Below are 57,671 nucleotides of genomic sequence, written 5' to 3' on the forward strand. Positions count from 1 at the left end.
ATCGTTCTGGATCAAGTGCAGCAGCCCAAAGGGATAACTGACTTTGATATGGTTCCACCTCCTGAACGAAATGGCAAAGCTCTCGATGTGCTTTCCGAGGAGAAGGTTCAGCGGCATAATAGCCGCCTGGAAGAAGGCACGGGCATCCGCAGCGGCTATGAACAAACATTCCTAAGCGAATCGCAGGCGTCGGATATTGCCGCGGCTGCTGGTCTTCCACAGGAGCGGGTGTGGGATGTGCTGCACAAGGCACGGGGAAATAGCCGCGAGATCGCAGCCTTCTTGCAGGAACGCTCCGCTGAATTTGGAGAATGGCCGCTTAAGCTGCTGGAGAGCTTGAACGAGAAAGATCTTTCCGATTCGTTCCGCAAGGAGCTTGACGATCATCTCATCGGTTCTCTGTCGCAGCGCGGCGAGCTTCCCGAAGACATCTTCTTGCGGTACATCCTTTGTCCGCGAGTGTTATATGAAATGATCGTGCCTTATAAGCATTTTTTCCAAGAGGTGTTCACGGAAGCACAAGTAGCATTGTTCCGGCAAAATGCTGCTGAGCTTGTACGCCATCTGGATTCAGAGTGGTCGTTGTGGGAGGACCTTCCCAATCTGAAGGGCAGAGGCAACCCTGTTGGTACCTTTCAGATCAAAAAGGGGGATCAGGCTTCTCTCGATATTATGTTTGTGGCAATCTGTCGCAGCATAGGCATTCCAGCACGCTTGCATCCAAGTGAGCAGAAGCCGCAATACATGACGATGGCTAACGGCTGCTGGCAGGATGCGTTATTTGCAAATCGAGCGATGCAGCAATTGGAGCAGAAGGAAAACGGCAAGCTGCGTCTTCTTAAAGATAACGAGTCATCCGATGAAGCTCCGGCAGCTTCGTACTCTGAGAACTTCACGTTCGCCCGGCTGGAGAACGGCATATATAAAACGTTGGTCTACCCTAATGGGAAATCTGATGTATACGATGAGCCGTTCGAGCTTGCGCAAGGCAGCTATCGATTGACCACAGGTATTCGGTTAAAAGATGGCACCGCATGCGTTCGCTTTTCCTATTTCGAGCTGCGTGCAGGAGAACAAATGGATATTCCGTTGACTTTCCGAAGTGCGAAGCAAGGTATTCCAGTACTAGGGACGCTGAACAGAAACGATACGTTTACGATGCTGGGTGGTTCAGACCAAGCGATTGGTGAGCTTATCGGCATGAATGGGGCAATTGTTGCTTGGCTGGAGCCGGAGCGTGAGCCTACCAAACATTTATTCCGTGAACTCGGTGAGCTTGCTGAGCCGTTGAACGAACTTGGAGCGCCGATTGTGCTTGTCGTAGGTGATTCCGAATGGACGGCATCTTTTGATCCTTCTCGTTATAAGGGGTTGCCTTCGCGTATCGTGTTTGTTCGTGATTCCACTTACGCGGCTTTGCCGGACTTTATAGCAGAGCCGCCAGCTAGCGAAGCGGGTTTCCCGCATCTGCTCGTACTGGATAACCAAGATCAAATTCGTTATACAGCATCAGGATACAAGATCGGTACGGGAAAAGAAGCATTGCAGATTCTCACTAGCATATGGCAGCAGCCAACGAAACGGAGTGATACGTAATGGCAAGTCGAAAATATATTGTGGCGGGATATGCGTCAGATTCGAAGCTTCCAGACATGACGCGGGAAGATTTAACGAAGCTTACCCATTTGAATGTGGCATTTGGCCATGTGCGCAATGATGAAATTATTACAGAGCATTTGAAAAATATTGATGTTCTTCGCAGGATTAAACACGAGCATCCAGAGCTGACTATTCTATTGTCTGTCGGCGGATGGAGCGCAGGCGGGTTTTCTGAAGCTGCATCTACCGCTGAAGGGAGAAGCCGCTTCGCAGATTCGGCGGTTCGTGTATTAACCAACTTTCCATTTGATGGAGTCGATCTCGACTGGGAATATCCTTGTTATGGTGAAGCGGGCATAGCGTCGAGTCCAGATGATAAAACCAATTTCACTCTGCTGCTCAAAACCATTCGCGAAGCTTTGGACGAGAAGGGCGCAAGTGACGGAAAACATTATTTGCTTACGATTGCCGCAGGCGCGGACCAATATTACGTAGACGGTACGGAAATGGATCAAGTCCAGCAATATTTGGATTTTGTTCAGCTGATGACCTACGATATGCGCGGTGGGTTTCAAATTTTGACGGGGCATCATACGAATCTGTATACACCAACTGGAGATTTATTCCGAATCAGTACGGATGCATCTGTTAACTTGTTCATCCGAGCAGGCGTGCCGAAGGAAAAGATTGTGATAGGCGCGGCGTTTTATACTCGGGTTTGGCATAACGTTCCTAATCGCGCGAATGGGCTTCATCAAATGGCGGGCACCACAGGCGGATATGGACCAGATTTCACCAAGCTTGCAGCAGAATACATTAATAAAAACAATTATGTTCGCTATTGGGACGATGAAGCGAAGGCGCCATACCTCTACGACGGAAGCAGCTTTATCTCCTATGACGACGAACAATCGCTGCATCATAAATGTGAATATGTGAAAGCAAGTGAGCTTGGCGGCGTAATGTTCTGGGAATACAGCTGTGATGAAACGCACCGTTTGCTCCACGCGATATATGAAGGGCTTAAGGAGTAGCTGGATTGGAAGTTGCTTTGCGGTATCGGTGCGGCTCTGAAGCACAAGAGGAAGTCAGTTTTTCAAAATAAACCTATTTTCTAGACCTATTTCCGTGAAAAGCTTATGTTTGTTGAAAATAGCTCTAGATTCTAGCGCTATTTTTACTGAATCAACGCATAGAGGGGCATTTGGCGGGTTATGAGTGGAAATAAGGCTATTAACTAGTCCTATTTCTGCGAAAAGCTGATGTTTGTTGAAAATAGGTCTAGATTCTAGCGCTATTTTTACTGAATTGACGCATAGAGAGACATTTGGCGGGGTATGGGTGAAAATAAGCCTACTTTCTAGTCCTATTTCCGCGAAAAGCTCATGTTTGTTGAAAATAGGACTAGATTCTAGCGCTATTTTTACTGAATCGACGCATAGTGGAGCATTTTGTGGGTTGTGAGCAGAAATAAGCCTACTTTCTAGTCCTATTTCCGCGAAAAGCTCATGTTTGTTGAAAATAGGTCTAGATTCTAGCGCTATTTTTATTAAATCGACGTATAATGGGGCATTTGGAGGGTTATGAGTAGAAATAAGACTACTTTCTAGTCCTATTTCTGTGAAAGTTGCATGTTTGTTGAAAATAGGTCTAGATTCTAGCGCTATTTTTACTGAATCAGCCAATGGTGGGGGATTTGGCGGGTTATGAGTAGAAATAAGACTACTTTCTAGTCCTATTTCTGTGAAAGTTGCATATTTGTTTAAAATAGGTCTAGATTCTAGCGCTATTTTTACTGAATCAGCCAATGGTGGGGGATTTGGCGGGTTGTGGGCGGAAAAGTGTATGAGGAGGTTGTCCCGCAAGTAATATGATCTTGTGGGGCAACCTCCTCTTTAATCATCCGATCAAACTTTTCATCAGCGCTAAACCTCGCCGTCTCCCGCACCAAAACCTAGCAGTTTCGGCTGGCGAAGCAGACCCGTATCGGTAAACTCGAGTGCGGTCACCCTGCATGGGAAATGTACGGCAAGCCAGACTACGTCTGATTTCTTCATGCCTTGCGAAAGCGACGGGAAGGGGCAATCTCCAGGGTGGTCATGCATAAACTGGAGCAGCAGTTTTTTGGACGCGTTGTCGAGCCCTGACACATGCCCAATATATTTATTCTCATATTGCAGCACGAGGCTCGACACGAGGCCATCCCTTAATTTCACCCCAACAACGTCCGCGACGATTCGTACTTCCTTCCGTTTCTTGAACCAATCCTTATGGCCTTTGCCCTCGCTGTAAGGACTATCCAGACGCTTCGATATGAGCCCTTCCCACTCCCGCTCGATAAGCCATTCCCATAAGGACTGACCATCATCAAACAAGTCGGTGACGAACAGGCGCGGCGATTTTTCAGGAAACTTGGCAGCAAGCCGGCTGTAACGATCACGGAAGGGAAAGCTGCGCAAATCTTCACCGTTATCATTGAGCATATCAAACATGACGAATAAGAGATCATCTTTGCCTGACCTTTTCTGTACACCTAGGCGGCTGCGCTGAAAGTTTGGACGAGTTCCGTCAAAATAGACGATTTCACCATCAAGGATGCAAGGCCCAACGCGCAGCGGCGACAAGAGCGCAACAATTTCAGGGAATGTGGTATTTCGCGGCTCTACTCGTTTGGAAAATAGTTCAACACCGCCGTTGCCGTCTAATCGAGCGAGTGTGCGAACGCCATCCCATTTGATTTGATATCCCCACTCCGAGCCAGTAGGGATAACGGGCGAAGTGACTGGCGCCATAGGCACCTTCGGTAGAGGAAGCAAAGACATCGTGTTCATTATCCGGCATCCTTCGTTTTTCTAGTGGTACTCTTCCTTTTCTTTGGAGCAGCAGGCGGTGTTTTGGCCGCTTCAAGGGAAGCTTGCAGCGCAGCCATCAAATCAATGACATTCGTCCGTCCAACAGCCGGAGCAGAGACCATATCAACGCTTTCGCCCGCCATTTTATGCTGAATAGCTTCAAGCATGGCAGCCCGGTAATCATCGGTATATTTTTCAGGATGAAACGGTTCAGACAGCTGTTCAATGAGCTGCTTTGCCATTTGCAGCTCTTTTTCATTGACATTAGCCAGTCCAGGCAGGTTAGGCACCTCTGCGAGCGGACGAATTTCATCTGGATAATGCATCGTCTCCATGCATAAGCAGTTTCCGACAACGCGAATCGCGGCCAAGCTGCTTTTGCTTCGGATCGATATTTTGGCGATGCCGATTTTACCTGTTTGCTTGATCGCTTCAAGCAGCAGCGTATAAGCTCCAGCCCCTGACATGTCGGGGGAGAGGTAATACGCTTTTTGATAATAGAGAGGGTCAATATCCGATAAATCGACAAAATCAAGAATTTGAATAACCCGTGCAGATTCAGGCTTTAGCGCTTCAAGCTCTTCTTCATTAAAGAGCACAAACTTGTCCTTCTCGTATTCAAAACCTTTAGCGATATCCTCTGGTTTAACCGCTTCATCGCAGTGAGGACAAGTCTTCACATAGGAAATAGGCATGCCGCAAACCTTATGTATTTGGCGAAAATGAACATCCTTATCTTCTGTAGCCGTAAACATTTTTACAGGCACATGAACCAACCCAAAGCTGATCGCACCTTTCCAAACTGTATGCATACAATCCCCGCCCTGCTTTTTTTCCATAGGATGCGCGCGTTTGGTTAAAGTATACGAGGAATGGACAATCTCACCATAACAAGTTGAAAACAAAAAGACCCTTCGCAAGCTCATTTGAACTTGTAAAAGGTCTCTATGCTAAAGCTATTTATCGCTTTTTTGCTCGTTTTTGGCCAGCTGCTGCCGAAGCTCTGCATTTTTTGCAGCTAATTGTTTCGTTAAAGCAGCCTGCGAAGCGTCAATTCTGGCTACCTCTTCGTTTAATTTCGTAATTTGAGTCATCTTGCTGCTAAGGTCGGTGGGGGAAGAGCTCATTTTGATGTTTTTTTGCAGCTGTTTTATTTTAGAGAGAGCTTTCTCTTTTTTGCTTTTATCGTTGCTGGTTTGCTTTTGCATGTCAGCGATTTCTCTTTTTAAGCGGCTGATAATGGATGTTGTGAAGCTAATGGACATAAGGGCACCTCATAATCGTATAGTGTTGCATCGCCCCATTTTACTATAAAACGCTCGTTTAAGCGAGAAAGAAAGACCCGGAAGAATGCCACCAAAATAAGGTGCTCTCCCGGGTCTCCGTTCATGCAAACGGTTTAGGCTGCTGCTAGCTTATTGATTGAAATCTTGTTTATGTTCCTGGCTGTCCATGTTGTTCACGCTGTTCATGCTTTTCTTGCGAATGGTCGGTCTAATAAATCGTCCAAGAAGCATAAATAATGGCGAGGTTTCGAGTTCGACAAGATTGAGCATCTCCGTCCAGTTAAAGATGACCAGAAACGGCAGTAATCCAATGGCCAGTATGCCGAATATCAGTCCGACGGAAACATTTCGAAGCATTTTACCAATTGTCATGCTCTCATCTCCAATCTTGCGGATTCTCTCACCTTTACATTATACGCCCCTTCCGAGGCGCCATTCAACCGTACCCTTCAATTGCCGATTATTAAGGAGCATACTTGTGCCAGCAAATCATACTGAAGTATTATTAAACCTTGTACCCCATATCGTGAACTCCGATCAACCTATAGAGCAACGATCATTCACGGGAAAGGAGCTTATTTTGAAGGCAAAAAGCTTGTACCGCAACTATGTCAAAAATAATCTTTTCATGAAAATGATTTTGTTGTTTGCATTGATTACAACGGTGACGATCGTAACTTTTTCGTATTTTATGTTTAATGTCATGTCGGAATCGATTGTGCGCAATGAGCTTGAAAATCAGAAAAAAGCGATCGACAGCGTAAATAACTATATGACACGTAAATTCGAATCAGTGGAGTCGATCATGCTCGACGTGTATAGGAATGAAGCCTTATCCCTTCATCTTACTTATTTCCTTCAAAATCCGTTCGAGGATTACATCAATTATCAATTGGATCAATATGCCTCTTCTATTAATATCGACATGCCGAAGGGGCTGGATTATTTTGAAAATAAGGTTGAAAATGATGCCGATATCGAGAACCTGCTGCTATACAGCTCGGAAAAACAGTTTTTGTACGCATACAAGCAGGGGCATGTAACGAAGTTAATATCTACGAATGCCGCACATTCCTATATCCCGGATGCCATGGCGATGGAGGGAAGTAAAGTAACGCTGCCGAATGCATGGGTACGAACGGCAATTGGACAACAGGATCCAAAGCTATTCGCGATACGTGTTCCCATTACGGACAAAAATACGTTAAAAAACCTAGGACAGCTGCTCGTTTATTTCAACTCAGAACGGATTCAAAAAGCACTTGAGAGCTATAAAGAGCAATTAAAGGGCTACATTCTTGTCCTTGGACCAACAGGGGAAGTGCTCTTCGATTCCTCAGACAACTTTTATGGTAAACGGTACCCTTATATCGATAAAATTGATTCCTTGAATGACACTGTGATGCTTGAGCAGGAATCTTATGTCAAGATGTTCACACAAACCGAAGCGGGTTATACCGTAGTTGGTGTAGCGCCGAAGGCGGAGGTAGCTGCTGCCTATCAAGGCTTGAAGCACACGATAACATTGATTAGTATCATTTGTATCATTATGGTGCTGCTGGTTCCGACCTTGGTTGTTATCAATTTCGCGAAACGAACGAATAAAATCATACGATTTATGCGCAAGGTGGAGAACGGCGACTTGTCCGCACGCATCCAAGACGAGAAAGAGGACGAGCTTGGGCAAATTTCCAGAAGCTTTAACGATATGCTCGGCGAGCTGACAAAGCATATCGACCGCGTCTATAAAGCGGAGATTAAACAAAAGCATACAGAGCTTGCTGCTCTGCAGGCTAGAGTGAATCCGCACTTTTTGTACAATACGCTTGAAGTGATTCGAATGCGGGCCGTATCGCAAGGAGCGAAGGATGTAGGCGAAATGATATACAGCTTATCAGTGTTATTCAAAAGCTTCGTTCAGCCCAAAGGTGAAAACACGCTCAAGGATGAGCTAGAGACTTCGCGCCTCTATTTGGAGCTGTTTCGGATTCGTTATAAGGACAAGCTGTCTTATGAAATTCATTGCGATCAGAGCTTGGCTAGCAAAAGTATAATGCGAATGGCGCTGCAGCCGATCATTGAAAATTACGTTGTACATGGTCTAGAAGCGCGCAGGCCGGATAACCAAGTGAAAATAAATGTTCGGCAGATAGAGGATCGCATACAAATTCAAGTCGAGGATAATGGCAGAGGTATAGCGCCTGGGCGACTCGCGTCCATTCGTGAGTCGATGGACATGCTGGAGGAAAGCGGCGATTCTTTTGGTCTTCGGAGTGTGCATGAGAGACTGAAGCTGCTGTACGGAACGGAATATGGTGTTGAAATTAACAGCACGCCAGGCGTCGGAACGATCGTAACGATTGAATTCCCAGTAGCAGAGGAGGCGCAGCATGTATAGAGTATTTCTTGTAGATGACGAGCCGTTTATTATTGAAGGCTTGTACGACATTATCGATTGGGCGGCGTTTGGCCTTGAAATCGTAGGTTCAGCGGAAAATGGCCAGGATGCGCTTGAAGCGTTAAAGGAGTCATCGGCTGATATTTTGCTTACGGATATTTCAATGCCAGTGATGGACGGCTTAACTTTGATTCGCGAAGCAAGGCAATTCCGCCCGGATTTGAAGGTCATTATTTTGAGCGGCTTCAACGAATTTGACTATATCAAGTCAGGGCTTAAGCTTGGTGTGGAAAATTATTTGCTTAAACCGATTAATATTGACGAGCTGCAGGAGACGCTGGCTAATACTATCGACAAATTGAACACGACAAGGCCAGACCGATTATTTAGTGATTATGATATTCGCATTCTTAGGGATAATATATTGTATCGGTGGCTGACTGGACGCATTGCGCCAAATGAGCTGATCGAACGTACCGATATGCTTGAAATCCGGCTGGATGCTCCTTATCTTGTGACTGCGATTATTCGAACGGAAAGTCAGTTCGAGCCGTCCTATGAAGCACTACAGCGGCTTGCCATGGAAGATCCGTCGATGCTGCCGTTTGTGGACATTGATGGCGACTTGGTTATCGTGTTTATGCTGGAGGACAAGGAACAAGGTAAGGAAAAGGCGATGAGCATGCTTGAAAATATGCAGAAACGGTTCGCTCCGAGCCCGATGCGTATTTCGCTTGGCAGTGTGGAGGCGGTAGGCGAGGGTGCGCCGCAGAGCTACGCGCATGCGAAGAAGGCGCAGGAATATTTCTTATTATCCGACGAGCCGGCTATTTTGGACTATAGCTTGCTATCAGAGAAGAACAGTATTGAGAACGTAACGTCGCAGCCGCTGAATTGGTCCTTATTCTCGAAGTTGATTAAAGCGAAGGATCTAGAGCAGCTTCATGCGGCAATTGATGCTGAATTTGAGCATTATCAGACGCTGGACGGCGTTACGCCGGAATATATTCAAAGTATGGCCATTGAGATGATGATACGGTTCAAAATGGAGCTCAAAGAAATTAAGCAGGCAGATCAGCCTGAGCTGTTCAAAGCAGGATTCACACAAATCATGCAAGCCGAGACGATTGAAGGGCTCTCCTCCGTTGTCAAAGAAGCAGCTACCTTGACGGTGGATTCGCTTATGCGCGACGTGAAAAGCCCGATCATCCAGCTACTGCTCGGATATGTGCATGAGAACTATGCACAGGCGCTGTCGCTAAAATCGCTCAGCCAGCAATACAACATCCATCCTGTTTATCTCGGACATCTGTTTCAGAAGGAGACAAATGAAACCTTTACCGAGTACATAAACAAATATCGAATAGGCAAAGCTAAGGAAATGTTGAAGGAGACAAATCTGAAGGTGCAGGAAATTGCGCTTCAGGTCGGCTACTGGGAAACTGGATATTTTTATAAACAATTTAAGAAATATGTAGGGATTTCTCCTACAGATTACAAAGGACTACTCTAATGCAAGATAGAGAAGTCCTTTTTTTCTTTAATTTGTACACCATACCTTTAGTTTGTTCCCTATATGAAAACCGTTACATCCGTTATTTTTAAGTTAGCCCTAAAACGCAACGCGAATTAAGGGCAGAGCAATAAAGTAAGCGTATGCTTACGCAATTGAATTGTGCTTCGTAACTAGACATAGGGAGGACTTACAATGATTAGAAACAAAAAGAGATTTATGCCGGCGCTTGCACTGATGCTGGTCATGTCAATCGTGCTTAGCGCGTGCGGCGGAAGCAAAAACGAAGGTGAAGGCACTGCCGAGAAACCAGTAGAACTGCTCTGGTACACAATTGGTACGCCTCAAAAAGATGTGGACAAGGTTATGCAGGAAGTAAGCAAATATACAGCAGAAAAAATTGGTGTTACGGTCAAAATGAGCATGATTGACTGGGGCGATTACTCACAGAAGCTGCAAGTTATGACGGCTTCCGGTGAAGCAGTAGACATTATGTTTACGTCTTCATGGGCGTTTGACTATGTGCAGAACGCAAGAAAAGGCGCATTCATGCAAATCGATGATTTGTTGAAATCGCACGGTCAAGGTATCGTCGATACACTTGATCCTGCCTTCCTTGAAGGCTCCAAAATTGACGGCCACAACTATGGTATCCCTGCAAACAAAGAGCTGCCAGCGCAAGAAGTATGGCGCTTTAACAAGCAGTATGTAGACAAGTACAAAATCGATATTTCAAAAGTGAACACACTTGAGAGCCTTGAGCCATTGCTCAAAACGATCAAAGAAAACGAACAAGGCGTATATCCTTTCGCGGTTGATAAAAACCAAATGCCTTACGTGCCATATGACTATGTAATCGAGAAGCTTCCAATGGCTGTTTCCCTCGATACGAAGGATTACAAATTGGTTAACGTTCTAGATACACCAGAAATGAAACAAGCTTTGACTACAATGCACAAATATTATAAAGCTGGCTACATTCCAACTGAAGCAGCAACAATGGATTCGATGACAGATGTTCAAACGACTGGAAAATGGTTCTCAGACCGTGCGACAACTCAGCCTTTCGCTGACAACCTATGGTCTGCAAGCTATGGCTACCCAGTAGTTTCAACTCCTGCAAGCAAAGCGCTTATTTACAACTGGTCTGTTATGGGCTCGATGCAAGCTATTTCGGCTAACTCGAAATATCCAGAAAAAGCAATGGAATTCCTAAACTTGCTGAACACAGATCCTGTGCTTCGCAACATGATTGATTCCGGTATCGAAGGCGTTCACTACAAGAAAACAGGCGACAATGTTATGGAAAACCTTGATGAGTCAAAAAACTATGACATGCCAACATTCTCACTGGGTAACGTAATGCTTACGTACTTGAATACAACAGATCCTACGAACAAGTGGGAAGAGTTCAAGAAGTTTAACGATGCAGGAACACCAGCACCTCTTCTTGGCTTCAACTTCGATCCGTCGAAAGTAACGACTGAAATTGCTTCCGTACAAAACGTAAGAGAAGAGTTCTGGGCACCGCTTATGACAGGAACAGTTGATCCTGAGACTTACATCAAACGTGCAAACGAGAAATTTAAAGCAGCTGGACTTGATAAAATCATGGCTGAAGCACAACGTCAGCTTGACGAATGGAAAGCGGCGAACAAGTAAACATGAGGGAGGTATGAAGCGAATGCACGGCATTCGTTTCATACCTTTGCTTATTAATCTGACAACTGAGAGGTGATCACGTGGGAGCCATAGGACGGTTTTTTAAAGATATTAATAAAAATAAAGCGATGTTGATTATGGTGCTGCCAGCAACAATCTGGTTCATCTTCTTCTCTTACTTGCCGATGGCCGGTATGGTTATTGCGTTTAAGGAGTACAGATACAGCCGGGATGGATTTCTTGCCAGCATTATCGAGAGCAAGTGGGTAGGCCTGCAAAACTTCAAATTTCTATTCAGTACCAATGATGCTTACATCATTACACGCAATACCGTCGTTTATAACATCTTCTTTATCGTGCTTGGTCTAGTCATTGCCGTTGCAATGGCGATTATGCTGGCTGAGATTACGAACAAGAAATTAGCAAAAGTATATCAAACAGGTATGTTTCTTCCATACTTCCTATCATGGGTTATCGTCGGTTATTTCGTATTCAGCTTCCTGAGCTTGGATAAAGGCGTTGTGAACCAAGTGTTCAACTGGTTCGGCATCGATCCGATAAACTGGTACTCTGATCCAACCTATTGGCCGATTATTATCGTCGTCGTATTTCTTTGGAAATCAGTCGGCTACAACAGTGTCATCTATTTGGCAGCCATCATGGGTATTGATAAATCCCTTTATGAAGCGGCAATGATCGATGGCGCAAATAAATGGCAGCAAATTCGCAGCATTACGATCCCGATGCTTACACCGCTCATTACAATATTGACGCTGCTTGCAATCGGTAAAATCTTCTATGCGGATTTCGGACTGTTCTATCAAGTGCCAAGGGACTCTGGAACACTCTACAGCGTAACGAATGTTATCGATACTTATGTGTATCGCGGCTTGAAATCAACTGGTGAAATCGGCATGAGTACAGCAGCAGGCTTGTATCAGTCGATCATTGGATTTGTACTCGTTATTACATCGAACGGAATTGTTCGTAAATTCAACAAAGACAATGCTTTGTTCTAGTCTAAAGGCTTTACTGCAGGAACAAGCATTGCGCAGGGAGGAAAACCGCTATGTCCGCTCAAACGAAAACCCGCGACTTTCATAGGTTGACGCCCATTTGGAATATAGGATTCCATTCCGTGGCTGGTATTTTTGCATTGTTATGTGTATTTCCTTTTCTATTCGTCACCATCATTTCGTTTACGGATGAGGCGACGCTAGCTAAAAACGGCTATTCGCTTTTTCCTGAAAAATGGAGCTTTGAGGCTTACAGCTATTTATTTAAAGCGGGGGATCAACTGCTTCGCTCTTATGGGGTAACGATAGCTGTTACCGTTATTGGTACTGTCATTGGTGTTGTATGTACAGCGCTTTTCGCTTACGCAATCTCACGTAAAAGCTTTAAATATCGCGGTTTCTTCGCATTTTTCGCCTTTTTTACGATGCTATTTAACGGTGGTCTCGTGCCGTCTTATATTGTTGTTACACAGCTGCTTGGACTTAAAGACTCCATTTGGGCGCTTATTTTACCGCTTGCGGTCAACGCTTTCTACATTATGATCCTAAGGACATTCTTCTCGACCATGGTGCCAGATGCTATTATAGAATCAGGCAAAATCGATGGTGCGGGAGAATTTGGAACCTTCTTCAAGCTGGTGCTGCCTTTGTCGCTTCCAGGGCTTGCAACCATCGCTTTGTTCAGTACACTAGGCTATTGGAATGATTGGTTTAACGCCTTGCTGTACATTAACACGCCGAATTTAGTGCCGCTTCAGTCGATGCTGATGCGGATCGAGAATAGTATGCAATTCATTATGCAAAACTCGCAAAATGCGTCGCTCAGCACCGGTTTGCTGCAGTCGATGCCGCAGGATACTTCGCGTATGGCGATGGTGGTGCTGGCAACAGGCCCAATCGTATTCGCTTATCCGTTCTTCCAAAGATATTTCATTCAAGGCTTGACGGTTGGTGCCGTTAAGGAATAATTACGAATCCTATTTCTAAAGGAGCAAATACGATGGAGCAATTTAGATTACCGAAAATTCCGATGCCTGAGCTAACGCTGCCGCAGGCGATTCAAGACGTGCTGAAGGAAGCGGAGCAGAAGCTGGCACATCGCCCGAAGCTGCTTCAATTGTTCAAAAATTGCTTTCCGAATACGCTGGAAACAACGACGAAGCTGATGGACGATGGCACGACATTTGTAATCACGGGCGATATCCCTGCGATGTGGCTTCGTGATTCCGTCGAGCAAGTGATGCACTACGTTCCATTCGCGAAACATGATAAAGATTTGCAAAGAATTCTTAGTGGTTTGATTAAACGCCATATTTCCTATATTCAAATCGACCCTTATGCGAATGCGTTCAATGAGTCCGCTAATGATTGGCACTGGAATACTACGGATGAAACGGATATGTCTCCATGGGTATGGGAGCGCAAGTTCGAGCTTGACTCCATTTGTTTCTCCATGCGCCTCGCGCATGCTTACTGGAAAGAAACGGAGCTGACGGATATTTTCGATTCCGGCTTCAAAGCAGCGATGCGCCGCATCGTAGAGCTTTGGAAGACAGAACAGCGCCATTTTGAACAATCGCCTTATCGTTTTACTCGTGATAATGGCATTCCAACTGATTCACTTCGCAATTCTGGTCTAGGCATGCCTGTAAACTATACGGGTATGATTTGGTCAGGCTTCCGTCCAAGCGATGATGCATGTGACTTCCATTACAACATCCCGGATAACATGTTTGCGGTTGTTACGCTTCGCCAAATGGAGGAAATAGCGGAATGGGTATTCCGTGACATGGATTTCCTTAAAGAATTGAAAAAGCTGGAAGAGGATGTCAACCATGGCATTCAGCTTTACGGTATTTATCAGCATCCGGAATTCGGTCCTATTTATGCTTATGAAACGGATGGTTTCGGCAATTACTGCCTGATGGATGATGCAGGAACTCCGGGCTTGATCTCGATCCCATACCTTGGTTATGTGGATGCAGAAGACCCGATTTATGTGAATACGAGAAAGTTTGCTCTAAGCAAAAATAATCCTTTCTACTATGAAGGAACGGCAGCAAAAGGTATCGGCAGTCCGCATACGCCTCCAGGCTACATCTGGCATATGGCATTGTCGATGCAAGGAATTACAGCTACTAGCAGCGAAGAAAAGCTAGATTTGATTGCGATGCTGGAAGCGACTGACGCGGACACAGGCTATATGCACGAAGGTTTCCATGCGGATGATCCAGCTGTGTTCACGCGCAAATGGTTCGCTTGGTCGAACAGTCTTTTCTCACAGCTTGTCTATCAAGCGATGAAGGATGAGATTCTATGAGCATGATTATTTTCTATGACCCATCGTTTCCGATTGATACACGTCTAAGCTCGGAAGTAGAAGGACAGCTTCTGCAATTCGGCAGCGTCGTTCGCGCGAATAATCTAGGAGCGGCACTCGCTGCTGCAGATGGCGGAAGCTTTATAAATATGCATGCGCCGTATTTCCCAAAGCAAGCATGGTCTGAAATTTTAGCCTACTTAAAGCGCGGTGGAGGTTTAATCAGCATCGGCGGCGCTCCATTTAAAAAACCCGTTTCAAAAAATGAAGCTGGCGTTTGGAAGCCAGAATCTGAGCAAACCGCCTATCACCGCGAGCTTCATATTCATGAGGCTTTGCCTGTAGATGCAGCACCGATTATGAAATTGCGTGCAATGGAAGATCTTCCGCTGCTGCAAGGCAAAGAGTCCATGTTTGAGGTTTCAAGCACTTGGAATCTAGTGCCGCATGTAACGAAAACGAGTGATTTGCCGCATCAGATGGGTTCTGCTGGGCCGATGGACGCACAATTGTACCCGCTTCTAAAGGGTGTTTCAGCAGAAGGAAGAGAAGTTGCAGCACCTGTCGTACTATGGGAGAACACGAAGGGGATGTTCGCAGGCGCGCGCTGGTTGTTCGTAAATCAGCCGTTAACGGAGCTATTCTGGCAAAGCGGAGGAGCGGACGAGCTTCGCCGTTGGTCGGAATTCTGCTCAGCAGGCGTAACAGAGCTGTGGCTGAAACCTAATTATGCGTCCTACGAGCTGGATGAGCGTGCGATGCTGACGCTGCAAGTACAGAAGCTTAGCCGCTCTGCTGCTGCGACAGATTTGCCAGCTGTAAGCTGGAACTTTTCAATTACGATCAAGCATGAAAGCAAGCCAGATGAGCGGTGGACAAGCAGTATCAATGCGGAAGCAGCGAGCAAACAGCTTATCGTTCGTATTCCCGTTCCTCTAGCAATCGTGAGCGGATACTACAAGGTGGACTGTATCGCGGAGTCATCGGATGGAGAAGTACGCATTCTTCGCCAAGGCTTCTGGGGTTTTGATGATGAGCTGCTTGCAGAGGGAACTCCGGTTACGAGCGAGCGCGATTATTTCGTAAAAGACGGCAGACCGATGCCGGTTGTCGGCATGACCTACATGACTTCGGATGTTGCGCGCAAGTTTTTATTTTTGCCAAACGCATCGGTTTGGGATCGCGATATGGCTCAGATGCGCAAAGCGGGCATCAACTGGATTAGAACCGGCATATGGACGGCTTATCGCAATATTATGCAGGTTGATGGCCATGCATCGGAAGAGGCGCTTCGCTCCATTGATGCGTTTCTTCTTACAGCCAAACGCCATGATTTGCAGGTAACCTTTACTTTCTTCTCATTCACTCCGGAAACTTGGGAAGGCCAAAATCCTTATCTCGATCCGCGGAGTTTAGAAGCACAGAAACGGTTCATCCGCTCGATCATTTCGCGCCACAAACAATCGAAGCATGTCGATTGGGATTTAATTAACGAGCCGTCAATGTTTGATCCTCCTCGTATTTTTTCTGACGGACCAAGATCAGCACGCGATCCATTCGAGCAGGCGGCCTATGCAGCTTGGCTTAAGGAACGCCACGAATCTGTGGAGAAGCTGCAGAAGCTATGGAATATGACGCCAGAGCAGCTGCCGAGCTTTGAATCGGTGAAAGTGCCTGAGCCAGAGGAAATCAACTTTGACGTTCAAGATATGCATCAAGGCAAGAAGGGTACGCGCTGGCTTGATTATGTATTGTTCTCCATGGATATGCACAATCGCTGGGCACAGGAGCTGTACCAGGCCATTAAAGAAGAATGTCCAGATCATATGGTTACGGTCGGACAGGATGAAGCGCTTGGCGCACAGAGACCATCACCATTCTTCTACGGCGAGGCTGTCGATTATACAACCGTGCATTCCTGGTGGTTGAATGATCATTTGGTGTGGGACAGTATATTTGCTAAGACGGCAGACAAGCCGAATTTGGTGCAGGAAACGGGCATTATGTACGTGGAAACACCAGAAGGACGGGCGAAACGTTCAGAAGCTGAACTACGCGATATTCTTGAGCGCAAATATGCCTATGCTTTTGCAACAGGTGGCGCAGGTGCGGTGCAATGGATTTGGAATACAAATTTCTATATGGACAATGCGAATGAATCGCACATCGGCGCACTTCGAGCAGATGGCACGGAGAAACCTGAGGCAAATGTATCTTATGATTTCGGACGCTTCATGGGTGAAATCAGAGATTTGTTCAGAGGGCGGGAGCTTGAGGATACTGCAGTCGTTTTCCCTTATTCCAATGATTTTTCCAATCGCAAGCTGGCGTTTGATGCAACAACAAAAGCTACGCGTGTGCTGGCCTATGAGCTGAACAAGCCGTTCCGCGGCGCTTCGGAATATCACCTGGACGAGCTGGAAGCAAATCCGGTTAAGCTCGTTATTGTACCAAGTGCTCATAATATCGAAGATGCTGCAATGAACCAGCTGCTTAGCTACGTTGAACGTACAGGAGCAACTTTGCTGCTGACAGGTCCAACAAGCCTTGATGCATACTGGCGTCAAGTCGATCGTCATGCTGAGTTGTTTGGATCAAGAGAGCTTGTCAATGTACGCCGCGAAGAACTGCTTCGCATCGGTGAACGTTTGCTGCCTGTTTCTTATGGCAATCGGAGAATTGCTCAGGTATGGAAGGAAGCGCAAAAAGGAACTTCTGCAGCTGAAGTCGATCAGATTATCGAGCTATCGCACGGCAAAGGAAACATCCTTTGGTGTCCGCTGCCAGTAGAGCTGAATGATCGCATTGAGCCGATCTCAGCAATTTATGAGTTTGCGCTCACCTATGCAGGCTGCAGCGTGGAGCTGGATTGGATTAAAGGCGGACAGCTGCCAGGCGTTTATGGTCGTAAACTGTCATTCCAAGACGGCGCGTTATTCACATTCGTATCTGAGTTCAGCTTGGATGTCGATATTGAGGTGAAAGACCCTGTAACCGGCGTTTCTTACGCTTTTACGCTGGAGAAGGAGCGGTCTGTACTCTTTGCAGTGGGTAAAAACGGTCAGCTGCTGTCCGTTTACCGACCTGATCAGGTGAATGTGAACGTAATTCCTGCAAACAACGATTAACAAGAAGAGGTGTTCTAGTGATGAAAGACAAACGAACAGCCCATATCATCTCGCATACCCACTGGGATCGGGAATGGTATTTGCCATATGAGAAGCACCATGTATTGCTAGTAAAATTGATGGATACGCTGCTTCATACACTTGATACGGATCCGGACTTCAAAAGCTTTTATTTGGATGGTCAAACGATCATTTTGGAAGATTATTTGCAGGTTCGCCCCGAGAATCGTGAGCACCTAGAACGTTATATTAAAGAAGGCCGTATTCCGATCGGGCCTTGGTATATTTTGCAGGATGCCTTCCTGACGAGCAGTGAAGCGAATCTTCGCAACTTGCAAATCGGGCATCAGGATGCGAGCCGTTATGGAACGATTGCCAAAGTAGGATATTTTCCAGACACGTTCGGGAATATCGGTCAAGCTCCGCAAATTTTGCGTCAAGCCGGTATCGATAATGCGGTATTTGGCAGGGGCGTGAAGCCAACGGGCTTTAACAATACAGTAGCAGATTCCGATTATGAATCTTCCTTCTCGGAGCTGATTTGGGAAGGGCCAGACGGTTCGCAAGTGCTGGGCGTATTGTTCGCCAACTGGTACTGCAACGGCATGGAAGTGCCTGCAGACGAAGCAAGCGCCAAGGAATATTGGGAGCGCAAGCTGGCTGAGGCAGAGAAGTATGCTGCTACAGGCCAATTGCTGTTCATGAACGGATGCGACCATCAGCCAATTCAGCAGGATCTGTCTGCTGCGCTGAAAACAGCAAGAGAGCTTTTCCCTGACACAGAATTCATTCATTCGAATTTCCAAGATTATTTGGCGTCGGTGAATGCTTCGCTTACACGCGAGCTGTCTGTCGTGAAAGGCGAGCTTCGCAGCCAACGAACAGACGGCTGGTCAACGCTCGTGAATACGGCTTCCGCACGGGTTTACTTGAAGCAAATGAATCAGCTTGGTCAAGCCATGCTGGAGAAGGTAGCGGAGCCGCTTGCTGCGCTTGCTTATTCACTTGGCCACGAATACCCGCATCACTTGTTTACTTACGCTTGGAAAACACTGATGCAGAACCATCCGCATGACAGCATTTGCGGCTGCAGCGTGGACGAGGTTCACCGTGAGATGGTGACTCGCTTCGATAAGAGCCGTCATATTGCGGAAGCGATTATTGACGATAGCAAAGTGATAATTGCCAATGCGGTTGACACTTCCATATTTGAACAATATGGCGAAGATGCACTGCCGTTTGTTGTGTACAATACAACGGGCTGGGATCGCAGCGGAGTAGTAGTGGTTGAGCTGGACATCGCTCGCATTTACTTCCGTGATGGTTTGTCGCTGGATGAGATGAACAAGAAAATGTATGCTGTCGATGTAACGGGCAGAACGCTTGTTGATCGAAACGGTGAAGCCATTGCGCATACAGCTTCTGACATGGGACTTCAATTCGGTTATGATCTGCCAGATGACAAGTTCCGTCAGCCATATATGAGCCGCAAAGTGAAGCTGACATTCGAAGCAGAGGAAGTTGCTGCGCTAGGCTTGGCAGCTTATGGTTATGTTCGAAATGCGAAAGCAGAATTGCAGCCATCACAATCGCTGGTTGCTGGCGAGCATGCGCTTGAGAATGAATGGCTTCGAATTGATATCGCGCAGGACGGATCGTTTAACTTGACCGATAAACGCAGCGGTCAAATCTATCGCGAGCTTGGCGTGTATGAGAATACAGGCGATATCGGCAACGAATATATGTATAAGCAGCCAACCGGAGAGCAAACTTTGACTACAAAGGGTATGCCTGCAAGCATTCGTCTAATCGAGAATTCTGATTACCGTGCGGCATTCGAAATCGTTCATGAATGGGCAGTTCCTGCGTCAGCAGAACCATACTTCGAGGTTGAGAAGCAAGAGGCTGTTTATTTCCCTGAGCGGAAGTCACAGCGTACGGAAGCGACAGTTCCGCTTACGATTCGGACTGAAATTGCAATAAGCCGCAAAGGCGAAGGGGTGGAATGGAAATCCTCCTTCAACAACCAAGCGAAGGATCACCGGGTTCGCGTATTATTCCCAACGGATCTAGAAACGGCTGTTCATCAAGCTGATTCCATCTTCGAGGTTGCAACGCGTGATAACGAGCCGGCAGCAGAGTGGATCAATCCTAGCAACGCACAGCATCAACAAGCGTTTGTCGATGTGAGCGGTGATAAAGCTGGTTTGACGGTTGCCAACCTTGGCCTGAATGAATACGAAGTATTGCGCGATGGACGCAATACCATTGCGATTACATTGCTTCGTGCAGTTGCTGAGCTTGGCGATTGGGGCGTATTCCCTACACCAGAAGCACAATGCTTGGGTGAGCAAAGCTTCAGCTTGACGATCCTTCCGCATAACGGCGACGGAGTTGCATCCGGCGCATACGCAGCGGCATATCAGTTCCAAGTGCCGTGGACGGTTAGTCAGACAGGCGTCCATGCCGGCAAGCTTGCTCCAAACGGCGCTTTATTCGCTTGGGACGGCAGTGGGCTAGCATTCTCCTCTATGAAGGTGAATGAGCAATCTGGCGATTTCATGCTTAGATGGTATAATATGAAGCCTTCTGAAACGGCGCTTAAGCTGTCAGAAGCAGCAGCTGTATCACTTGAACAAGCTTATAAAAGTAACGTGCTTGAGCATGAAGTCGAAAATCTTGCTGCAGATGGACAATCGCTGCTTGAAGTATCGGTTGGTCCTTGTGAGATTTTGACCATTGGAATTAAGCATTCATAAAATAGGAACGAAGCCCTCTGTTATGGACTGCCATACGGAGGGCTTCTTTTTATTTAAGGGAGAGGCTCAGGCTATGATCTCGCATTCCAATAATTGTTGCTGAAACTCTCGCAATATCGCTAACAGAGACAGTTGCGGCATGCTATAATAGATATATTCGCGTAACTTAGATCGATAGGAACAGGGTCTCCTCGAGCGGAGGGACCCTTTTTTATTGAAAATACGGGTACATACCTAGCAGGAGGGGAACAAGTTGGCAAAAGGACCAAAAAGGCCTACTAGAGATGAATTTGAGCTGGAAGAGCTGGGCGAGCGGCTGGTTGAAGCAAAGCAAGAAGGCACAGAGCTGCTTCTTACGATATGGGCAGCAGAGCAAGTAAGAGGCGTCATTACGGTGCTCGATTCAAGAACAAAAAAGGTTCATGTGGAATACATGGGCAGCGTAACAAAGGTTCCTTTCATGGATATTATGAAGGTGGAAAGCCCTTATTAATGTCATAAACGGGCAGCAATAACATATGAGTTTTCTATAAAGGGCTTCCCTCGTTCATTTTCATTCGTTGAACGGTGGGAGGCTCTTTTTTATAAACAGTTATAACTTGTTCTGCTGAGATTAGGATATACAGATTATAACCAGTTTCATCGAATTAATCGTTTTGCTTGCACAGCATCATTTGAGCAATTTATCTTGGCGGATTATAATAGAAGAAGGTTATCGCTTGAGAAAAAATGAACTGATTATGAAGGAGGATTTACATACATGTATCCAACACCAAAGCAATTAGAAAATTACGCAGAGCTGGTCGTTAAGGTTGGCGTCAACGTGCAGCAGGGACAAACGGTTGTTGTCATGGCACCTATTACAGCAGCTCCACTCGTACGGCTTATTGCATCTGAGGCTTATAAGGCAGGCGCAAAAAATGTCCATGTGGAATATAACGATGAGGAGCTTTCCCGCATCAAATACAAGCAGGCTCCTGAAGAGGCTTTCTCGGAGTATCCGATGTGGCGTGCCAAAGCTTGGGAAGAGTTTGTGGAAAATGGCGCAGCGTTCATCACCATCTACTCTCCGAACCCGGACTTGCTTAACGATGTAGATGCGAAGCGCGTTGCGACTGCATCAAAAACAGCTTCAACTGCGCTTAGCGGCTATCGCGGTTCACTAATGAATCATACGAATGCTTGGTCGCTAGTATCCTATGCTACTCCTGAGTGGGCAGCTAAAGTATTCCCGAATCTTACGCAAGAAGAAGCGGTGCAGAAGCTTTGGGAACGCATTGTTGATGCTACCCGGATTGGCCTTCAAGATCCTGTTCAAGCATGGAAAGCGCATAATGCCAAGCTGCTTCAGATGGTTGAGCTGCTGAATAGCAAGCGCTACAAACAGCTTCAATATGAAGCGCCAGGAACGGATTTGACGATAGACCTGCCGGATGGACATATTTGGCTAGGCGGCTCCAAAGCAAATGCAAAGGGCGTTTATTTCAATCCAAATATGCCAACGGAAGAAGTATTCACCATGCCAAATAAGGATGGTGTGAACGGAACCGTTCGCAGCACCAAGCCTTTGAATTACAACGGTCAAGTCATTAATGGCTTCAGTTTGACCTTTAAAGATGGCAAGGTAGTAGATCATTCCGCTGAGCAGGGATATGAGGCGCTCACTAATTTGCTGAACACGGATGAAGGGGCAAGACAGCTCGGTGAAGTAGCGCTTGTGCCGCATGATTCACCGATTTCGAACTCCAATGTCACGTTTTTCAATACACTGTATGATGAGAACGCGTCCTGTCATCTTGCGCTGGGTCAAGCGTACCCCGTCAATATCCAAGGCGGTACAAAAATGTCAGCTGAGGAGCTTCTTGCTCATGGCGCAAACAGAAGCCTTACGCATGAAGACTTCATGATCGGATCGGCTGATATGAATATTGACGGTGTGACGCAGGATGGCACTCGCGAGCCTATCTTCCGCAACGGAAATTGGGCGATTTAACTAGACTGATTTCATGACGTCTATGTAAAAAACTGCGTGAAAGTCTAAGTAAAAATCTATGTAAAAAGGCTCCTATTCCGCAGCATTGGCTGTGGTATAGGAGCTTTTTGTGTATATTGGTGCAGCTGGGAGTTCGTATGTGATTTGTACTCGAAGTAAAGGGAAAAACTCCTGTTAAATAATCAGCTTTGCTCATTTAATGCCCGTTAACAGGAATTTCTCCAGCTAATTCAGCCAATCGCAAGTAATTACGGCTATATTCACGATATTAACAGGAGTATTTCCAGTTAAACGCGGTAAATACGCCAATTTCAGCTGGATTAGCGGGAGCTTTTCCTGTAAGTGTGAATTTGCACAGCAGCATCCTCATCGAACAATGCAGAATACAGCTAATTAAAAATAAAACTTCTGCATTTCCGCAGGCACGCCATTTCTTCGAAGCAGCTCTTCAAGCGTCTCGCTGGGAGCAGGAGAATCGCCTGCTGTCAGCAGCCTTACGGCAAACTTGCTGGCTTGTCGCTCATATTTTCCAACATTAAAAAACGATTGCTCATCCAGCCAAAAACGGTTGAAGCCAGGATGCAAGCGGTCATGCCCGAGCTCATGCGCGCATACGAAGCGGCGCCAATTATCCGGAAGCGAATCGTGAATGACAATAAACCGGCGGCGCAGTTTTTTGAAATAGAGACCACGCGTGCCTTCTCCGAGGTCGGCGTAACGGATATGAATGCCAAGGCCCTCAGCGATGATGAATGGATCGTTAGTCTTATATTTTCGAATGAGCTTCAAAATCATTTTATCCATAGCAACACCTACCCTTTGGCATCATCAGGAGCATCGTTAGTCGGCTCGGTCTTTTTTTTGTGCTTATTCATATGCTTAGCTTCCCAGAACAACCCTGTAAGCACATCCATGACGCGCTGACGATCGGTAGCACTAAGCGGCACGCCGTCAAACATAATTTCCCCGTCTTCCTCAAGCAGCTTTTTAAAGTCGCGCTTATCTTTATACGTTGCCCACTCAGGTATAGTTGCCGAGGCTGCATCGCGGCCAAGCAAATAATCGGTTGTTGTTAGTAAGATATCCGCCATTTTTTGCAAATCTTCACTTGTTGGTGTTACCCGATCATTCTCGATATGACCAAAGTTAGAGCGGCCCATCTCAAGCTTTGCGGCGACATCCTGCTGCGTTAATCCGCGCTCAACCCTCAGTTGTTTAATTCGTGCACCCAATGACATTATAAATACCCTCCGTTTTTGAATATTGGTATTTTAAATACTTGACGGTAATTAAAATACCAAATACAATGAGATTCATCAGACGAACACTTAAAGAAATGTATCAGCAGATCATTTTCGCTATTTTAACTACTTAAAAGTAAGTATATTTTTGATTGGGAGTATTGTCAATACCGGAGATATCGCTATATTTTTTTGTTGTGAATGGTATTTAAAATACTCAATATTCATTAAAACCTAGGGGAGGTTATTTGAATGAATGCAGAACAACAGGTGATTGATCAATTGCATGCATATAAACGGCTAAAAGCGAGAAAGAAACAGCTGGAGGGTACCTCGGTAGGACCAGGCATGCGTCTTAGCGCAGTGTCTGAGGATGATCATTTGCAGGAGCTTCATCGGCAGCTGCGCAAGCTGCCTTCCTATATGTACTTGGATGAGCAGGATCAGCGTATCGAAGCAGCGGCGCATGCGAATCTATCGAAATATCCTATTGGAACGAAAGCGCAGCTAAACGAAGTAAAGAAAAGCCGTGCAACAGCAAGTCCAGCGGATGAGAAGCTGCTGCGAGAGCTGGAGAAAAAGATTGAGAAGGTGCTTGAAGCGCGAGAAGGCTCCGGCGGCTTTGAAGGTTATATGGGCGTCATCGATAAAATAAGCGAGCTTCAGGATATAGAGAAGCAGCTGCAATCTATCGATCAAGCGCTTGAAGCGTTAGAAGCATATGCGCCCGATTACGCTCGGCTGCTGAAGCTTCGTTTTATAGAAGGAAAGCCTACAGAGTTTGTTGCTTCGGAGCTGGGGATCGTTGATCGCACATTCCGAAGATGGAAGCAAAAGGCGCTTCAAGAAGTTGTCCGCTTTCTGTCCGCCTAATGTCCGTTTTCGCTCAAATAACCGTGATATTATGATATTGTACCAAAGATCATAAACGGGGACGAGCGGTGGACGACACCGAGCGTCCCTTTTGTTTTATCCAGATGAGGAGGTGGCTCAGATGTGAGCGCGGGTGGGTGAAATGGTGCAAATCTTAAGAGGGCGGAGGCAGAACAAAATGAACAAAAGCAGATTGCAGGAAGCTGAGCTCGAACCAAGGTTCATCAAGGAGCAGCTAAAGTCGGCTAGACGGTATACGCCTTCCCAGAAGGATATACTATCCGCCGTGCTGTTGGAGCAAGAAACGTATACTCACGAACAAGCGTTATCGATGATAACAGCCTATTTGAAAAAGGAGGTCATGTAGAACATGGCAGGAGGAACTTATACATCACAAAATAAGGTGCGCCCCGGCGTTTACATTAACCTGGTTGGCGAGAAGAAAACGGTAGGCAGCATGGGAGAGCGCGGAACGGTGTCCGTACCGCTAAACCTTAACTGGGGGCAGTCGAAGGCTGTTATTGCGATCAACGCTGGCGATGATCTGCGAAGCTTGCTTGGTTATGATCTAAGTGCGCCTGAGCTATTGCTGGTACGCGAAGCATTTAAGAAAGCAAAAACACTGCTCTTATACCGACTAAACGAAGGAACAAAAGCGACGGCTGTCGCTGGCAGCCTAACGCTTACAGCTAAATTCGGCGGAGTTCGAGGCAATGACATCACCGTTGCGGTCAAACAAAATGTTGACGATGAAGCACGATTTGATGTCATCACTTTTGTTGCTAAAGAGGCAGTTGACTCACAAACAGCAGCGAATATCGCAGAGCTGAAATCGAATGCCTTTGTAAGCTTTGGCGGTACAGGAGCATTGACGTTAGCAGCAGGCGTTCCGCTTGTTGGCGGCTCCAATGGTACCGTAACGAATCAAGACCATACCGACTATTTGGCGCAAATTGAGCTGAAGGATTTTAATACCATTGCGCTAGTATCCGCCGACTTGTCCTTAAAATCGGTATATGCTACTTTTGCCCGCCGTCTGCGCGAGGAAGAAGGCCGCAAAATTCAGGTCGTGCTGGCGAATTATCCATCTGCTGATTCTGAAGGGGTCATCAGTGTCAAAAATGGCGTCAAGCTGCTGGATGGAACGGTTCTTGATGCACAGAAGGCAACGGTTTGGGTTGCTGCGGCAACTGCCGGAGCACCGATGAATAAATCGCTGACCTATGAAGCCTATGAGGAGGCTGCTGATGCGGACATTCGTTATACGAATTCGCAAACGGTGGAGGCGCTGCAAGCTGGTGAGTTTCTGTTCACGGTAAGCGGCGGCAGAGTCATTGTTGAGCAGGATATCAATACGTTTACTGGCTACTCACCAGAGAAAGGCAAAGCCTTCTCCAAAAACCGAGTTATTCGTGTGCTGGACGGTATTGCGAACGATTTTAAACATATTTTCGAGTCGTTTTATATTGGAAAAGTTGATAATAACGCAGATGGCAGAAGCCTGTTCCGCAACGAGTGCTTGAAATATTTGAACAATCTTCAGTTGCTCAATGCTATTCAAAACTTTGATGCCCAAGCCGATTTATCGGTTGCAGCTGGCGTCGATACGGACAGCATTATTATCGAGGCACATATCCAACCGGTTGATAGCGTAGAAAAAGTATATATGAAAGTGACGGTGAAGTAATATGGCATTTTTGAACGCAGGAGATACGATTTCGGGCCGCGAAGGACGGGCTTATACCATTATTAATGGTTTGCAGGAAGAGATGTTTTATATCAAGACGCTGGAGGCAAGCATTGAGAAGCAAAAGGCTGAGATCAAGACGCTTGGCCACCGCGGCTTGCAGCATAAAGCGACGGGATGGTCGGGTACAGGCACGATGACCATTTATTATGTAACGTCAAAATTCCGCCAGATGATGCTGGATTATGTGAATACCGGCGTGGATGCTTATTTTGATATTTCCATTATTAATGAAGATCCGTCCTCGGCTACGGGCAAGCAGACGGTTTTCCTTCATAAGGTGAATCTGAATAAGGTTATTATCGGTAAGCTGGATACGGAAAGCGAAGCTCTTGAAGAAGAGCTGGAATTCACTTTTGAAGGATTGGATATTGCAGAGCAATTCTCAGCTCTTTCTTAAGGCGAAATTAAATATGATGGAGGCAAGAGACAATGAGTGATTTAAGTGTATTTTTTGCACAAAATGCGGCTGTGGAGACAACGCAGCCGTTTATCGTATCGGATCGGTTTAAGGATGCAGAAGGGCAGGCTGTCGCTTGGGAGCTGCGCAGTATGACGGAAGCGGAGAACGAGGAGTGCCGCAAGTCATCTACCCGCAAGGTAAAGGGGAAAAATGGCGCATTCACTCCAGAAACCAATACAGACGAGTATTTGGCTAAGCTTGTCGTCAGCAGCATTCAATTCCCGAACCTAAAGGATGCAGATTTGCAAAAATCGTACGGCATCATCGGTGCGGAGAACCTTTTGCGCAAAATGCTTCTCCCTGGTGAATATGCCTCACTCGTACAACGAGTGCAGGAAATCAACGGCTTTAACCAAAGCCTAAACGATTTGGCAGATGAAGTAAAAAACTAATAAAAGAGGGCGACGGAGAAGCGAATTACGCTTATTACGCCCTCCACGAGCTTCGTATACTTCCGCATGAGCTCATGACCATGACTCGGCGGGAGAAAGCGGCGATCTATGCGATGATCGACGTTCGTATCGAGAACGAGAAGAAACAGCGCGCCAAAGCAAAACGAAAATAAGGACGGGCCGCGCTCCCATGAGGGAGCGCTTTTGCCCGTGTGAAGGGGGTGGAAGGATGGCGAGTAATTTAATGACCGTTAATAGCTCTATAAAAGTTATTAATAGCATGACCAATTACTTGAAGAAATCGTTGCTGACACTTAATAAATTCGACAAACAATTGAATAAAAGTGTTAACTCCACAAAAGCAATGAACAGAACTAGAGAGCAAGTATTAAAAGTGAATTCTGCTTTTACTAGCATGAACTCAATACTAACTAGCAATATAGATAGGTTTCAAGATCTTGAAAAACATCTAGATAGCTTATCTAATAAAATTCGTACAGTTATACAAATCCAAAGTGAACCTAAATCTAATACATTAGGAAGTGAAAAGCCAGCATTCATGAGTATGATGTTGGCTAGAATGTCTGCGATTGAAGGAAAAACGAATGATGCTTCTAAATTTTCTGCGACAGCTCCGTCTAGCCCACAAGTTTCAGCTGGAACAGGCAGTTCCTTGGCTAATGCTGGGAAAGATATACTCGGTAGACTAACAGGACAGTTGAATAGTTTATACGACAAACCTTTTAAAACGATCTTGCAAATGTCCATTGAGGGAGCATTAAATGAAGATGTGATCAAAAGCATTATGACTAAGCAAATGGGAAATGGTGCGGAAGTTGAAGCTCTTTTTGCAAGTATTAAAAGTAATGCTGTAAATTATGGCATGGATCAAGGAGGAGCAGTCCGAGGTGTAATGTCAATGAGATCTATGACTGAAAATCATGATCAGCTTGATAAATTATCTGAGCTATCGCTTCGTATGGCCGCACTTGATCCTGGAGGAAGAGGGACAGAATATGCTGCTAATGCCGTAAAATCAGCATATATGGGAGACACGAGTACATTAACAAAACAGTTTAATGTAAAACAATCCACCATTGATTCAATGGATTTAAAGACTTCAGCATCCCCAGAAAAAATGGATGGTTTCATCGCAGCATTTGATGAAATTCTAGAACAATCGGCAATGGGTGAAGAGGCAATTAATAGAATGCTTTCGAGTCCCGCTAAGCAAGCAGAAATATTAAGCCAAAATATTAACGCCGCATTCGCGGGTGCGGGAACAGGAGCAATAACTTTACTCGTTCCAATGTTACAGCAGTTAAATGCTGCATTTAAATCAGAAGGGTTTCTGATCTTCTTCGAGGCAGTGAGTATTGGATTGGCAGCACTTGCCCAAGGGTTGATTTTTGTCATGCAAATTGCTGGTGGTTTAGGGGATTTGTTAGTTGCTTCACTACCAGTTGTAGGTCCAATTGTGCTAGGGATAGTTGCAGCTTTTTGGGCGTATAATGCGGTACTTAAAGCAGTTTCTATTGCAACAGCTATTTATAGTGGATTAATGACGGCCTATAGATTCATAGTTATGGTAGCCACAGTAGTGCAGCTCGGATTATCAGCAGCTATGTGGGCTAATCCGATATCTGTAATTATTGGATTGGTCGTTGGTTTAATCGTTGCTTTCCTAGGCCTAATAGTAGCTTTAAAACCTGTTCGAGATTTTGTTGCAGATGTTTTTCGTACGCTAGGAGATGTGATGGCAAAAGCTGTTGGGTTTTATATCGATTTATGGACAGGTTTTATTAACGGGTTCATTGAGATAATCAACCTATTTTTAGAAGGTGTTGATCAGGTTGTTGGCACTATCGGAAAATTTGTTGGGATTGAAGTAGGTGTCAAACTACAACTTGACAGTGTAGACAGCAGCAAGTTTAAGGCGGGTATTCAGGATGGTATTAAAAACACTTTTAATGCAGTAGGAGATTTTACAGAAAACTTTGATGTGGATTTTATTAAGAAATCCGTTGGTCTAGATAATTTAACGAAAATGGCTGGGGACAAAGATAAAATGACCGCATCTAAGGACTCTACAGCGTTTACGATTCCTAATGTTGGGTCTGCTTCGAACATCGACCGAGTCGGCGAAGTTGGAAAAATCAACGATTCTGTCGAGATTTCCAGCGAGGATTTGAAGACGATGCGGGAGCTTGCGGAGATGAAGAACATTCAGAACTTCGTGTCGCTGCAGCCTACGGTCAGCGTGCAAACTGGTGATATTAACAATGGCTATGATATTGATACGATTATCGGGCGTATCGAGCGTTCATTGAACGATGAAATTGCCTCATCTGCGGAAGGGGTGTACAACAGATGATTTCAAATGCGCATTATGATTATGAAATCTGGCTTAGCTACAATGATCAAAAGCAGGGCTTCCAGCTCCCGGTCAATCCTCCAGACATTAAAATTAATGATGGTGCTGGGGGCAAGACCTACGAGGTATCCGGTTTAGGCGAAATCAATCTCATTCAAAGCTCGAAGCTCACGACGATCTCCTTTGAAAGCTTTTTCCCAAAGACGAACTATCCGTTTGTCGTCAGCAAAACATGGTTAGACCCTGCTTTTTATGTCATGGTTATCCTCGATTGGATGGAGAAAAAGTGGCCGATCCGTTTTGTTTATACCGGGGCAACCTTCGATATTAATTTGCCGATGAGCATTGAAAAATTCGAATGGAAGGAAGCGGCGGGCTCTGGGGATATCGAGTACAGTATTTCACTGAAAGAATTTGCTTTTTATGGTGCCAGGCCCGTAGTGTTTAAAAAGGGAGAAGCAAGCGTGAAGCCTAACTCACGGCCATCGGATAAGCAAGCTCCAAGCACCTATAAGCTGGTTGCAGGGGATACGCTTATTAAGGTAGCTCGCGTTCAGCTTCACAAAGAAGAGCGTTGGCGGGAAATTCAGAAGCTGAACGGCATTAAGGATGCACAACTCAAAAAGCTGCCCATCGGGATGACGCTAAAGCTGCCGAGGTGATCATATGCTGGAAATATTAATTGATAACCGCAATGGTAAAGTGTGGAATATTACGAGTCTTGTTCCTTCGCTCACCTACAAGACGAAACGAATTGGAGCGGCGTCTAGTCTGGATATGACGGTGCTTAAAGGAAGTCCATTTCAAAGTGCTTCATTTGAGGTGAACAATGGCGATGTCATTCGTGTCCGCAAAGATAATATTAATGTATTTTACGGATATGTATTTGAAGTGAATACCGGTATGGATGAGAGAATCTCGATAAAAGCCTATGATCAGATTCGCTATTTATTAAGCAATTATTTTTATAAATTTCAAGGGGTTACCGCCTCTCAAATCGTGAAGAAAATTGCCGATGATTTTGGCTTGGAGACAGGCGTGCTCGTGGATACCAAGTACAAAATTCCATCCATGCTGGAGGATAATAAAAAGCTGCTTGATATTATTTGTAAGGCACTTGATCTAACACTCATTCATTCAGGCGGAAATTTTATACTTTTGGATGATTTCGGAAAGCTTTCCTTGCGCAATGTGGAGGAGATGAAGGTTGATTTTGTCATTGGCGATTACAGCCTTATGTTTGATTATGGAATGAAGCGATCAATTGACGGTGACACATACAATCAAATTATGATTTATAAGGATAACAAAGATATAGGCGTACGTGAATATCACGTAGAGAAGGATAGCGCATCAATTGCGAAATGGGGACGGCTTTTGCTCTATCAGCAGGCGGATGAGAAAATGAATGAGGCACAAATAATAGAACAGCTTAGCCAACTGATGATGCTGAAAAACCGTGAGCAAAAGAGCATCAGTATTGATGCCATTGGTGATTTGCGAGTTAGAGCGGGATGTTATGTACCCGTAGTGATTGATGAGCTCGGCATTCACCAATATTTTCTCGTAGATGAATGCTCGCATAAATTCGAAGGAGATTCGCATACGATGAAGCTGGAATTGAGGGTGATTTAATGGCATTATTGGAGTCGATCAAGAAAGCGGGAGCCGCAGCCTACGCTGCAGGGAATCCGCTAGCCGTCATGGTAGGAAAAGTCATTCAAATCAATCCTCTGGAAGTAAACGTCGATCAACGTTTTACTTTATCAGAGGATTTTTTAATTATACCGGAAAGCCTCGTTAAGTATGAAACTCAGCTGAAAACATCTGAAAAGCTGGTCATCCGCACAGGCTTGGAAGCGGGAGATGCGGTGTTAATGCTCCGCGTACAAGGCGGTCAACAATTTGTAGTACTCGATAAGGTGGCTAAGCCATGATTCCACAGGGAGCAAATGTTGCGGAGGTAACGACGGTAGAGGAGCTCGAAACGAGCGAGACCTATAAGCTTGATTTAGCAAGCAAACGGATCGTAGGCAGGACTGACGGGTTAGAAGCGGTAAAGCAGGCTGTATTCAAAATATTGCAAACGGAGCGATACCGCTATTTTTGCTACAGCACCAATTATGGTACCGAGCTGGAGAGCTTGCTTGGAGGATCGCCATCTTATGTTCAATCAGAGCTAAAGCGCAGCATTCAAGAGGCGCTTTTGCAAGATGAGCGGGTGAGTGATGTCATTGATTTTCAGTACGACGTTAAAGATGAAGCTATCGTTGTCCAGTTTACTGTCGTAACGGAGTTTGGAAGCTTCGGAGAGGAGGTAAGCCAAAATGTATGAAAACATGACCTTTAGCTATTTGCTCCAGCGAATGCTGGATCGTGTACAAGGTAATGTAGATAAGCGGGAAGGCAGCATTATTTATGATGCGCTGGCACCGGCGGCTGCAGAGCTTTCTGAGCTTTATGCTAAGCTGGACGTCAATATTGATTTAGCTTTTGCAGATACATCGAGCGGGGAATATTTGTCTAGGCGTACAGCTGATTTTGGCGTCAATAGGCAAGCGGCTACGAGAGCGAAGCGGCTCGGTAAATTTTATGGCTCCAGCGGAGCGGCAATGGACGTGCCGATTGGAAGCCGTTTTTCGGCAGAATCGGTTAATTACATCGTAAGAGAGAGATTGAAAGTGGGCTCTTTTGTTCTCGAAAGTGAAACAGAGGGAGCAGCTGGTAATCAGCAGTTTGGCGATATGCTGCCTATCGATTATATTAGCTCGCTTGCTCGTGCAGAGCTAGTCGATGTGCTGGTACCAGGTGAGGACGAGGAGTCGGATACACAGCTGCGCAGCCGCTTTTTTGCCGAGGTTCAAAATCCGGGGACGAGCGGCAATGTATCAGATTATATGAGATGGGCGCTGTCGGTTCCCGGTGTTGGCGGAGCAAGAGTGATGCCCTTATGGGATGGTCCGGGGACCGTGAAGGTTGTTATCGTCAATTCGGATAAGCAGCCAGCGAGCGAGGTGCTGCAGCATGCGGTGCTTGATTATATTAATGAGAACAGGCCGATCGGTGCAGAGGTTTCAATCGTTTCGGCTTTGAGTGTGCCCATTGGCATCAATGCTAAGGTTACACTTGCAGCAGGATATACGATTCAGCTTGTGAGCACGGCTTTTGCTAAAGCACTCACTGTCTATTTAGATGAAACGGCGTTTCGCATTAATTATGTGAGTATCGCTAAGCTCGGTACTTTGCTTTTAGCTATACCGGGGGTCTTAGACTACGATCGACTTTTACTGAATGGCGGAAGCGCAAATATCGGACTTGAAATTGATGAAGTACCTATTGCGGGGCTTGTTGAATTGGAGGTGTAGCCTATGCGATATCCTGCGGAGGTAGATCAATTTACGGTGAAGCTGAACAAAAAGGAAGGTAGCGAGCTGTACGTTATAGAAGAGCAGCTTGCCGTTCTTGGAGGGCTATTTGAGGGAGACCTTGCACATGATGACATACGCAAGGACAGTATTCAGGTCTATACAGGACCCGGCCTATCGGGCGAGAAAATACACAATTATTTTCTGACTGTACCGGCTGAGACGCCTTGGAGGCTCCGAATTAAGCTTTTTGCGCAAGCTGAAGCCGTCTTTGTTACCTACGAGACGCCAGGCGATCGGGTGGAAGCAGCAGATATTAATGATTTGCAGGTGAGTATTTCTGCAACGCAATTAGAAGTAGAGAGATACAAGAAAAGCGGAAGTATCGATGGCGGATCATTTTTGAGGAGGAATTAAATGTCACAGACGATTCAGATCAAGCGTGGAACAAAAGCAGAGCTAACTGCATTCGGCGCTTTATTGGCTGGCGAAATGGGATTTTGCACAGATACGAAGGAAGTTTATGTCGGTGATGGGACAACAAATAGCATGGTAGGACGCGCGTTATCCGGCACAGAAGCAGCTAGACCAGCCGCAGCAGCCATGGGTAGGTTGTATTACGTGAGCAGCGGTACAAACAATGGATATTTGTATGCTGACGACGGTACCGCATGGAGAAGAATCAATGCGCAGAAGCTTACCGATTTGACGGGAACGCTGGATGACATTTCAGAAGGTGCAACCTATGCAAAGGTGCTAAAAGCTAACGTAACCAGCGGCAATGTAAATAAGGTGTCCGATGGAGTGAACGTGAAAACAGCTGCTGAGATTAAGACGCATCTGGACGATCCAACCAAGCACAGGCTTATTAATGATGCGGGCTTGGCTATCACCGATTTGTGGTCAGCGCAAAAGATTAGAAATGAAATTGAGCTTGCGAAGCATAATATCGAGCCGCAAGCTTCGGTTAAGGATAAGGACTTAGTGACCCCGCCAGCTTCACCTGTTTTAGCGGATCGTTATTTGATTCCTGCAGGCGCAACGGGCGTGTGGGCTTCGCAAGTTAACAAAATTGCCGAGTGGAACGGTACAGCTTGGGATTTATACACGCCGCAAGTAGGCTGGACATGCTACATCGATGATGAGCAGAAGATTTTTAGCTGGAATGGTACCGCATGGGTGCGAACTGGCGGCGCGCTTCAGACGATTACAGCTGGCAGCGGACTTACAGGCGGAGGGCAGGCCGATACCGTCACCCTTAGCGTTGGAGCGGGGAACGGGATTGCGGTGGCAGGTGCAGCAGTTAGCGCAAAAGCTGGCAAAGGCGTGCTCGTTAATGCGACAGGCATAGAAGCAAATATTGATGCAGACAGCATCGTTTATGATGCTGCGAACGGAAATCGCTTAAGGGTTGCCGTCATTGATGGCGGTACGTTCTAAGGAGGCGAGCAGATGCCAAGAAAAGTACTCATTCAATTGAGGCGAGGTTTGGAAACGAGCATTGGGCTGCTTGAAGTCGGTGAGTTAGGGTACTGCACAGATACCCAGAAGCTGTACATTGGTACAGCCGGCGGGAATATTGTGCTTGCTGCAGCGCAGGCGACGGGCGACATGCTCAAAAGTATTTACGATACGAACAACAACGGAAAGATCGATAGTGCGGAAGCAGCGGACAGCGCGCCTTGGGCTGGTATTAGCGGCAAACCTGTAAGTTTTGCCCCGGCTGCGCATGCTCACGCGGCTGCAGATATTACCTCGGGTACCGTTGCCGTGGACAGATTGCCTGCTGCGTCGGTAACAGCTGCTGGTGTTGTTCAATTAAACAATGCGGTTAACAGCACGAGTATTGTACAAGCGGCGACGGCCAATGCGGTGAAACTCGCTTATGATCTAGCCAGCGGAAAGCTTGGACCGGGAGTAACCTGGAATCAGCTAAAGGGGGTGTAGGTATTGTCCTATAGTCTAGCTTTATTTGGCGAACAGACGTATGGGGAAGATAGGGACGACGGGGAGGAGATTCTCCATACGGAAATAGATCTCATGAAATATTTGCCTTCCTATTATTATGAAATCGTAGAAATGCTAGCTATTCAATCTAAGCTTGGCGGCGAACTAGGGGAGCAGGCTGAGACGATTGAAACGGCATTTGACCAATATTTTGTACATTCGGCTACGTGGGGACTGACGCGATGGGAAAATGTGCTTGGATTGAAAAGCGACTCCTCTTTGCCGGATGCTCGACGACGCGAGAGTATTTTAGCCAAGCTGCGCGGAGCTGGTACGACGACTAAAGTTAAAATTATCCAAACAGCTATTGCTTTCTCTGGCGGTGAGGTGAATGTAGTTGAATATCCGGCAGAGAGCCGTTTCGAGGTCGTATTTGTCGGGACGAAGGGGATTCCGCCCAATATGGCTGGCTTTATCCAAATGCTAGAGGATATTAAGCCGGCTCATTTAGCTTTTGCATTGAAATACACCTATACAGTGTGGAATCAGATAGGAACGATGACATGGAATCAAGCGCGAAGCAAGACATGGAGTGAATTAAGAGTTTACGAGGGAGTGTGAAAATATGCAAACGACAGGGAATTTAGGATTGAAAAAACCGGAAGGAACTGATGTTGTCGATATTGCGGATTTAAATGGGAATGCGGATATATTGGATACTGCGGTTAGTAACAAGGTAGATAAAGTGGCTGGAAAGCAGCTATCTACAGAGGACTATACGACAGCGGAGAAAACGAAGCTGGCAGGCGTTGCTGCTGGGGCGAATGCTTATGTGCATCCGGCTAATCATCCTGCATCCGTTATTATTCAGGATGCGAGCAATCGATTTGTGACTGACGCTGAGAAAACGGCTTGGAATGCTAAGGCAAGTACGGCTGTAGCTACTACTTCCACAGCTGGTCTTCAGTCTGCGGCAGATAAGGTGAAGCTGGATGGGATTGCAGCTGGGGCGAATAACTATACGCATCCATCGACGCATGCTGCGTCTATGATTACAGTCGCAGATGCGGGTAATATTTTTACTGCAACAAACGTCGAAGGTGCATTGAGTGAGCTTTTTATATCTGCCAGTAATGGGAAAACGGCGGTTGCAGCTGCTGTTACTGGCATGGGCCAAGCGGCAACAGGTTCCGACACTCACGCTCAACTAGCTGCTAAGATTAGCGCAATCAGTACTGACGCTAATGCCCCTGTCGCCGAAGTGCTACTAGGGAAAACGTACTATCAAGGTGGCACTAAGAAAACAGGTACTATGCCAAACCGTGCCATGTCTGTTATGAACGGGGGGTATACGACTGCCCTTTCAGTTAAAGCGGACGCTGGGGGTAATCTTGTTATGGAGACGCCCACAGGCTACTATACAGCAGGTGTGAATGCTAATGGTTATGGTTCCGTTATTGCAAATGATCCCGATTTTATAGCTGCTAATATCAAAGCTGGCGTAAATGTGTTTGGAGTTAATGGCACATATACCGAAGCATCGAACGGTCAATATGCAAAGACAGTTCTAGCCGGAGAGAATATATCGGTTAATGATCCTATCTATTCAAGAGCCAATTTCCCAATGCAGTATAACAGGCCGGGGAATTACACAGCTAATAAGCCGGAATGTCATTCCGATATATCCAGTGATGGAAACTTTCTCGCAATGTGTACAGGTTATACAGATGGCCCGACTTATGTATGGACAGACGTCATCAACGGGACTTTCACTCCATGTACTATAAACGATATGTTGGTGGGAGCGTTAAGGGTTTCTTTTTCTCCTAATGCAAACTATATGTTCTTGAGTGGCTATTACGCGCCGTTTGGTGCTTGGTACAAGAGAACAGGAAACACGTTTAATAAGTTAGCAAATCCGGCCTCATGGCTTCTTGGATCGGCTACAGGAGCGTCATGGTCGCCTGATGGTAACTGTTTAGCAGTTACGTATGAATCAGCTATTCCATACCTTCATGTTTTCAGGAGGTTTGGAGATGTACTGGTTAAGTTGGCGGATCTACCGAGTCTACCCACTAGCACAGCAGGAAGCGCCTCACCTCCTGTATGGTCGCCTAATGGTAAGATGTTGGTTACTGGTTTGGATAATAACGTAATGTATCTATACTATAGGCCGAATATGGACAGCGACGCATTCTCGTATAGGCCTAGTCCGTTTTACGGGTCGTATGCTCGCGCGTTTGCGTTTTCGCCTGATAACGGGTTTATAATCATGCTAGGAAACAATAGTTCCCCGCGGCAAATGGCGAATATAGATGCTAACGGAAACATGTATCGCTTTCCTGATGATCAAGTTGTATTAGACGGAAGTTTCTACCAGTGGTATATATGGGATGCTGAGTTTTCCCCTGATGGAAATTATCTTTACGTTCTTGGTTCAATGGGGAATGGAGCTCAAGGTGGGTTGCTTGTTTATAAGAGAACAGGAGCGTCGACATTCATTCAGACGAACCTATCGAAGTTTCAAGGCAAGTTTGATGGATCTAACACAAACGGAAACTCAGGGATCGCTATCAGTAAGTTGCTCCCTGATGGCAGTCACATAATCGCACCGTGGCATAGTGCCAATTTCTCAACTCAAACTACTTTTTTAGTTCATAAAGTAGGCGATTGGGCATGGCGTTCCTCCGGAGGGAATTGGGCTGGTGTAGCGACTTTAATGGGCAAGGCTCAACAAAACATCGGACAAGGCACCACAGGTACAGCAGTTATTACACATAATTAGGAGGGAAATATAATGGCTAGTAAGACACATTATTTTAAGTTGGACGAGGATAGCATCATTCGGGATTACATCGAATATGAACATGAGGGCTACGTGCCATATACACATGATGGTGAACTGCCGTTCAGCGTAAACGGTGGTTGGTATAAGCTTCTAAATGGGAAGATCGTAGCTGTTCCTGAGTTGAAGCCTTTAAGCGAGAATGAATACAAGGCAGAGATCAATTCTATAAAAGAGACAATCCCTATGCAAAACTCCCGAATCGCGGATATAGAGCTAGCTTTAGCTGAACTATTTACATTGTAGCAGTTCCCCATTGGGATCTGTTTTTTTATTGAGAAAGGAGGTGTGGAATTATGGCAATGTCTTCATATAAGATTCGTATAATCGCAAACGCCTGTATAACTCGATATGACAGCGCTGAGGGTACAATGATCGACATTATTACTAATTACAATTTAGCCAAGGAGGATCGTGTTCTTGTAATCTCTGAGGTAATAGCAAAGCTCCCAAATATCCAAGTATAGAAAAATATAAGGAATCAGTCGCAAAAGAAAATAACGAAGACGCGGGTTTCCAAAGCTAGAGTACAAGCTGTATATTTTGATCTAACTGATGTGCCAGAGGGGGCGATAGATGCGTAATACGTAAATCTACATTATATTCCTATACCAATACACTACGGCAACACGTTAACCGGAGTACTATGGTATGAATATGAAGACCGGGAACCAACACGAGAAGAAGAGTTCGAAATCATAAAGACACAACTAGCTGGTAAAGAAGCTCGTTTAGCAGATATTGAATTAGCATTAGCTGAATTGTTTACAAAAGCGTAAAAGCCCCTCACAGGGGCTTTTGATTTTTAATGGAGAGGTGAAAATCTTGGCAATGCCATCTGATAAGATTCGTATAATCGCAAACGCTTGTGTGACTCGATATGACAGCACTGAGGGTGCAATAATCGACATTATTACTAATTACAATTTATCCCAGGAAGATCGCGTTCTTGTGATCGCTGAGGTAATCGCAAAGTGCCCAAATATCCAAGTATAGAAAAATATAAGGAATCGGTCGCAAAAGAAAATAACGAGGACGCGGGAACGTCATAGGGGGTATTTATGGAGCAATCATCTATAATAATGCTGCTATCAGCATTGGGAGTTATAAGTGGGATAACTATTGGCTGGTTGGGCAGAAACCGAACAGCTAGACAAGATGTAAAAGCAGAGGCTGGCGAGGACGCAATTTTGCGAACGGATGTAAAGTACATCATGCGTGGCGTAGATGAGGTTAGGTTGGAGCAACGAGCGCAAGGCAAACGATTTGATATGCTATCAGAGCGCGTAACGAGGGTGGAAGAGTCGGCCAAACAAGCCCATAACAGGATTGATCGACTTGATAGTAGTACAATCAAAATTAAAAAGGGTGTTTAATATGGAATGGAGAACTATTTTTCAATTGATCGATCCAAAATTATTAATTGTTGTTGCTGCTTGTTGGGTGCTTGGTTATTCTCTTAAGCAAACGCCTCACGTGCCAAACTGGAGTATTGTATACATCGTTACTGGTGCTGCTGTAGGGCTTACGGTATGGTTGATTGGTTGGGGGGCTGAAGCTATTATTCAAGGCTTATTAGCTGGAGCATTTGCGGTGTTTGGTCATCAAATCGTCAAACAGACCTTAGTTAGGGTTGAAAATGATGATCCAAACCAATAAATATACAATCGACCACATACCCCCATCCACCCCCAACAATCGCCGCCCAGGCCATTTGCTTCTGCCGCAATCTATTACCATTCACAACACAGGCAACCCTACCAGCTCAGCGAGAAATGAAAGGGCGTGGCTCACGAACCCGACTAATAATCGCACCGCATCCTATCATCTTGTTGTGGACGAGTTTGAGGTTATTGAGTGTTTACCGCTGAATGAGAATGCGTGGCATGCGGGCGACGGGAGCGGCGCTGCAAGCGGGAATCGAACATCGATAAGCATTGAGATTTGCGAGAGTGGAGACTATGAAAAAACACTATCCAATACTTGTGAATTAGCAGCAAAGCTGCTCAAGCAGTACGGCTGGGGAATCGATCGCCTGCGTCGCCATTACGATTGGAGCGGGAAAATTTGCCCAAGATTGATGTACGATAATGGCAAGTGGACAGGATGGGACCATTTCAAACAGAAGGTACTGGAGAAAATGAAACTGCCAACCGACAATCGAAAATCAGATCTGAATCTATCAGAAGCAGAACAAAAGCTTTTAATTAACACCCTCGGACAATTTACGGAGCAAAAGCTTCTACAGGACACCAAATGGAGGGAGAAAGCGGAGCAAGGTACGTTAACGCTCTCGGAGCTGGCATGGCTGAATACAATGATACTCTCGCGAAAATAAATGAACCCCGCCGACCTCTAAGGTCTGCGGGGTTCATCATTTATTTTAAGACATATTCAGCCAAAACCTTCTGTAGATCGTAGATGTTCAGGTTTTTGTTAAATGTTTTTTGGATGGGCGCGACGCTGCCTGATATCCAAATCTTCAGCTCGGCATCCAGATCATAGTTTCCGGCTGTTTCGATGCTGAAATGAGTAATGCTTTTGTAAGGATAGGAATGGAAATCGATCTTTTTGCCGGTTATTCCTTGTTTATCAATGATGATGAGACGTTTGTTCGTAAAAATAAACATGTCGCGAATTAGCTTGTACGCTCTTTCTACATTCTCCGATCTACTGAGCAAGTTGCCAAATTCTCTTTGCGCCTCGTCAGGATTGACTTCAGAGGCGTTCCCCATTAATGCGTCCAAAAAGCCCATTTTAACACCATCCCTCTAATTCCATATGTACCTATAAAAAAGTTTCCTTCGTTTACTTTATGCACAGACAAGCAATAATAGATGGCCTTTTTAGGCATCTGCTCATTTCCTGCAAAAGCCCATACACTTTTGCCCCAGAATCATAGGATACTGTGTAAGTCAACAAAAAGGAGATGAACAAATGAGCTATGGAGTAGCAGGTGCTAATGTAGGTCCTGGAAACTGCGCACCTTACCCAGTTGCAGGAGTAGGCGTAGGCTGCGGCGGCGGATTCTCAAGTATTGGATTTATTCTTGTCCTTTTTATCCTTCTTGTCATCATTTCTCGTTCTTGGCTGTAAGCAATAATTTAGCCAAAGCGTAAACGCAAGGCTTTCCAAACGCTTTCTAACTAAATGAAAGTATAATAACATCCCCATAGGCCTGAGCCATGGGGATGTTATAGTTTATCATATGGGACAAGTTGCTAATGATACTTATTATTCTACAATGGAGCGAGCGACGAGAATAAGATCTAATAGATCGATGACACCGTCTTTGTTAACGTCAGCTTGTTTTATTTGTTCCCAATCCGCTGCTCCTTCGCGTTTGCCGTAATGAATAACGATGAGGGCCAAATCCGAAATGCTGACTTTGCCGTCTTGGTTTTGATCGGCAGGGTTTGTCGTTTCTTTTGGCGTTACTTGGATATTCAAGGTGAATGGAGCAGCATTAACTTCAGTTTCGCCGTTTGAAATTAAGATCGAATCCGCAGTCACTTTACCTGTAGTAACCGTTTGTATTTCTTTTGCTTTAAAAGTAAGCTCCACAACCTGTTTACTTCCGGTAACCGCGTTTTCTACCCCTTCGCTAGCAAGAATGAGTCGGATTTTGCCCTTCTCATCATGGATGGCATTCACAATTTGAACCCTTTCAAGAAGTGAACGGCTAGCTACATATTCAAATGCATTCGGGTCATAGTTAAATGAGATATCTTGTGCATAGACGTTGTCCGAAACATCATTCAAGCCTAGCTTAATCGTAAAGGTTGAACCGGATACGACAGACGTTTTTCCTTCCAATACAGCAGTTGGACCGGATGTTTCTGTCCCTTCTTCTTTAACGGAAGCGGTGAAGTTAGGCAATGACTCTTTTCCTTGTCCACTTGCGATCATCGCTTGATGAAGCACCGCTGATGCACCGTTATTTTGGGACTGCGTTACTAACCGTACAATAGGCTGATCCGGCGAGATGGCGGAATCTGCTGTGAGGACGATTCTTGTTTTTCCATTGGCACTTTCATTTCGTAATACGGTAATGCCAGCTTGAAGCGGCTTAATCGATTGGACAGTTAGATCGCCAGTCTCTAATTCGATATCCAAGGCTTTAGCATCTGTGTTCAGATGACTAACGGCGAGCTCATAACCTTTTAATTGTTTAGAAGTGGTGTCAACAATTTTGGTTAACTGAAGATTCGGAGCATCCGGTTTGTTCTGATCCTTCTGAGGGACGAACATGCCGTCAATCGTCTTGGAATCGCCAATCGGCGAATCGACCTCCAGTGCAGCTAATATCGTTGCAGCGATATCCTTCGTTGTTCCTCCTTGCAAAAGCTTCTCCTTGCCTACATCCGTTGCAATTGTTCTTCCGTTTGCTGCGATAAATACCGTTTTGGCAAGCGGCGAATCTTGTCCATGGGCAGTAGCGCTGCCGAGCGTATGATCTGCGTTTTCTGTGCCGCCGCCATGATCGGCTGTCATTAGAATAAGCGTATCGTCCAGCAGGTTTTTGCTGTTTAACGAGTCATAAATCGTTTTTACAAGGTTATCTGTTTCCATAAGTTTTGCGTAATAATCCTTCGTATAGAAACCGAGCGAGTGTCCGACACCGTCCACATCATCCAATTGGAAGAAAATAAGGGATGCATCGTATGCTCTGCCGTCTGCCGCATATTTTGCAAAAGCATTTACGTTTGCTTTATCGCCCGCAGAATATCCTTCGGCACCAAGGGAAGGTTCAATATGTCCATTAATGATGTTGGACCAAGTTGTAAAGGCAGCAAGCTTAGTCTCCGGGAATTGTTCACGCAATTTTTTGAAGACGGACGGATAAGGCGATGTTTCACTATAGGTATTATTTGCGCTAATCGTATTGTCAATTTGATGCTTGCTGTAGTCCACACCATTTAACATGGCACCCCAGTTAGGAGATGAAACGGTAGGCAGCGTCGTTGTGACGGAGTAACTAGCAGCGCCTTTCTCGATGATGCCGCGCAGTGCAGGCAAATTTAGGCGGTCGCCTACCGTTTCCTTCACATAGCTTGGCGTTTCCCAGTATGGCGCATCCTTCGATACCGACATGCCGGCACCGTCAATGCCGATAACGACAACTCGTTTGTAAGGCATATATTTTACTTTATCAGCAATATTGGTTAGTTCTTGAACGGATTTCCCTTGAGCCAAGGCAACATCACCGATCGTAATATGACTGTCTTTGTTAATATCCTCAGATGCTTTTGTATTAATCTGAACAGTTTGCGCAGGCGTGTTCAACGATTCCTTCACATATTTATTACCGCCTACGAAAAATTCAGCAGAAGTCACTTGAATCGTGCCTTGTCCACTAACATCCTTCGCAAAAAAGTAAACATCGGACAGTGTAGATGACGCGAATTCTAAAGGGTTGGTTTTGTTATATACACTTCCAGCTGGGAGCTCCAGCTTAACGATGCCTGGTGTTGAAGTGTCTACTTTCGTTGCTTTCGTTGCACGTGAGAATGTGAATTTGCTGCTGTCATAGGCAATTTCTACGCTCGCGCCGTCGATCGCTGTTGTCATGGAAGGGGTGCGCAGGTCGAGCATCTGCCTAAATTCTGTGCCAGGAGCTGTGGCTGTTGCACCTACGAATTTCAGCGTGCCATTGAATTTATCGCTGACTACAATGGGGGGAGCACTATTGAAGATTTCTGTAACCTCTTCAGGGGTGATCGCACGATTCAAAATGAGAACCTCATCGAGCTGCGCTTCTAACGCTGCAGAATATTTGCCAGTGCCATCATTGCCGAGCATTGTGGAAAGGCCAGAATCGATCGTTCCTGTGCGGCCAGTAATGCTAATTGCGCTAGCGATATTATTGAATTTGGTCCCGTTCGAAGTAGAGACTGCAACAGGCACGCCATCTTTATAAAAATCTACGCGTCCAACGGTACGGTCATGCGAGATGACGATATGGTGCCAGCTCCCATTAGCGACGTTTGGAATATCAGCATCTATGCGTGTTCCGCCTGCCGTGTTGAAATTCCATCTTAATTTCTTATCGGAATGAAGAGAGAGGTTGTAGCCAACATTAGCTCCGCTGTTCCAGTCTTTATTGGATAAAATGGAAGGATCGGAATCTACGCCGGAGGACTTCACCCAGAAGGAGAAGCTGAAGCTTTTATCGACTCCGAATTGGAGCTGTGATGGCTTGCCTAGATTTACGTATTGTTTATTGGCGCTAGTTGAACTTAAAGAAAGGGCTTGTCCGATTCTTCCGGGAACGTAAGTAGGAGTGCCGACAATGTCAGCCGAGAGATTGTTTGTGGAACTATCAGCGGCATTGTTCTCAAAGCTGAATTTTGCATGAAGGTCGGCATTCACGACCGCTGCAAAAGCGGTTTGGCTGAGCGGAACAAATCCTCCTGATGCGGTAATTAATGTAACGGCAGCAAGCGTAGATACAAATGCTTTTTTTATCGTCTTATTCATGAATAATAACCTCCAATTTTTCGAATAGGTGTCTCGTGAAATCGATTAGGGGACAGTAGATTTACTTTTATGGCATAGGGGCCATAATCCAACATCCTTCCCACACATAGATTAAAAAAAAAACAAATAATGTCATTAAATAATGTGATTAATTGTTTTTGTGTGTTTTTGATTCTTCTTTATCATAAGGTTGTGTTGTTAAACAGGTGTAATCGCAATATGAAGAAATTACTAAAAAGAGGCTCCACCTCGTCGAAACGACAAGGTGGAGCCTCTTTTTATAGTATTAAAAACAACTTATAGAGGAAGCAGCGCTTCTATCTCTCTCAAGGATTGTATCTCAAAAGTTGGACGCGCAGCACCTTCTGGCAGTTGCTGTCTCGATCTATTTAGCCAGGCGCTTGCTATACCAGTTCGGCTCGCTCCCAAAATGTCGGTAAACAAATTATCTCCTACCATTAGACATTGCTCTGGTTTTAGCCCCGCGAGATTCATCGTGTGCTCGAAAATTTGCGGAGCCGGCTTGCCGCAGCCGACCTCTCCCGAAATAACGATATGAGGAAAATAATCGGATAATCCGTTAATGCCATAGAGCTTCTCTTTCTGTAAATCAGGTGTTCCATTGGTCAGCAGCATAAGCGGGTATTTTGCAGATAATGCTTCGAGCACCTCAAATGTTTCTTCATATACATAAGGGCGCTTGCGCCGCTCGGCTGGAAACTGTTCAGCTAGCTTGACTGCAAGGTCTTCATCGTGGATGCCGAGCTCTTGTAGTCCTCTCTCCCAAACGTTTTTACGAAAAGCAGGCGCTGCCTCTTTCATTATTTGCAGCTCTGCTGCTGCTCCATCATCAAACCGAGCCCACATCGCTTCCATCGCAGTTACTTCAATATTCGCTAAGTAAGCGTAACATTCCAATTCACGAAATACAGAATGAGCAGATCGAATGATAGATTGCTTTAAAAGTCCTATTTGTAAGCCCAATGCTTGCTCGGCTGCTTCGCATGTTGCATCGAGTGCCTCTTCTGTACTTTTCTCATCCCAAATCAGCGTGTTGTCCAAGTCGAAAATAATCGTTGTCATAAGTGTAGAACCCGTCCTTTTTTTAGTTTGTTGTCTTTGCTAAAGAAATGAAAAAAAGGTTGTTGCACATAAAATACAGCATTCGGATCTTTAAAACAACTTAAAACCATAATAAAAGCAATTAAACACACAATCTTTACTTGTGTTTGACACTCACTTAACAAATCTATTTTAAACTGCTAATAGATCAACGATGCAAATGCTTTAACTTCATCATACCGTTCTTGAACGATTATTACGAGAACACAAGGAGAATGAGAATGAAAAATGAAGGATTAGCGATTAATGGTATTCGCAAGGCATTTGGCAGCTTTCAAGCACTCCATGATGTCAGCGTTCATATTCCGAAAGGGAAATTCACATGTCTGCTCGGCCCAAGCGGCTGCGGCAAGACGACATTGCTGCGTATTATCGCGGGTCTTGAGCAGACTGATGCCGGCACCGTTATCCTTGATGGGAATGATATTACGACGCAGCATACGTCCAAACGCAACTTTGGCATCGTTTTTCAATCGTATGCGCTATTTCCAAATCTAAGTGTGAGCGACAACATTGGCTACGGTCTCAAAGGGAAGCAGCCGAAGCGTCAAATTGAAGAACGCGTGAAGGAGATGCTGGAGCTCATTGGACTGACTGAGGTGAGGGATCGGTATCCAGCGCAGCTCTCCGGAGGCCAGCAGCAGCGGGTGGCGCTCGCAAGAGCAATCGCCTTATCGCCTGATATTTTATTGCTGGATGAGCCGCTTTCTGCGCTTGATGCGAAGGTGCGGGAGAAGCTGCGCGAACAGCTATGCGAGCTGCAAGAGCGACTTGGCATTACGACGGTTATGGTTACGCATGACCAAGAGGAAGCGCTGACGATGGCGGATCAGATTGTCGTCATGGATCAAGGACGGGTTGTCCAAATTGGCACGCCGCAGGAGGTATATGACAAGCCGAATACGCCTTTTGTCGCTGATTTCATTGGGGCTATTAATTTTTTTCCTGTAGGAACTGAAAGATGGATGGGGGCAAGCCCAAATGATTTGTTAGCTATAAGGCCGGAACATATCCAGATTGATGAGGAAAAGCATACGGTCGGCCTATCTAATGATAGCGGAATTAGCGGATTTGTTCAGCATGTGGAGTTTCGTGGCGCATTTTATCGTGTAAGCTTGCAGCTTGCGAATGAACACGGGAATCACTCGGACATAAGCGTAACGGTAGATATATCCGCGCAAATAGCTAATCGATTTGAATGGTCCCGCAATAAGCTGTTTCATCTTCAATTGCCGCAAGAGCGTATGCTTCATTATCCTGCGGCAATCGCTGGGAACGTGGGGAGGTAGAGAATGAAAGGGAAAATAGATCAAGCTCTGCCCTCGCAGTGGGTGAGAAAAAGCAATCAAAAGCTACGGGAGAGCAATGGGGTTATTAAGCTCTTGCTAGTGCTAGTCCTGCTCACACTTATTACTGTTATTGTCCTGCCGCTGTTCGCGATGTTTAAGCAGGCGTTCATGGATTCGGATGGAAATCTGGTTGGCTTCACTCATTTTTCATCGTATTTGCAGTCAAGATCACTCATTCAATCGATGCTGAACACGATTACCGTATCCACAGCTACAACCGCGATTGCAGTGCCGCTTGCCTTTGGGCTGGCGTTCGTATTGACTCGCACCAATATTAAAGGTAAGTCCTTCTTCAAAGCTCTTGCCATGCTGCCCTTATTCGCACCAACCATGATGCACGGGCTCGCGCTTACTTATTTATTTGGTCATCAAGGCCTTATCTCTACGGGGTTGTTCGGAATGCTTCCGTTCGAATGGCGAATTCCGCTCTATGGAAAAGTAGGCATCATCATTTCTGAGGTCATCTATACGTTTCCGCAGGCGTTTCTTATTTTGTGCGCGGGGCTTGCCGTCAGCGATTATCGCTTATATGAGGCAGCCGAGTCGATGGGCGCGAGCAGCTTGCGAAAAATGTTTACCGTAACGCTGCCGTCTGTGAAATATGCGCTGCTCAGCGCAGTCGTCATTTGTTTTACGCTCAGCTTCACTGATTTTGGCGCACCGAAGGTCGTAGGCGGACAGTATAACGTGCTGGCTACTGATATTTTTAAACAGGTTGTCGGTCAGCAAAATATGTCTATGGGAGCTGTAGTCGGCATCGTGCTGACCATTCCCGCCATTCTCGCGTTTATCGTGGATCGAATCGTCACGCGGAAGCAGCAGGCGTACGTCACATCAAAGTCTGTTCCTTATTCCGTGAAGAACAATCGGCTGCGCAATGTTTGGGCGTATACGTATGCGATTGTTTTATCAGCCATGATATTGCTGTTAATGGGAGCTGTTCTGCTTGCTTCGGTCGTGAAAAAGTGGCCGTATGACATGTCGCTAACGTGGAGCAACTTCGACTTCTCCAATGCAGCGGCAGGTGGCTTCGATCCGTTCTGGAACAGCATTGAGATGGCCGCCTGGACAGCGGTAATCGGGACGATCATTACGTTCTTGTTTGCTTATTTGATCGAAAATGGACGTGTCTATCGTCCGATCCGGCAAGCTGCTTATTTCTTGTCGATTTTGCCGCTGGCGCTTCCAGGGCTGGTCATCGGATTATCTTTTATTTATTTCTTTAATCATCCGGCCAATCCGTTTCACTTTATTTATGGAACGATGATCATTCTAGTTTTGGCTAATGTTGTGCATTTTTACTCCGTTCCATTCATGACGGCGACCGCAACTTTAAAAATGCTGGACAAGGAGTTCGACAACGTCTCGGAGTCCATGAATGTCTCGAAGCTGCGGACATTTTCTCGCATTACGGTGCCATTGTCCTTGCCGGCCATATTAGAAATGGCAGTTTACTTTTTCGTAAATGCAATGGTGACGGTATCTGCGCTGGTCTTTCTGTATGCGTCGGACTTGCGAATTGCCTCGGTTTCCATCGTCAGCATGGACGATGCGGGTGATACGGCAGCGGCGGCAGCGATGTCAGTGCTCGTTGTGCTACTCAATGTTGTCGTTCGCTTTCTATATGAAGCGGGCACGGCAAGGCTGAGACGCAAAATGTCAGCTTGGCAGAAGCGATAAGGCGATGCCAAAAACAATTTTTCAAAAAAACAATTACACATTATGCGATGGAGGTTTTTACTCATGATTAAAACAGTCATATTGGATTGGGCAGGTACAGTGGTTGATTATGGAAGCTTTGCGCCGGTAGAAGCGTTTCGCCGCTTATTCGAAGAAAGAGGCATTGAGGCGTCGTTTAAAGCGATTCGGAAGCCGATGGGTCGCATGAAAAAAGATCATTTGCGCGATATTTGCTCCGATCCTGCTGTGTCTGCTGCATGGCAAGCGAAATTTGGCAGCATGCCAAATGAAAATGATATTGATGAAATGTATGAAAAGTTTGAACCGATGTTGTTCTCCATTCTTCATCAATATGCAACACCAGTGCCCGGAGCACTAGCACTTATTGAGAGACTGCGCGAGCAGGGCATCAAGATTGGAACGACGACAGGATATACGCGTCCCATGATGGACATTATTGCGCCGGAAGCTGCGAAGCAAGGATATTCGCCAGATAGTACAGTAACGCCAGATGAAGCAGCCGAAGGGCGCCCGCATCCATGGATGATTTTCCGCAATGCGGAGCTGCTTGATACGTATCCGATGAGCTATATCGTCAAATGCGGCGATACCGAAGCGGATATGAGAGAAGGCCGTCATGCAGGCGTATGGTCAGTAGGCGTTATTTTCGGCGGGAATGAAGTGGGTTTGACACAAGCGGAAACGGAAGCCCTGTCTGAGGGCGAGAAGGAGAAGCTGTTTGTTGAAGTTTCGGATCGCTTGATGCAAGCGGGAGCACATTTTATCATTCGTGAGATTGGCGAGCTGGATGGCGTTATTTCACACATCAACGAAAGACTGCAAGCGGGGGATCGTCCATGAAATCACATAATGATGCATTATTGCTAACAGAAAATCCATATCTACTTCTTACGCCAGGACCGCTAACGACGACTCGAACCGTGAAGGAAGCGATGATGAAGGATTGGTGTACGTGGGATGATCAATACAATCAGCTGGTATCTTCGATAAGAGAGCGGCTCGTGAAGCTTGCTGCACAAGCGGCGGCAGAAGACTATACTGCTATATTGATGCAGGGCAGCGGGACGTTTAGCGTGGAAGCCACAATAGGCACGGCGATGCCGAAGCAAGGCGGTAAATTGGCTATTGCCGTTAATGGAGCTTATGGCGAGCGAATGGTTCAAATTGCCGACGTGCTTGGAATTTCAGTTACGCTAATCCGTTTTGACGAGCGCAATCCTATCGATCCGGAAGTCATCGAGAAAGCACTTCAGGATGATCCGCAGATTACACATGTTGCCATCGTACATTGCGAAACGACAACAGGTATCCTTAACCCTTTGAATGAAATAGCTCAAGTTGTTAAGCGCCATAATGTCACGTTTATTGTTGACGCTATGAGCAGCTTTGGTGGTGTAGCTATGGACATAGATGAGCTAGGCATTGATTTCCTCATTAGCAGCAGCAACAAATGCATCCAAGGGGTACCGGGTTTTGGTTTTGTAGTTGCCCGCCGTGATGCCATTGCCAAGTGCAAGGGCCATGCGCGCTCCTTATCGCTTGATTTGTATGACCAATGGGACATGATGGAGCGCTCGAACAGCAAATGGCGTTATACCTCGCCGACACATGTCGTTCGCGCATTCGATCAGGCTCTGAAGGAGCTGGAGCTTGAAGGCGGAATCGCGGCTCGTGAAGCTCGATACAGCAGCAATCAACAAGTAATAACTGAGGGGATGGAGGCTGCTGGTTTCAATGCGCTGCTTCCTCGTGAGTGGCAATCTCCTATTATTACAGCATTTCGTTACCCAAGCGCTAACTTTTCATTTGAATCATTTTACGGAAGCTTGAAGAAGGAAGGTTTTGTTCTGTATCCAGGGAAGCTGACCTCGGAGCCGACTTTCCGAATTGGCAGCATCGGTGATGTTAATCCAGCAGATATGGAACGATTGGTTCATGTGATCAAAAGCATTTATTCATCCTTTGACAAGGAACAGTAGGAGAGTGAAGACGATGAAAGTATTTTGTCTTGGCGGTGCAGGTCGAATTTGTATGGAAGCGGTGCTGGACCTTGTTCAGTACTCCTCATTTGAGGTCATTACGATCGGTGATTTCAATCTGGAAGCGGCGCAGCAGCTTGCTGCCTCACTGAATGATAAACGTGTCAATGCAGTCAGAGTGAATGTGCATGATCATGCGGCAACGGTAGAACAGCTTCGCGGCTACGATATTGTAATGGATGGAACTACAATTACATTAAACGGCTTGTCGACGGCATGTATTGCAGAGGCTGGCTGCCACGGCATTAATTTGAACGGCTTTGGCGAAGAAGATGCAAGTCACGATGTATTTGTCCGCAACGGAAAAATGTGTTTGCCTGGCTTCGGGATGACGCCCGGTGTAACGCAAATGATGGCGATGCATGCTGCTAATCAGTTGAAGGAAGTACATGAGGTACGGGTTAGTCATGGCTCATACCGGCCGATTGCATTCTCCAAATCGATAGCGGAAACAACGGTTTATGAGTATGATCCGAAGCTGCCGGGCCGTGTAGTTTATGAGAAAGGCCAGTTTATACAAGTCGAGCCTTTTGCAAGGCCGCGAGAAATTGAGCTGCCAGAGCCTTACGGCAAATCGATTCAATACATTATTCCGCACGCAGAGACACGAACGCTGGCAAAAGCGCTTGAGAGCAAGGATGTTCAGTTAATTGAAGTACGCGGTACATGGCCTCAGCAAAATATGAGACTCGTCCGTGCGTTATATGACTATGGGTTTATGCGCAACGATCGTATAAACATTGCAGGCCAGGAAATTGGAATTATGGATGCGATTGGGCAATACTTATTCGAATCGCAGGAAGGCCATGAAACGGAATTATACGGCTATTCTCTTCATATTGAAGTAACGGGGATATCGGCACAGACTGGCGAAGCTTGCAAACATACACTTACCCATACACATCCTGCATCGGATGGTTCAGCAGAAGGCTGGGAGAAACTCCGTGCGTACACTAGAAACGTCGGCATTCCACTTGCGATAGCGACGGAGCTTATTGCGAGAGGTCAGACGTTATGCAAAGATCAAACAGGAATCATCACACCGGAAGAAGCTTTCGAACCGAGCATTATATTTGAACAGCTAAGCAAGCGCGGCATTCTCATTCATGAAAAGATTGAGAGTTTAGTTGAAGTAGGCTAGAATACGATTAATAATCAAAACAGTAGACTAAGCTGAAGACGAAGGGGAAATAGAGATGTCGCTAGCCGGAGAAGAGCGGAAGCAGATCATCATTAATATGCTGCAGCTAAAAGGAAAGGTTCGAACGCCGGAGCTTGTGCAGGCGCTTGATGTATCATCGGAAACGATCCGCCGTTATTTGGAGGAGCTGGAGGATGAGCTTAAGCTGAAGCGAGTATACGGCGGCGCCGTTAAGATTAATGTGGAGCGGGAAGAGCCCGCTTATGTTCGGCGCGAGGTGCAGCAGGCTGAAGAGAAAAGAAGGATCGGACGAGCTGCATCCTCTCTCATTCAGGATAAAGACGTTGTTGTCATCGACGATGGAACAACCACGCTGCAAATGATCGATTCACTTGCTTACAAAAAACAACTTACCGTTCTTGTTACATCCGTTTATACCTTAAACTTGCTGATTGGCTACAAAAATCGCAATATATTCGATGGTGAAATCGTGCTTATTGGCGGTCGCATTAACCCGAAGCATTACCGGACATCCGGTACGCTTGCGATGGAGTTTATGTCCAATTTTAATGTGGACAAGGCTTTTATCGTTGCTGACGGCTTACAGATTGATAGCGGTGTAACAAGCTATGAGGATGAGCGCGGCGTGTTGGCTAGAACTTTCATGAAGCAAGCCAAGCAAACGATCGTGTTGGCTGATTATACGAAGATTGGAACGAACCATTTTTATAAGATTGCCGATTTTAAAGAGATTGATATGATTATTAGCGATGTAGCGCCTCCGCAGGCTTGGCGTTCCAAGCTTGATGATCAGGATGTGCACTGGATTGTAGCAGAATAGCTGTTCATGGCAAAGGAACCTTCGAGTCTAATAAGACTTTGAGGTTCTTTTTTTATACCAACCAAATGCAAATTACTCAAAGGAAAAACACAACTATAAAGAAGAAACCAAAAACAAAACAATTTATTTACTTGTATTTTACAGTGCGTTAAACAAACAAGCATATAGTAGGAATAGAGAAGAAGAACAAACAAAGGGAGAGAAAAAAATGAAAAGAAGCTGGTTTCTGCTTGTGAGCATGATAGTTATCGTTACGGTTTTATCTGCATGCGGAGGTAACGGAGGATCGAGCAATAAAGGAAATAATAAAGCTGGCAATTCTTCAGAAGCAACAGCACCAACAGAATCATCGCTAGATTCGGACAGTAAAGAGCTTACCGTATATACTGCGCTTGAAGATGATCTTATTAAAGAATATTTGAAAACTTTTTATGAAAAATACCCAGACATCAAATTAAATATTGTTCGTGATTCAACAGGTATCATTACGGCTAAGCTGCTTGCTGAGAAGGATAATCCGCAAGCGGATGTCGTGTGGGGCGTTGCAGCAACAAGCTTGCTAGTACTGGATCAAAACAGCATGCTGGAGCCTTATTCTCCTGCTGGCGTAGATCGGATTCTTGCTGAGTTTAAAGATACTAGAAGTCCGGAGCATTGGGTAGGCATTGATGCATGGGAGACGGCATTTATTGCTAATACGGTTGAGCTGGAGAAAAAAGGTTTGGCAGTTCCGAAGACATACGAGGATCTGCTTAAGCCAGAATATAAAGGTCTAATCACGATGCCTAACCCTGCATCATCTGGTACGGGCTTCCTTACGGTATCGGGCTTGGCGCAGCTGCTTGGAGCAGATAAAGCATGGGAATACTTGGACAAACTGCATGAGAACATTGGCATCTACACGCACTCAGGTTCGAAGCCGGCAAAAATGGCTGGTACTGGTGAATATCCAATCGGGATCTCCTTTGGATACCGCGGTATCAAAGAAAAAAGCGGCGGATCGCCCGTTGAAGTAGTGTTCCCGGCAGAAGGCTCAGGCTGGGATGTTGAGGCAAATGCGATGATTAAGAAATCGAAAATGAAAAAAGCTGCACAGACGTTTTTGGACTGGGCAATTACAGACGATGCAATGGCTGAATATAGCAAAAACTATCCGATCGTAGCTGTGAAGAGTGACACTAGCGTCATTCCAGAAGGTTATACTAAAAACCCGATTGAGCAACTGATTAAATACGACCTGCAAGAAGCGGCTAAACAAAGAGATACTATTTTAAAAGAGTGGAGCAACCGCTACGACAGCAAGAGTGAGCCAAAATCATAATAGTTGTATTAAGAGAAAGGCTGACAAGCGCTAGTTAAGCTGCTGTCAGCCTTTTCACTAGCACGTGAACATAACGAAAAACGCGATTTGGAAGGAGAATGGACATGTTGTTGAGAGTGAAAAAAATAGCAATTTTGTTAATAGTGATGACGTTGTTTTCTAGCGTCTCTACGCTAACGAGCGTTGGCCGCTCAGCCTTGCTGCCTTCTGCATATGCTGCGGCTGCAACCTTGTCGCTTACCGTCAATCAGAAAAATGCGGCTGTCGGACAACCAGTTGAGGTCGTTGTAAAAGGGGAGCAATTAAATGATTTATACGGCTTCGAAATTAAACTGAAGTACAACACAGCAAAGCTTAAATTCAAACAGGCGACAGCAACGTGGAAAGGAATGCCCATTTCGCCGATTGATAAGGATGGGGTTATAACATTCGCTCATACGAAGATTGGGAAGGATAGCGGAGTGAGCGGATCGGCAGCTATTGCCACATTTACTTTTGAGGGAGTCGCGAGTGGAAAGGCGAGCGTTGAGCTGGTAGAAGCGAAGCTGGTCGATAGTCAGGTCAAGGCGGTTCAGCTGAAAAATGCTGCGAAGCTGGCTTTGCTCTTAAGCTCTTCGAAGCCAGTATCCTTCAGTGACATAAAAGGCCACTGGGCTGAGGCAAATATTACAAGAGCGGCTTCGCTTGGCATCGTAACAGGCTTTGAGAACGGTGCTTTTCAACCTAATGGGTGGGTAACGCGTTCGCAATTTGTTGCTATGATCAGCCGTGCATTCGAGTTGAATGCTAAGCAAGCGAAGGAAGTTAATTTTAAAGACAAGGGACAATTTCCAGCTTGGGCAGAGGCTTTCATAGCGGAGGCTGTGAATGCTGAGGTAATTAGCGGTTATGACGATGGTACATTCCGGCCAAACCGCCATATTACAAGAGCGGAAATGGTGGCAATGACGATGCGTATATCTGGTTTTCCGCTCGACGAGAACCCGTCAATTCGTTTTGCGGATGCCTCGCAAATACCAGCTTGGGCTAAGCCTGCTGTAGCGGCTGCTGTTTCTCGCAATCTGCTTAAGGGGAGAAGCGGCAATCGCTTTGAAGCACAGGCAAAGGCTACTCGTGCAGAAGCATTGACGTTTATTTTGACGCTCATCGATAGCCAGAATAAATAGACTTGATCACTAGAGCAGAGGCGTTTAGTCATTGCAAGAAAGTGTGGGCGGGCATAAAAAATGAGCAGGAGCACATTTTACGAAATAGCCTATACCTTTTTTACTAAAAATCATAGGATACTGTACCTTAGTAAAAAGGAGATGAACAAATGGGCTATGGAGTAGCAGGGGTTGGCGCAGGAAATTGCGGACCTTCTTATCCAGTTGCAGGTGTTAGCAATTGTGGAGCTGGAGTTGGCGGCTGGGGAACTGGTATCGGTATTATATTGGTACTTTTCATTTTGCTTGTTATTATTTCCCGCGCTGTATGCTGGTAGTCAACAAAGCTTGCTTGTAAATCGGAATCAATGCGTTTTCCACTAATTGTAATAGTATTAAACCCCCAAGTGCCTGAGCCTTGGGGGTTTTGCTTGTTTATGCTATTCACGAACCTCTGCAATGAGCTCGATTTCAACTGGCGTATGGAATGGAAGATCGCTTGTACCAATCGCGGACCTTGCATGGCGTCCATTTTCTCCGAATACTTCAATGAGCAGATCCGATGCGCCGTTCAGCACATAAGGCTGATCGCCGAAACCGGGAGCGCTGTTTATGAAACCAAGAATTTTTACGATTTTTACGACACGGTCAAGGTCGCCTAGGTGTGCTTTCATCGCCGCTAGCAGGTTGATAACGACTTGGCGCGCTGCTTCTTGTCCTTGCTCGATCGTTAGATCAGAGCCGATTTTACCTTCATACATGAGAATACCATCGATACGGCAGTCGAAGCCGGAAGTATAGATAAGATTGCCTGTTTGGTTAACCGGAATGTAGGAGAACTTAGGTTTAGTCGTTTCAGGCAAAACAATTCCTAGCTCGGCAAGACGTTTTTCAATAATAGACATTATAAAACAGCTCCTTGTTTATCAATTGTGTATTGCGGGTTAACTAATGCGTGCAGCAGTGCTGCGCGCGAATAAGATTGCCTTCGCGCTTATGCGTGTGTTCACCATGTGAAAGCGTGAGCTGGCCGGCAACGATAACATGCGAGATGCCGGACGGATATTGACGCGGGTCCTCGAACGTAGCTGTGTCTTGAATGACAGCTGGGTCGAATACCGTGATGTCAGCAGCATATCCTGGCACAAGCAATCCTCTTTTGCCAAGTTTAAATCGTTGTACGGGAAATGAGGTTAGCTTGCGAACCGCTTGCTCAAGCGACAGTACCTTATCCTCACGCACATATTTGGCAAAAACGCGTGGAAAGGTGCCGTACGTGCGCGGATGAGGCTTGCCGATCTCGCAGTTCAAGCTGTCGGATGCAATCAATGATTTCTCGTAACCGATGACCTGCTTTACATCGTCGTCGGACATATGGAAGTAGACAATCGCGATTTGACCATTCTCCTCAAGCAGAAGATCCATCATGCAATCGACGGGATGTTCTCCGCGAAGCTCGGCAACCTCGGCGATTGATTTGCCTTCGAGTGCCTTATTCGCTTCGGTCTGAATCGAAGAAATAATGATGCTGGACCAGCCAGTTGAACATACAAGATTATCCCAAGTGTCCTGCTCGCGGCTTAGCTCTTCTTTGATCCGCAGGCGCAGCGCCTTATCGCGGAACGCTTCAAGTGTTGCATGAATGCCGCCCTCTAGTACCCAAGGAGGGAGGACGGTTGTTAAGGTAGTGGAGCCTGCCGCGTAGGGATAAACATCAACTGTGACGTCCATACCGCGTGCTCTTGCCGCTTCTACAAGCTCCAGCGCATCAAGCGCTTTACCCCAATTGGCGCGGCCTGCTGCTTTCAAATGACTGATATGCAGCGAGATGCCGACTCGTTCAGCGATCCATATTACCTCTGCAACGGACGGCAGCAAGTTATTGCCCTCACCGCGAATATGTGTGGAGAGCAGACCGTTGTATTTAGGCAAAACGCTGCAAAGCTCAACCAGCTCTTCGCGTGAAGTATAGCTGCCAGGTGCATACAACAAACCAATTGATAATCCGATTGCGCCTGCTCGCAGCCCTTCTTCAAGCAAGGTCTTCATCCGCTCGATTTCGTCTTTCGTCGCAGGACGGTTCTCGAAGCCCATGACTGCGATACGCAGTGCACCGTGTGCTACATAGGTGGCGATGTGCTCCGAAGGATTGGATTTGCTGACAAAATCCATATATTGACCAACCGTTTCCCACGGCCACTCCCAGCTTGTGCTCCCGAGTACGGGCTGCACATACGACTGCAGCAGTGCGCCTTTACTTCGAATAAATGGAGCAGGGGCGAGGCCGCAGTTGCCGACAACCTCAGTTGTTACCCCTTGCTGCAGCTTAATTTCACTATAAGGATGATCAATAATCATCAGATCCGAGTGGCAATGCCCATCGATGAAGCCAGGAGAAATCACTTTGCGTCCCACATCAATGATTTGGCTAGCCTCTTGATCAATTTGGCCAATAGAAACAATGATGCCATCTTTGACTCCAACATCGCCGCCGTACCAAGGATTGCCGCTGCCATCGACGATTTTGCCGTTTTTCAAAATAAGATCGAGCATGTTATAAGCCTCCTCCTTCTCGTTATTCGAGCATTCCGCGAGCCGCTACAGTCGTTTTATGAAGCTGCCCAGTGGAATCCTTGATGTAGACAAAGCTGTGCAAATTAACGGTGCTGCATATATGATTGGGGATGATTTGCACCAAGTCGCCTACCTGATAGGCGGAATCCGGCTGTACACGAATCATGCCGTGCTCCTCATTCATT

54 protein-coding genes (2 of these 54 cut by a window edge) are annotated in these 57,671 nt (G+C 45.9%); 42 read left to right on the forward strand and 12 right to left on the reverse strand.

Going from position 1 to position 57,671, the window contains the following annotated elements; genetic code table 11:
• Positions 1–1,596, forward strand: partial view of a transglutaminase domain-containing protein gene (locus AB4Z45_RS18440; protein ID WP_441910710.1) — the 3' portion only. Its footprint begins 1,050 nt before the window's first position; only the last 1,596 of its 2,646 coding nucleotides appear in the window; its start codon lies beyond the left edge, outside the window; it ends in the stop codon at positions 1,594–1,596.
• Complete coding sequence (locus AB4Z45_RS18445) at positions 1,596–2,633, forward strand: glycoside hydrolase family 18 protein (RefSeq protein ID WP_441910712.1); 1,038 nt, start codon at positions 1,596–1,598, stop codon at positions 2,631–2,633. The genes AB4Z45_RS18440 and AB4Z45_RS18445 overlap by 1 nt, the downstream gene beginning before the upstream one ends.
• A gap of 891 nt (positions 2,634–3,524) precedes the next feature.
• On the opposite strand, the gene AB4Z45_RS18450 is transcribed toward AB4Z45_RS18445, so the two are convergent.
• The 4 genes from AB4Z45_RS18450 to AB4Z45_RS18465 form a co-directional block, all read right to left on the reverse strand.
• The gene (locus AB4Z45_RS18450; RefSeq protein WP_441910713.1) at positions 3,525–4,430 is read right to left on the reverse strand and encodes an ATP-dependent DNA ligase; all 906 of its coding nucleotides are present in this window, start codon (positions 4,428–4,430) and stop codon (positions 3,525–3,527) included.
• Positions 4,430–5,263, reverse strand: a complete 834-nt coding sequence (gene ku, locus AB4Z45_RS18455) for a non-homologous end joining protein Ku (RefSeq protein WP_441910715.1) — start codon at positions 5,261–5,263, stop codon at positions 4,430–4,432. Before ku ends, AB4Z45_RS18450 begins: the two co-directional genes overlap by 1 nt.
• A 144-nt stretch (positions 5,264–5,407) precedes the next feature.
• The gene (locus tag AB4Z45_RS18460; RefSeq protein ID WP_339207312.1) at positions 5,408–5,716 is read right to left on the reverse strand and encodes a hypothetical protein; all 309 of its coding nucleotides are present in this window, start codon (positions 5,714–5,716) and stop codon (positions 5,408–5,410) included.
• Between the two features lie 150 nt (positions 5,717–5,866).
• Positions 5,867–6,109 carry a hypothetical protein gene (locus tag AB4Z45_RS18465; RefSeq protein ID WP_441910717.1) on the reverse strand — a complete coding sequence of 81 codons (243 nt, stop codon included), beginning with the start codon at positions 6,107–6,109 and terminating at the stop codon, positions 5,867–5,869.
• Positions 6,110–6,215: 106 nt separating this feature from the next.
• On the opposite strand from AB4Z45_RS18465, the gene AB4Z45_RS18470 reads away from it, so the two are divergent.
• The 10 genes from AB4Z45_RS18470 to AB4Z45_RS18515 all read left to right on the forward strand — a co-directional run bounded on the left by AB4Z45_RS18470 (position 6,216) and on the right by AB4Z45_RS18515 (position 22,526).
• Positions 6,216–8,135 carry a cache domain-containing sensor histidine kinase gene (locus tag AB4Z45_RS18470; RefSeq protein WP_441910718.1) on the forward strand — a complete coding sequence of 640 codons (1,920 nt, stop codon included), beginning with the start codon at positions 6,216–6,218 and terminating at the stop codon, positions 8,133–8,135.
• The gene (locus AB4Z45_RS18475; RefSeq protein WP_441910720.1) at positions 8,128–9,648 is read left to right on the forward strand and encodes a response regulator; all 1,521 of its coding nucleotides are present in this window, start codon (positions 8,128–8,130) and stop codon (positions 9,646–9,648) included. Before AB4Z45_RS18470 ends, AB4Z45_RS18475 begins: the two co-directional genes overlap by 8 nt.
• 195 nt (positions 9,649–9,843) lie before the next feature.
• Positions 9,844–11,310: an ABC transporter substrate-binding protein gene (locus AB4Z45_RS18480; protein ID WP_441910722.1), complete on the forward strand. Its 1,467-nt coding sequence runs from the start codon at positions 9,844–9,846 to the stop codon at positions 11,308–11,310.
• 80 nt (positions 11,311–11,390) lie between these two features.
• Positions 11,391–12,329, forward strand: coding sequence for an ABC transporter permease (locus AB4Z45_RS18485; protein WP_179089866.1), 939 nt, complete (start codon positions 11,391–11,393; stop codon positions 12,327–12,329).
• 50 nt (positions 12,330–12,379) lie between these two features.
• Positions 12,380–13,294 carry a carbohydrate ABC transporter permease gene (locus AB4Z45_RS18490; RefSeq protein ID WP_076269714.1) on the forward strand — a complete coding sequence of 305 codons (915 nt, stop codon included), beginning with the start codon at positions 12,380–12,382 and terminating at the stop codon, positions 13,292–13,294.
• 32 nt (positions 13,295–13,326) lie between these two features.
• Positions 13,327–14,646, forward strand: a complete 1,320-nt coding sequence (locus tag AB4Z45_RS18495) for a glycoside hydrolase family 125 protein (RefSeq protein WP_441910724.1) — start codon at positions 13,327–13,329, stop codon at positions 14,644–14,646.
• Positions 14,643–17,774: a beta-galactosidase gene (locus AB4Z45_RS18500; RefSeq protein ID WP_441910726.1), complete on the forward strand. Its 3,132-nt coding sequence runs from the start codon at positions 14,643–14,645 to the stop codon at positions 17,772–17,774. The genes AB4Z45_RS18495 and AB4Z45_RS18500 overlap by 4 nt, the downstream gene beginning before the upstream one ends.
• Before the next feature lie 20 nt (positions 17,775–17,794).
• Positions 17,795–20,533 carry an alpha-mannosidase gene (locus AB4Z45_RS18505; RefSeq protein WP_441910728.1) on the forward strand — a complete coding sequence of 913 codons (2,739 nt, stop codon included), beginning with the start codon at positions 17,795–17,797 and terminating at the stop codon, positions 20,531–20,533.
• A gap of 253 nt (positions 20,534–20,786) precedes the next feature.
• Positions 20,787–21,026, forward strand: coding sequence for a YolD-like family protein (locus tag AB4Z45_RS18510; RefSeq protein WP_076269718.1), 240 nt, complete (start codon positions 20,787–20,789; stop codon positions 21,024–21,026).
• A gap of 267 nt (positions 21,027–21,293) precedes the next feature.
• Complete coding sequence (locus AB4Z45_RS18515) at positions 21,294–22,526, forward strand: aminopeptidase (protein ID WP_441910730.1); 1,233 nt, start codon at positions 21,294–21,296, stop codon at positions 22,524–22,526.
• A 393-nt stretch (positions 22,527–22,919) separates the two neighbouring features.
• Here AB4Z45_RS18515 and AB4Z45_RS18520 read toward each other — a convergent pair whose 3' ends face one another.
• Both AB4Z45_RS18520 and AB4Z45_RS18525 read right to left on the reverse strand, forming a co-directional pair.
• Positions 22,920–23,330, reverse strand: coding sequence for an ImmA/IrrE family metallo-endopeptidase (locus AB4Z45_RS18520; protein ID WP_054026730.1), 411 nt, complete (start codon positions 23,328–23,330; stop codon positions 22,920–22,922).
• A gap of 8 nt (positions 23,331–23,338) precedes the next feature.
• The gene (locus tag AB4Z45_RS18525) at positions 23,339–23,764 is read right to left on the reverse strand and encodes a helix-turn-helix domain-containing protein (RefSeq protein WP_076269721.1); all 426 of its coding nucleotides are present in this window, start codon (positions 23,762–23,764) and stop codon (positions 23,339–23,341) included.
• A gap of 255 nt (positions 23,765–24,019) precedes the next feature.
• Here AB4Z45_RS18525 and AB4Z45_RS18530 point away from each other — a divergent pair, with 255 nt between their 5' ends.
• The 20 genes from AB4Z45_RS18530 to AB4Z45_RS18625 all read left to right on the forward strand — a co-directional run bounded on the left by AB4Z45_RS18530 (position 24,020) and on the right by AB4Z45_RS18625 (position 40,111).
• Positions 24,020–24,640 (forward strand): ECF-type sigma factor, encoded by a 621-nt coding sequence (locus tag AB4Z45_RS18530; RefSeq protein ID WP_339207323.1) that lies wholly within the window; start codon positions 24,020–24,022, stop codon positions 24,638–24,640.
• Positions 24,641–24,818: 178 nt separating this feature from the next.
• Positions 24,819–25,007, forward strand: a complete 189-nt coding sequence (locus AB4Z45_RS18535; RefSeq protein WP_441910732.1) for a hypothetical protein — start codon at positions 24,819–24,821, stop codon at positions 25,005–25,007.
• A gap of 3 nt (positions 25,008–25,010) precedes the next feature.
• A complete protein-coding gene (locus AB4Z45_RS18540; protein ID WP_441910733.1) occupies positions 25,011–26,327 on the forward strand; it encodes a phage tail sheath family protein in 1,317 nt (438 codons plus the stop codon).
• Position 26,328: 1 nt separating this feature from the next.
• On the forward strand, positions 26,329–26,787 hold the full coding sequence (locus AB4Z45_RS18545; RefSeq protein WP_076269725.1) for a phage tail tube protein: 459 nt from the start codon (positions 26,329–26,331) through the stop codon (positions 26,785–26,787).
• A gap of 32 nt (positions 26,788–26,819) precedes the next feature.
• Positions 26,820–27,242: a phage tail assembly chaperone gene (locus AB4Z45_RS18550; protein ID WP_339207329.1), complete on the forward strand. Its 423-nt coding sequence runs from the start codon at positions 26,820–26,822 to the stop codon at positions 27,240–27,242.
• A gap of 229 nt (positions 27,243–27,471) precedes the next feature.
• Positions 27,472–29,616 carry a hypothetical protein gene (locus tag AB4Z45_RS18555; RefSeq protein ID WP_441910735.1) on the forward strand — a complete coding sequence of 715 codons (2,145 nt, stop codon included), beginning with the start codon at positions 27,472–27,474 and terminating at the stop codon, positions 29,614–29,616.
• Positions 29,613–30,278 carry a LysM peptidoglycan-binding domain-containing protein gene (locus tag AB4Z45_RS18560; protein WP_441910737.1) on the forward strand — a complete coding sequence of 222 codons (666 nt, stop codon included), beginning with the start codon at positions 29,613–29,615 and terminating at the stop codon, positions 30,276–30,278. Before AB4Z45_RS18555 ends, AB4Z45_RS18560 begins: the two co-directional genes overlap by 4 nt.
• Positions 30,279–30,282: 4 nt before the next feature.
• Positions 30,283–31,251, forward strand: coding sequence for an XkdQ/YqbQ family protein (locus tag AB4Z45_RS18565; RefSeq protein ID WP_441910738.1), 969 nt, complete (start codon positions 30,283–30,285; stop codon positions 31,249–31,251).
• Positions 31,251–31,553, forward strand: coding sequence for a DUF2577 domain-containing protein (locus tag AB4Z45_RS18570; protein ID WP_441910740.1), 303 nt, complete (start codon positions 31,251–31,253; stop codon positions 31,551–31,553). Before AB4Z45_RS18565 ends, AB4Z45_RS18570 begins: the two co-directional genes overlap by 1 nt.
• Positions 31,550–31,951 carry a DUF2634 domain-containing protein gene (locus AB4Z45_RS18575; protein ID WP_441910742.1) on the forward strand — a complete coding sequence of 134 codons (402 nt, stop codon included), beginning with the start codon at positions 31,550–31,552 and terminating at the stop codon, positions 31,949–31,951. Before AB4Z45_RS18570 ends, AB4Z45_RS18575 begins: the two co-directional genes overlap by 4 nt.
• Positions 31,944–32,981: a baseplate J/gp47 family protein gene (locus AB4Z45_RS18580; protein ID WP_441910744.1), complete on the forward strand. Its 1,038-nt coding sequence runs from the start codon at positions 31,944–31,946 to the stop codon at positions 32,979–32,981. The genes AB4Z45_RS18575 and AB4Z45_RS18580 overlap by 8 nt, the downstream gene beginning before the upstream one ends.
• Before the next feature lie 3 nt (positions 32,982–32,984).
• On the forward strand, positions 32,985–33,398 hold the full coding sequence (locus tag AB4Z45_RS18585; RefSeq protein ID WP_441910746.1) for a phosphoglucomutase: 414 nt from the start codon (positions 32,985–32,987) through the stop codon (positions 33,396–33,398).
• Positions 33,399–34,421 (forward strand): DUF2793 domain-containing protein, encoded by a 1,023-nt coding sequence (locus AB4Z45_RS18590; protein WP_441910747.1) that lies wholly within the window; start codon positions 33,399–33,401, stop codon positions 34,419–34,421.
• 12 nt (positions 34,422–34,433) lie between these two features.
• A complete protein-coding gene (locus tag AB4Z45_RS18595; RefSeq protein WP_441910749.1) occupies positions 34,434–34,928 on the forward strand; it encodes a tail fiber protein in 495 nt (164 codons plus the stop codon).
• Positions 34,929–34,931: 3 nt separating this feature from the next.
• The gene (locus AB4Z45_RS18600; protein ID WP_441910751.1) at positions 34,932–35,549 is read left to right on the forward strand and encodes a putative phage tail protein; all 618 of its coding nucleotides are present in this window, start codon (positions 34,932–34,934) and stop codon (positions 35,547–35,549) included.
• Positions 35,550–35,553: 4 nt separating this feature from the next.
• Positions 35,554–37,713 (forward strand): WD40 repeat domain-containing protein, encoded by a 2,160-nt coding sequence (locus tag AB4Z45_RS18605; protein ID WP_441910753.1) that lies wholly within the window; start codon positions 35,554–35,556, stop codon positions 37,711–37,713.
• Positions 37,714–37,725: 12 nt separating this feature from the next.
• The gene (locus tag AB4Z45_RS18610; RefSeq protein WP_441910755.1) at positions 37,726–38,019 is read left to right on the forward strand and encodes a hypothetical protein; all 294 of its coding nucleotides are present in this window, start codon (positions 37,726–37,728) and stop codon (positions 38,017–38,019) included.
• An 815-nt stretch (positions 38,020–38,834) separates the two neighbouring features.
• A complete protein-coding gene (locus AB4Z45_RS18615) occupies positions 38,835–39,149 on the forward strand; it encodes a hypothetical protein (protein WP_441910757.1) in 315 nt (104 codons plus the stop codon).
• A gap of 1 nt (position 39,150) precedes the next feature.
• Complete coding sequence (locus AB4Z45_RS18620; protein ID WP_441910758.1) at positions 39,151–39,432, forward strand: phage holin family protein; 282 nt, start codon at positions 39,151–39,153, stop codon at positions 39,430–39,432.
• Positions 39,413–40,111: a peptidoglycan recognition protein family protein gene (locus AB4Z45_RS18625; protein ID WP_441910759.1), complete on the forward strand. Its 699-nt coding sequence runs from the start codon at positions 39,413–39,415 to the stop codon at positions 40,109–40,111. Before AB4Z45_RS18620 ends, AB4Z45_RS18625 begins: the two co-directional genes overlap by 20 nt.
• A 40-nt stretch (positions 40,112–40,151) precedes the next feature.
• Here the strand turns inward: AB4Z45_RS18625 and AB4Z45_RS18630 are convergent, their stop codons facing one another.
• Complete coding sequence (locus AB4Z45_RS18630; protein WP_076269741.1) at positions 40,152–40,529, reverse strand: PH domain-containing protein; 378 nt, start codon at positions 40,527–40,529, stop codon at positions 40,152–40,154.
• A gap of 181 nt (positions 40,530–40,710) precedes the next feature.
• Between AB4Z45_RS18630 and AB4Z45_RS18635 the strand changes: the two genes are divergently transcribed.
• Entirely contained in the window at positions 40,711–40,869 is a 159-nt protein-coding gene (locus AB4Z45_RS18635) for a sporulation protein YjcZ (protein WP_441910761.1), read from the forward strand.
• Positions 40,870–41,007: 138 nt separating this feature from the next.
• On the opposite strand, the gene AB4Z45_RS18640 is transcribed toward AB4Z45_RS18635, so the two are convergent.
• Entirely contained in the window at positions 41,008–44,253 is a 3,246-nt protein-coding gene (locus AB4Z45_RS18640; RefSeq protein ID WP_441910762.1) for a LamG-like jellyroll fold domain-containing protein, read from the reverse strand.
• 297 nt (positions 44,254–44,550) lie between these two features.
• A complete protein-coding gene (locus AB4Z45_RS18645; protein ID WP_441910764.1) occupies positions 44,551–45,336 on the reverse strand; it encodes an HAD family hydrolase in 786 nt (261 codons plus the stop codon).
• Positions 45,337–45,596: 260 nt separating this feature from the next.
• Between AB4Z45_RS18645 and AB4Z45_RS18650 the strand changes: the two genes are divergently transcribed.
• The 9 genes from AB4Z45_RS18650 to AB4Z45_RS18690 all read left to right on the forward strand — a co-directional run bounded on the left by AB4Z45_RS18650 (position 45,597) and on the right by AB4Z45_RS18690 (position 55,250).
• Positions 45,597–46,664, forward strand: coding sequence for an ABC transporter ATP-binding protein (locus tag AB4Z45_RS18650; protein ID WP_441910765.1), 1,068 nt, complete (start codon positions 45,597–45,599; stop codon positions 46,662–46,664).
• A 3-nt stretch (positions 46,665–46,667) separates the two neighbouring features.
• Complete coding sequence (locus AB4Z45_RS18655) at positions 46,668–48,404, forward strand: putative 2-aminoethylphosphonate ABC transporter permease subunit (RefSeq protein ID WP_441910767.1); 1,737 nt, start codon at positions 46,668–46,670, stop codon at positions 48,402–48,404.
• 63 nt (positions 48,405–48,467) lie between these two features.
• Entirely contained in the window at positions 48,468–49,265 is a 798-nt protein-coding gene (gene phnX, locus AB4Z45_RS18660) for a phosphonoacetaldehyde hydrolase (RefSeq protein ID WP_441910768.1), read from the forward strand.
• Positions 49,262–50,404: a 2-aminoethylphosphonate--pyruvate transaminase gene (gene phnW, locus AB4Z45_RS18665; RefSeq protein WP_441910769.1), complete on the forward strand. Its 1,143-nt coding sequence runs from the start codon at positions 49,262–49,264 to the stop codon at positions 50,402–50,404. Before phnX ends, phnW begins: the two co-directional genes overlap by 4 nt.
• A 13-nt stretch (positions 50,405–50,417) precedes the next feature.
• Complete coding sequence (locus tag AB4Z45_RS18670; protein WP_441910770.1) at positions 50,418–51,605, forward strand: saccharopine dehydrogenase family protein; 1,188 nt, start codon at positions 50,418–50,420, stop codon at positions 51,603–51,605.
• Positions 51,606–51,660: 55 nt separating this feature from the next.
• Positions 51,661–52,446 carry a DeoR/GlpR family DNA-binding transcription regulator gene (locus AB4Z45_RS18675; RefSeq protein WP_076269749.1) on the forward strand — a complete coding sequence of 262 codons (786 nt, stop codon included), beginning with the start codon at positions 51,661–51,663 and terminating at the stop codon, positions 52,444–52,446.
• 208 nt (positions 52,447–52,654) lie between these two features.
• Positions 52,655–53,767 carry a putative 2-aminoethylphosphonate ABC transporter substrate-binding protein gene (locus AB4Z45_RS18680; protein ID WP_441910772.1) on the forward strand — a complete coding sequence of 371 codons (1,113 nt, stop codon included), beginning with the start codon at positions 52,655–52,657 and terminating at the stop codon, positions 53,765–53,767.
• A gap of 104 nt (positions 53,768–53,871) precedes the next feature.
• Positions 53,872–54,933 carry an S-layer homology domain-containing protein gene (locus AB4Z45_RS18685; RefSeq protein ID WP_441910774.1) on the forward strand — a complete coding sequence of 354 codons (1,062 nt, stop codon included), beginning with the start codon at positions 53,872–53,874 and terminating at the stop codon, positions 54,931–54,933.
• 149 nt (positions 54,934–55,082) lie between these two features.
• Positions 55,083–55,250 carry a hypothetical protein gene (locus AB4Z45_RS18690; RefSeq protein WP_441877098.1) on the forward strand — a complete coding sequence of 56 codons (168 nt, stop codon included), beginning with the start codon at positions 55,083–55,085 and terminating at the stop codon, positions 55,248–55,250.
• A 102-nt stretch (positions 55,251–55,352) separates the two neighbouring features.
• Here AB4Z45_RS18690 and AB4Z45_RS18695 read toward each other — a convergent pair whose 3' ends face one another.
• The 3 genes in view from AB4Z45_RS18695 to AB4Z45_RS18705 are tightly spaced (at most 43 nt apart) and all read right to left on the reverse strand, a layout consistent with a single transcriptional unit that may run on beyond the window.
• A complete protein-coding gene (locus AB4Z45_RS18695; RefSeq protein WP_441910776.1) occupies positions 55,353–55,817 on the reverse strand; it encodes a RidA family protein in 465 nt (154 codons plus the stop codon).
• 43 nt (positions 55,818–55,860) lie between these two features.
• Positions 55,861–57,465: an N-acyl-D-amino-acid deacylase family protein gene (locus AB4Z45_RS18700; protein WP_339207371.1), complete on the reverse strand. Its 1,605-nt coding sequence runs from the start codon at positions 57,463–57,465 to the stop codon at positions 55,861–55,863.
• 22 nt (positions 57,466–57,487) lie between these two features.
• Positions 57,488–57,671 carry the final stretch of an alanine racemase gene (locus tag AB4Z45_RS18705; protein ID WP_441910778.1) on the reverse strand. 956 nt of this gene lie beyond the right edge of the window, so the window shows 184 of its 1,140 coding nt (coding positions 957–1,140); its start codon lies beyond the right edge, outside the window; the stop codon is at positions 57,488–57,490.

Origin of the sequence: Paenibacillus sp. MCAF9, from assembly GCF_052114265.1 — a bacterium.
Classification (GTDB): domain Bacteria; phylum Bacillota; class Bacilli; order Paenibacillales; family Paenibacillaceae; genus Pristimantibacillus.

Bases quoted from the DNA above. Each gene is read 5' to 3' on its own strand.
- AB4Z45_RS18445 (WP_441910712.1), top strand. From the start codon at position 1,596: ATGGCAAGTCGAAAATATATTGTGGCGGGATATGCGTCAGATTCGAAG.
- AB4Z45_RS18450 (WP_441910713.1), bottom strand. From the start codon at position 4,430: ATGAACACGATGTCTTTGCTTCCTCTACCGAAGGTGCCTATGGCGCCA.
- ku (WP_441910715.1), bottom strand. From the start codon at position 5,263: ATGCATACAGTTTGGAAAGGTGCGATCAGCTTTGGGTTGGTTCATGTG.
- AB4Z45_RS18460 (WP_339207312.1), bottom strand. From the start codon at position 5,716: ATGTCCATTAGCTTCACAACATCCATTATCAGCCGCTTAAAAAGAGAA.
- AB4Z45_RS18465 (WP_441910717.1), bottom strand. From the start codon at position 6,109: ATGACAATTGGTAAAATGCTTCGAAATGTTTCCGTCGGACTGATATTC.
- AB4Z45_RS18475 (WP_441910720.1), top strand. From the start codon at position 8,128: ATGTATAGAGTATTTCTTGTAGATGACGAGCCGTTTATTATTGAAGGC.
- AB4Z45_RS18480 (WP_441910722.1), top strand. From the start codon at position 9,844: ATGATTAGAAACAAAAAGAGATTTATGCCGGCGCTTGCACTGATGCTG.
- AB4Z45_RS18490 (WP_076269714.1), top strand. From the start codon at position 12,380: ATGTCCGCTCAAACGAAAACCCGCGACTTTCATAGGTTGACGCCCATT.
- AB4Z45_RS18495 (WP_441910724.1), top strand. From the start codon at position 13,327: ATGGAGCAATTTAGATTACCGAAAATTCCGATGCCTGAGCTAACGCTG.
- AB4Z45_RS18500 (WP_441910726.1), top strand. From the start codon at position 14,643: ATGAGCATGATTATTTTCTATGACCCATCGTTTCCGATTGATACACGT.
- AB4Z45_RS18505 (WP_441910728.1), top strand. From the start codon at position 17,795: ATGAAAGACAAACGAACAGCCCATATCATCTCGCATACCCACTGGGAT.
- AB4Z45_RS18515 (WP_441910730.1), top strand. From the start codon at position 21,294: ATGTATCCAACACCAAAGCAATTAGAAAATTACGCAGAGCTGGTCGTT.
- AB4Z45_RS18520 (WP_054026730.1), bottom strand. From the start codon at position 23,330: ATGGATAAAATGATTTTGAAGCTCATTCGAAAATATAAGACTAACGAT.
- AB4Z45_RS18525 (WP_076269721.1), bottom strand. From the start codon at position 23,764: ATGTCATTGGGTGCACGAATTAAACAACTGAGGGTTGAGCGCGGATTA.
- AB4Z45_RS18530 (WP_339207323.1), top strand. From the start codon at position 24,020: ATGAATGCAGAACAACAGGTGATTGATCAATTGCATGCATATAAACGG.
- AB4Z45_RS18535 (WP_441910732.1), top strand. From the start codon at position 24,819: ATGAACAAAAGCAGATTGCAGGAAGCTGAGCTCGAACCAAGGTTCATC.
- AB4Z45_RS18540 (WP_441910733.1), top strand. From the start codon at position 25,011: ATGGCAGGAGGAACTTATACATCACAAAATAAGGTGCGCCCCGGCGTT.
- AB4Z45_RS18545 (WP_076269725.1), top strand. From the start codon at position 26,329: ATGGCATTTTTGAACGCAGGAGATACGATTTCGGGCCGCGAAGGACGG.
- AB4Z45_RS18550 (WP_339207329.1), top strand. From the start codon at position 26,820: ATGAGTGATTTAAGTGTATTTTTTGCACAAAATGCGGCTGTGGAGACA.
- AB4Z45_RS18555 (WP_441910735.1), top strand. From the start codon at position 27,472: ATGGCGAGTAATTTAATGACCGTTAATAGCTCTATAAAAGTTATTAAT.
- AB4Z45_RS18560 (WP_441910737.1), top strand. From the start codon at position 29,613: ATGATTTCAAATGCGCATTATGATTATGAAATCTGGCTTAGCTACAAT.
- AB4Z45_RS18565 (WP_441910738.1), top strand. From the start codon at position 30,283: ATGCTGGAAATATTAATTGATAACCGCAATGGTAAAGTGTGGAATATT.
- AB4Z45_RS18570 (WP_441910740.1), top strand. From the start codon at position 31,251: ATGGCATTATTGGAGTCGATCAAGAAAGCGGGAGCCGCAGCCTACGCT.
- AB4Z45_RS18575 (WP_441910742.1), top strand. From the start codon at position 31,550: ATGATTCCACAGGGAGCAAATGTTGCGGAGGTAACGACGGTAGAGGAG.
- AB4Z45_RS18580 (WP_441910744.1), top strand. From the start codon at position 31,944: ATGTATGAAAACATGACCTTTAGCTATTTGCTCCAGCGAATGCTGGAT.
- AB4Z45_RS18585 (WP_441910746.1), top strand. From the start codon at position 32,985: ATGCGATATCCTGCGGAGGTAGATCAATTTACGGTGAAGCTGAACAAA.
- AB4Z45_RS18590 (WP_441910747.1), top strand. From the start codon at position 33,399: ATGTCACAGACGATTCAGATCAAGCGTGGAACAAAAGCAGAGCTAACT.
- AB4Z45_RS18595 (WP_441910749.1), top strand. From the start codon at position 34,434: ATGCCAAGAAAAGTACTCATTCAATTGAGGCGAGGTTTGGAAACGAGC.
- AB4Z45_RS18605 (WP_441910753.1), top strand. From the start codon at position 35,554: ATGCAAACGACAGGGAATTTAGGATTGAAAAAACCGGAAGGAACTGAT.
- AB4Z45_RS18610 (WP_441910755.1), top strand. From the start codon at position 37,726: ATGGCTAGTAAGACACATTATTTTAAGTTGGACGAGGATAGCATCATT.
- AB4Z45_RS18615 (WP_441910757.1), top strand. From the start codon at position 38,835: ATGGAGCAATCATCTATAATAATGCTGCTATCAGCATTGGGAGTTATA.
- AB4Z45_RS18620 (WP_441910758.1), top strand. From the start codon at position 39,151: ATGGAATGGAGAACTATTTTTCAATTGATCGATCCAAAATTATTAATT.
- AB4Z45_RS18625 (WP_441910759.1), top strand. From the start codon at position 39,413: ATGATGATCCAAACCAATAAATATACAATCGACCACATACCCCCATCC.
- AB4Z45_RS18630 (WP_076269741.1), bottom strand. From the start codon at position 40,529: ATGGGCTTTTTGGACGCATTAATGGGGAACGCCTCTGAAGTCAATCCT.
- AB4Z45_RS18635 (WP_441910761.1), top strand. From the start codon at position 40,711: ATGAGCTATGGAGTAGCAGGTGCTAATGTAGGTCCTGGAAACTGCGCA.
- AB4Z45_RS18640 (WP_441910762.1), bottom strand. From the start codon at position 44,253: ATGAATAAGACGATAAAAAAAGCATTTGTATCTACGCTTGCTGCCGTT.
- AB4Z45_RS18645 (WP_441910764.1), bottom strand. From the start codon at position 45,336: ATGACAACGATTATTTTCGACTTGGACAACACGCTGATTTGGGATGAG.
- AB4Z45_RS18650 (WP_441910765.1), top strand. From the start codon at position 45,597: ATGAAAAATGAAGGATTAGCGATTAATGGTATTCGCAAGGCATTTGGC.
- AB4Z45_RS18655 (WP_441910767.1), top strand. From the start codon at position 46,668: ATGAAAGGGAAAATAGATCAAGCTCTGCCCTCGCAGTGGGTGAGAAAA.
- phnX (WP_441910768.1), top strand. From the start codon at position 48,468: ATGATTAAAACAGTCATATTGGATTGGGCAGGTACAGTGGTTGATTAT.
- phnW (WP_441910769.1), top strand. From the start codon at position 49,262: ATGAAATCACATAATGATGCATTATTGCTAACAGAAAATCCATATCTA.
- AB4Z45_RS18670 (WP_441910770.1), top strand. From the start codon at position 50,418: ATGAAAGTATTTTGTCTTGGCGGTGCAGGTCGAATTTGTATGGAAGCG.
- AB4Z45_RS18675 (WP_076269749.1), top strand. From the start codon at position 51,661: ATGTCGCTAGCCGGAGAAGAGCGGAAGCAGATCATCATTAATATGCTG.
- AB4Z45_RS18680 (WP_441910772.1), top strand. From the start codon at position 52,655: ATGAAAAGAAGCTGGTTTCTGCTTGTGAGCATGATAGTTATCGTTACG.
- AB4Z45_RS18685 (WP_441910774.1), top strand. From the start codon at position 53,872: ATGTTGTTGAGAGTGAAAAAAATAGCAATTTTGTTAATAGTGATGACG.
- AB4Z45_RS18690 (WP_441877098.1), top strand. From the start codon at position 55,083: ATGGGCTATGGAGTAGCAGGGGTTGGCGCAGGAAATTGCGGACCTTCT.
- AB4Z45_RS18695 (WP_441910776.1), bottom strand. From the start codon at position 55,817: ATGTCTATTATTGAAAAACGTCTTGCCGAGCTAGGAATTGTTTTGCCT.
- AB4Z45_RS18700 (WP_339207371.1), bottom strand. From the start codon at position 57,465: ATGCTCGATCTTATTTTGAAAAACGGCAAAATCGTCGATGGCAGCGGC.